Origin of the sequence: Desulfohalobium retbaense DSM 5692 (assembly GCF_000024325.1) — a bacterium.
In the GTDB taxonomy this organism is placed as follows: Bacteria; Desulfobacterota; Desulfovibrionia; order Desulfovibrionales; family Desulfohalobiaceae; genus Desulfohalobium; species Desulfohalobium retbaense.
In genome coordinates this window covers 2,379,112-2,436,782 of record NC_013223.1, presented here as the reverse complement: position 1 = coordinate 2,436,782, position 57,671 = coordinate 2,379,112, and the positions used below count along the sequence as shown (strand labels likewise).

The window sequence follows — 57,671 nt, the reverse complement described above, 5'->3', positions numbered from 1 at the left end:
CCAGTCTCATGAATGCGATTTTGGGACGGGAGCGGGCCATTGTGACCCCGATCGCCGGCACAACCCGGGATTATCTCGAAGAGCAGGTCAATCTGTCCGGGCTACCCGTGCGCCTTGTGGATACGGCGGGATTGCGCGAGACCGATGATCTGGTCGAGCGGGCGGGCTTGTCGCGGTCACGGGAATTGCTGGAGCAGGCCGATCTGGTCTGTGTTGTGCTGGACAGCAGTCAGGCGTTGACCGCGGACGACCGCGCCCTGCTCCAGGAGGCTCCGAACGAGACGACATTGGTCGTTTTGAATAAACAGGACCTGCCGCCCCACACAGAGACCCAGGAGGCGGTCGCTGCACAAGGGCTGCCGACGGTACCGGCCGTGGCCGTGGAGGCCGACGGTGTCGACGCCTTGATCCGAGCGGTACGCCAACGGCTGGTGGGTGAGCGCCAGGAGCCGGAGCAGGGGGAACTGGTCCCCAATCTCCGCCAATCCCAGGGGCTGGCTCAGGCCCGAGAGGAATTGCGGGCGCTGTATGACGAATGTCGAAACGGGGTGCCGTACGATCTCTTGAGTGTCCGCTTGGAAACCGCTTGCACAATCCTCTCGGAGATCATCGGGGAGATGACCCCCGCGGCCGTCCTGGAACAGGTCTTCGGCGAGTTCTGTATCGGGAAGTAGTTTGGCCCTCTTTTGTAAAAAGTGGCCGCGGGCCCATTTTGACAAAACCGCCTCGCAGATCACTGATCTGCGAGGCGGTTTTGTGTATGGAACCGAGAATCGGTTCCGGGATTTTGCCTCGGTCAGGGCACAGCCGTATCGAAACGGCGAAAGCGGATTGGCCTTGGAACGGAGAGGGACTCAGGATTTTTCTTCCAAGGCCAGGTTGACCTCCAGACGGTCCAGGTTGACGTCGGTCAAGGTCACCCGGACTTCCTGCCCTAAACGGAAGGTCTGCCCGGTGCGTTCGCCGATGATCTGCTGTTTTTCCGGCCAGAAAACGTAGTAGTCGTCGTTGAGGGTCGAGAGCCGGACCATGCCTTCGGCCAGGACCTCGTCGAGTTCGACCCAGAACCCGAAATCGGCCAGGGAGGCGATGACCCCGGTAAAGGTGCGCCCGACGTGGTCGCGCAGGAAGAGGATGGTCAGCCGCTTCAGGATTTCCCGTTCGGCTTCCATGGCCCGACGTTCCTGCTGACTGATGTGGTCGGCAACCTTGGTCAGTCGTTTGATATTCGTCTTGCCCGGATCCTCGCCGGCAAGCGTTCGTTTGAGATAGCGGTGCACGACCAGGTCGGCGTAGCGGCGGATGGGCGAGGTGAAATGGCAGTAGCACTCTGAAGCCAATCCAAAGTGGCCGTCGTTTTTGGGGCTGTAATAGGCCTGCATCATGGTTCGGAGCAGAAGACGGTTGACCAGGAATTCGAGTTTGGTGCCCTCCACCCGGGTCAACAATTCTTGCAAGTCCTTGGGGCTGGTGTCCTGGGGCAGGGATTCCGCCAGATCGGTCTGGGCCAGGAGGCGAAAGAGGGTCTCCAACTTGTCGCTGTCCGGTGGCGGGTGGACCCGGTACATGCAGGGCTCCTCGCGGTCGCGCAGGAATTCGGCGACGGCCTCGTTGGCCGCGATCATGCATTCTTCGATGATCTGGTGCCCGAAATGGCGGACCCGGGGCCGGATGTCCACGGCCTCGTCCTGGAGATTGAAGTGGATTTCCGGTTCCGGGAGATCGAAATTCATGGTCCCGCGGCGCTGGCGCATGGCCAAAAGACTCCGGGCCAGGGCCTCGGCGTTTTCAAGCATGGGCAGGACCGGGGTCAGCGGGTCGCGCGCGGCGGAGTCACGGTCCAGGACGGCCTGCTTGACCTGGGCGTAGGTCAAGCGGAAAGCGCTTTGGAGCACGGCCGGGTAAAACCGCGATCCTGTCCGCTTGCCCTGCCGGGTGAAATCCATTTCCGCGACCATGACCAAGCGGTCGACGTTGGGTCGCAGACTGCAGAGCCCGTTGGAGAGCTTTTCCGGGAGCATGGGTTCCACGGACTGGGGGAAGTAATAGGAATTGCCCCGTTGCTGGGCCTCCTTGTCCAGAGCGCTGCCGGGATGGACGTAGTGGCTGACGTCGGCGATGGCCACATGCAGGGTGTAGCCGCTGTCCGTGGGCGCGACATGGATGGCGTCGTCGAAATCCTTGGCTTTGGCCCCGTCGATGGTCACAAAGGGGAGGTGGCGCAGATCGGCCCGGCGAGCTACTTCCTCGGGGTCGGGTTCGTCCGGGAGCTGTTGCGCATCATGCAAGGCCCGCTCAGGAAAGACGGTGGGCACAGAGTGCGACGCTTTGACCAGATCCTCCTGGACATGGGCCTCCTCTTCGGCGCCCAGATATTCCAGGGCTTCACCGCCCCAAAGGTAGGGTTCGATTTTTTCGCCCGGGGCGACCAGGAGGATGTCTCGGGTCTTGGGGCGCTCCTCGAGTCCGGTGATATCGACCATGAGGCTGAAATTGTGGCGGGTCGAGGTCGGCCGGCCCAGCACGGCCTCGTCGCCCAGCAACCGGGTGACCCGGATCGGCAGTTTCGAACACCCCCGTTCCAGGAGCCGGGCGATGCGGCCCTCGGGGTTCCGCCCCCGTTTGCCGGGCGTCTTGGCGACCATGACCCGGTCGCCGTGCCAGGCGTCCCCGAAATTGTCCGGAGCGACAAAGATATCTTTGAGCCGTTTGTCGTCGGGAATGACGAAGCCGACACCGGAGCGCTGGACCTCAAGACGTCCGGGCGTGAGCGGCATCTTCTCTACCAGCCCATACCCTTTGCCGATCTTGATCAGCTTGCCGCTGTCCACCAGGGAGTCCAGCAGTGAACGGATGATCTTTTTGTCTTTGGCGCCGGGTTTGAGCTGCTCGTAGATCTCCCGGCGTGACAGGGGGCGGCCCTGTTCACGAAAAAGCCGCAACAGGTCTCTGGCCTGGATGCGACCGCTGGTATTCTGCTTTTTTTTCCGCTTGGCCATGAATGCGTCCTGGTGTTTGCGGGCGAGAATGGTGTCTGGCCCGGAATTGGGGAGGAAAATGGAAACGCGAAGCGAAAGGGGATCGCTTCGGGAAACCGGTGGCGCGGCGCCCTTACACTTTTTGGACGAGCCGGTGTTCCAGCCACTTGGAAAAGGGGGCTGCCGCCAGCCACTGTGGCCCAAAAGCGAGGTCCAGGTCAAAGGCGAAAAGGGAGTCGTCGGCCAGGGAGCGCAATTTGACCGCGTCTTTGGGGGTGCACAGGACGGTGGGGCAAGCGTGGTCGCGGGCGGTGCGCTGGATGGTCTCCCAGTCCGCAGCCGTAAACTGGTGGTGGTCCGGGTAGCAGAGGTGTCTGACTGGAGGGCCGAAGGTGTCGGTTGCGGTGCGCAGGACCCGCTGTGGTCCGGCCACGCCGCTTATAAGCAAATACGGGGTCCCCGGGGCCGCGCGCAGCAGACCGGTTTCGCAGTGGCGGATGCCCTGGACGGTGAGAGAAAAGGAAAACAGGGGCTTTTGCAGTGCTCCGAGGCGGTCGATAAATTTGGCCCGCAGACGGGGCCACTGCGCGGGCGGGGCCTGGATGCAGAACCCGTCGGCGCGTCTGAGTCCGCGGCGCCCTTCCCGCCAGGACCCTCCGGGCAGGACGGTGTCCCATTGACTGTCCAGGTCCTCTGGCCGGAGCAGGACCAGATCGATATCCCGTTTGACCGCGAGGTGCTGGAAACCGTCGTCCAGGAGGTAGAGATCGGGCTGGCTCGTGCGCCAGGCCCGGGCGCCGGCGCGGGGCCGGAGGGGATCGACCCAGACGTGCGCTTCGGGGCAGCTCTGGGCCAGTAAAAGCGGTTCGTCACCGGCCTCGTCGGGAGGGCTGTCCGCGCGGACCAGGTAGGGCAGATGGGGCGGGTGGGCGCGGTACCCACGGGTGAGCAGGGCCGCTCGCTGGCCGTGCTCTGCGGCCCGGCGGAGCAGATACTGGCAAAGCGGTGTCTTGCCGGAGCCGCCCCAACCGATGTTGCCGACGCTGACGCAAGGCACGGGCGGGCGCCAGGAGGTGAGCCAGCCGGCGGCGTAGGCGTGTTCGCGGCAGCGCATGGCCTGGGCATAGAGCCGGCCGGCGGGGCGGAGAAGCGGGGCCAGGCGGGCCTGCCAGTGGGACCAGTCGGGATCGGGCATAGCACACCACTTTGGGCCGCAGGATTCAGGTTGGGATGCGAGGAAAACAGTCCGGGCGGGCAAAAAGCAAGGCGGCCGCAGCCGCCTTGCCCGAAGCGTTTGTTACTCGCGCATCTGGCCGAAGAAGCGCAGGAGCATGAGAAAGAGATTGATGAAGTCGAGATAGAGCCGCAGGGCGCCGAGAATGGTGCCGCGGCGCACAGCGGTGGCGTCGTCGGCCGGGGCGGTTTCACCCATGGTCTTGAGCTGCTGGGTGTCCCAGGCGGTCAGGCCGGTGAAGACCAGAACGCCGACACCGCTGATCACGAATTCGATCATGGCGCTTTGCAGGAACATGTTCACCACCGCGGCGAGGACGATCCCGATCAGGCCCATGAACAGGAAGCTGCCCCAGGAGGTCAGGTCCTTTTTCGTGGTCAAGCCGTAGAGGGACATGGCTCCGAACATGCCGGCGCAGATGACAAAGGTCCCGGCCACTGAGGCGCCGGTGTACAGCAGCAGGATAGGGGCCAGGGTGACGCCGTTGAGGCCGCTGTAGAGCATGAACAGGCTCGTGGCCATGGTCCCGGAGAGTTTGGAGATGCCGGCGCTGATGGTCAGGACCAGGCCGAGTTCGGCCAGGATGAGCACCAGCAGGATGGTCGGATTGCTGGCCACGGTCTGGATGAGCGCCGGGGTGTTGATGACCCCGAAAGCGACCACGGCCGTGAGCAGCAGGCCGCCAGACATCCAGGTGTAGACTCCGCGCATGAAGGCGTTGATAGCCACCGCGCTGGACTGGGTTGCGGTGATATTACGAAAATCTGCCATAAGGGGGTGTCCTCCGTTTGGATTCGAACTGTAAACGTTTCCATACTCTAGATACCCTGTGGGCAAAGTCAAGATGTCGGATGCGGGTCAGGGGCCGTTATGTGCGAAGGGGTGACGAAAATTGGCAGTGCATTTCGGGGGATGTGACAGGATGTGGCAAGAGCGAGAGGGTGTCTGAGCCTAAGGGTCTGGATTGGCTCAAAGATTTTTTTGGCATGCGATATGCTTTTACTCGAGGCAAAACGGTAACCATTGTATTTTCGAAGGAGGAAGAGTTATGCAGATGTCCAAACGGAATGAACGCGGTTTTACCTTGATCGAACTGCTCATCGTCGTAGCCATTATCGGTATCCTGGCCGCCATCGCTATCCCGCAGTTTACGAAGTATAAGGCTAGTGCTATGGAGTCCCAGCTGGAAGGAAATTTAAGTAATTGTATTAGTATATTGTCTGCGCAGTTTGCTGACAATGGGACTGCAAGTTATGATTGTTCATTAGGTGATAGCACTGTGACCTTGGAGATAGGTTCAGATGGTCTGGTAGATGAGGCTACCAACTCTACTGATAGCCTCAGCAATATAGCTGTAGAAAGTTATGATGATGCAAATTGCACACTGACTACTGACAATGATGTGACTGATATAGATTGTACTGTTGAGTAGATAGTCGATGTGATTATCTTTTTAGTAAAAAGGGCCTCTTTTGACGAGGCCCTTTTTATTTTATTTCCCCAACAAATTCTTACCATCTATCAAGTCGGCAATAACCGTGGGATCGGCCAGGGTCGAGGTGTCGCCGAAGGCGTTGGTCTCGTCCGCGGCGATCTTGCGCAGGATACGGCGCATGATCTTCCCCGAGCGGGTCTTGGGCAGGCCGGGCGCGAACTGGATGATCTCCGGCGTGGCGATGGCCCCGATCTCGGTGCGCACGTGCTGGCGCAGGACCTTGCGCAACTCATCGTTTTCCTGGAAGGTCGACTTCAGGGTCACGTAAGCGTAGATAGCCTGGCCCTTGACCTCATGGGGCATGCCGACCACCGCGGCTTCGGCCACGGCTTCGTGGGCCACCAGGGCGGATTCGATCTCCGCGGTGCCCAGACGGTGCCCGGAGACATTGATGACGTCGTCCAGCCGACCCATGATCCAGAAATACCCTTCCTCATCCATGCGGGCCGAGTCCCCGGATTCGTACATCCCAGGAAAGCGTTCAAAATAGGTCGATTTGTAGCGGGCCGGATCGCCGTATACGTTGCGGAGCATCCCGGGCCACGGTGTCTTGACCACCAGATGCCCCCCGCGGTTCGGTCCCACCGGTTCTCCGTCGCGATCGACGATATCGGCTTCGATGCCCGGCAGCGGCTGGCTGGCTGATCCCGGTTTCAGCGTCGTGGCGTAAGGCACAGCCGAGATCATGATCCCGCCGGTTTCGGTCTGCCACCAGGTATCCAGCACCGGCAATTCCCCCTTGCCGACGTGGTCGTGGTACCACATCCAGGCCTCGGGATTGATGGGCTCGCCCACGGAGCCGAGCAGCCGCAGGGAGGAAAGATCCCGGGTTTCGGTCCATTGAGGCCCTTCACGCATCAGGGCTCGGATGACCGTGGGGGCGGTGTAAAAAATTGTCACCTTGAATTTCTCGACCACCTGCCAGAACCGGTCCGGCTGCGGATAGGAGGGCACGCCCTCGAACATGACCGTGGTCGCGCCCAGGGCCAGCGGGCCGTAGAGGATGTAAGAGTGGCCGGTGATCCAGCCGATGTCCGCGGTGCACCAATAGACGTCGTCCTCCTGGATATCAAAGACCCATTGGGTGGTCTGGGCCGTATAAGTCAGATAGCCACCCGTGGTGTGCACGACCCCTTTGGGTTTGCCGGTCGAGCCGCTGGTGTAGAGGATGAACAGCAGATCCTCGGCGTCCATGGATTCCGGCGGGCAGTCCGTTCCGTCGTCGCCGGCCACGGCGTCGTGCCACCAGACGTCTCGCCCCTCGTGCATGGCGACGTCCAGTCCGGCCCGGTTGACCACGATGCAATGCTCCACCGATGGGCAGGCTTCCAGGGCCTCGTCCCCGTTGGTCTTCAAGGGAATCTGCTTGCCGGCCCGGATGACCGCGTCAGCGGTAATCAGGACCTTGGCCTCGCAGTCCTGGATGCGGTTTTGCAGGCTGTGGGCCGAGAACCCGGCAAAAACCACCGAGTGCACGGCGCCGATGCGGGCGCAAGCGAGCATGGCGATGGGCAACTCCGGGATCATGGGCAGATAGACGGCGACCCGGTCCCCTTTGCCCACGCCCCATTTTTTGAGGACCTTGGCGAATTTGACCACTTCATCGCGCAATTCAGCGTAGGTGAACTGCCGCACGTCGTCTTCCGGCTCCCCCTGCCAGATCAGTGCGGTCTTTTCCCCTCGGCCGCTGGCGACGTGGCGGTCCAGGCAATTGGCGCAGGCGTTGAGTTTGCCGCCAGCGAACCATTTGAATTCCGGTGTCTCCCAATCTGCCTCGAGGACCGTGTCCCATTCACTGTCCCAATCCAATAACGCTTTGGCTCGTTCGGCCCAGAACCCCTCCGGATCCCTGGCTGCCTGGTCGCGCAGGTCATCATAGGCCTCCGGGCCCGGGATGTGGGCCCGTTCGCTGCCGTGGCGTGGCGGTGGAAAGTGCCGCCTTTCGTGCATCATGCTCTCAATGTGTTCGTCTGAGCCACCCATTGGTACCCCCTTACCGTGTTTGTGTGATCCAACTCCAGTGCGGTCGTACCATCCGGCACTGGAGAAAACGAGTCGCCCTATTCTATGTGGCAAACTTCGTTGGATTTGGCAAATCGGGCGACTGATCGAACGATCAGTCTCTACACCTGTACGCTGCAGTCCAGGTAACTCCAGGCGAGTTCTGGGGGGCGTGTCTCTCTTTTTTTTTGGAAAAACTGCAGTGTGTCTGTTGCGTCACCGCTGCTCCGCCAGCAGGGCGCTTGCTTTGACTTTGCCCGGCGAGTAGGTCATACAGCACAATACCACCCCATACAGAGGGTTCTCTGGCATTGGGGTACGGATATCCAGATCTGCCAACGGGTCGAAAGCGTTGCCAACGACCGTCTTCGGGGGACGAACATGAGTCTCAAGAATCTCGATGCCTTGTTCCGGCCCAAGTCCGTGGCCATTGTCGGTGCCTCCAACCGCCCCATGAGTATCGGGGCTGTGGTCATGCACAATCTGCTCAAAGCGGATTTCCCCGGTCCGATCATGCCGGTCAATCCCAAGTACCGTGCGGTCTCCGGGGTCCTGGCTTATCCCAATGTCAGCCGTCTGCCGGTCACCCCGGATCTGGCCGTGATCTGCACCCCGCCGCGGACCGTGCCCGGTTTTGTCGAGGAACTCGGCAAACGGGGCGCCAAGGCGGCGGTGGTCATGTCCACGGACCTGGACACCATAACCGATCGCGAGGGGCGGACTCTGCAGGAAAACATGCTCGCGGCGGCGCGGGAATACGGGGTGCGGATCCTGGGACCCAACTGCCTCGGGCTGATCATTCCCGGCAACGGGCTCAACGCGAGTTTTGCGCACACCGATGTCCTGCCTGGACGTATCGCCTTTGTCTCCCAATCCGACTCCCTGAGCCAGGCTGTGCTCGACTGGGCCTCTTCGCGGGGCATCGGCTTTTCCCATTTCGTCTCCCTCGGCGACAGCTCGGACATCGATTTCCACGGGGTCATCGATTACCTGGGCAACGATCCCTTCACCAAATCCATTCTCCTGTACATCGAAGATATCAAAAACGCCCGTCCGTTCATGTCCGCGGTGCGCTCCTCATCACGCAACAAACCGATTTTGGTCATCAAGGGCGGCCGCGAGGAATTGGGTAAGGAGAGCCGCATCTCCCATGCCGGGATGCTCACCAGCCATGACGACGTGTATGACGCCGCCTTCCGGCGAGCCGGTATGCTGCGGGTCTTCGAGGTCCACGCCCTGTTCGACGCTGTGGAGACTCTGGCCCGCTCGCAACCGATCCAGGGCAACCGCTTGGCGATTCTGGCTAACGGCCGCGGTCCCGGGGTCATGGCCACCGACGCCTTGCTCGGCCGCGGCGGGACCTTGGCAACCCTCTCCGAGGACACCATCCGCGGCCTGGACAATGTGCTTGGCGGCAAGTGGTCCCGGAGCAATCCGATCCAGATCCCGGACCACGCCGTGAGCGAGACTTATGCCGAAGCGCTGCGTCATCTGGTGGCCGATGATACCATCGACGCGGTCCTGGTCATGCATGTGCCGTCATCGTTCGTCTCCGCCGATGATATCGCCGGGGCGATCGTGACTGTGGCTGGGGGGCAGAAGAGCAATGTGCTCACGAGTTGGCTCGGGGATCAGGGGGTGGAATCGGCGCGGCGGATTCTGACCCTGGCCGGGTTGCCGACCTACGATACTCCGGACAAGGCCGTGCGGGCCTTTCTGGATATGGACCGTTACCGGCGCAACCAGGAACTGTTGATGGAAACCCCGGATTCGGCGCCGGCCGAATTCACACCGGACGCGGCCGCAGCCCGGGCGGTGATCCGCAAGGCGCTCGAGGAAGGGCGGGCCACGCTCAGTGAACCGGAAGCCAAAGAGGTCCTGGGGGCCTACGGGATTCCCATTGTGCCCACCCGGATCGCCCTGGACGATGAGGAGGCCCAGCTTTTGGCCTGGGATCTGGGTTATCCGGTGGCCTTGAAAGCTTATTCCCCGGATATTTTGCACAAATCGGAGGTCGGTGGGGTGGCCCTGGATCTCGAATCCCCGGAAGAAGTCGAACACGCCATGGGCTCGATCAAGGGCCGCTTGCAAAAACTCAAACCCGACGCGCGACTGCAGGGGTTTACGGTCCAGAAAATGGCCCGGCGGCCGGGTTCCTACGAACTGTATGTTGGGGCGACCACCGATCCGGTGTTTGGACCGGTGATCCTTTTCGGCGAGGGGGGCACGGCCGTGGAAGTCATCCGCGATCGGGCCGTGGGGTTGCCACCGCTGAACATGACCCTGGCCAAGGAACTGATCCAGCAGACCCGCATCGCCCGTATGCTCCAGAGCCATCCGGAACAGCCCAACGGCGTGGACATGGATGCGGTCCGCCTGACCCTGATGCAGGTCTCGCAATTGATCATCGATATTCCGGAGGTCATGGAACTGGACATCAATCCGCTTATCGTCGATCACGAAGGGGTCCTGGTCCTGGACGCTCGCCTGGTGGTCGGCCAAACCAAGGAATCCGGACCACAACGACTCGCCATCCGCCCCTACCCCAAAGAACTCGAAGAGCGGCTCGAACTCCAGGACAACCGCGCGGTGCTGCTGCGCCCGATCCGGCCCGAGGACGAACCCGCCCATGTCCGCTTTATCAACAGCCTGACCCCGGAAGACATCCGGCTCAGATTTTTCGGGCACGTCCGGGAATTTCCCCATTCCCAGATGGCCCGCTTCACCCAGATCGATTACGACCGGGAAATGGCCTTTATTGCCAAGGACAAGGGTGGTGACGGAGAGGACCTGGAGACCCTGGGCGTAGTCCGGGCCTTTTTCGATCCGGACAACATCCGGGCCGAATTCGCCATCGTGGTCCGCAGCGATCTCAAGCTCCGCGGCCTGGGGTCGATCCTCATGGCCAAGATGATCAGCTATTGCCAGAGCCGGGGCACAAAAGAACTCGTCGCCCAGACCTTGCGCGAAAACAAGGGCATGCGGGCGCTGGGCAAGAAATTCGGTTTCAAGATCCTGCCCATGGACGACGATGAGGAGATGATCGAATTGAAGCTGGAGCTCAACGGCAGCGGGGAGGAGACGTCTCAGGACTAGGCGTGAGCAAAACGGCCGGGAGACTGCCGCGTCGCCCCCGAACCGGGGCACGACGGACACCACAGCAATCCGGGCATTGAATACAACAAGGCCGGGGACCGCAGCACGCGGTTCCCGGCCTTGTTCGTGCTGGCACCGGGAGAGGAGCTATCCGGTGCGGCCGTTACGCAAGAACTCGCCGGTCACGGATTGCGGATTGTCCCGGATTTCCTCCGGAGTGCCGCTGGCCACGATCAGGCCTCCGAATTCGCCGCCGCCGGGACCGAGATCAATGACATGGTCTGCGGCCTTGATCACGTCGGTGTTGTGCTCGATGACCATGACACTGGCCCCTTTGTCCACGAGCTTGTGCAGGACCTGAATGAGCTTGCCGACTTCGTGCATGTGCAGCCCCGTGGTCGGCTCGTCGAGGATGTAGAGGGTGCCTGGCAGGGAGCGTTTGCCGAGTTCACGGGAGATTTTGAGGCGCTGGGCCTCGCCGCCGGAAAGAGTAGTGGCCGGCTGTCCCAGGGCGAGGTATTCGAGGCCGACCTCTTCCAAAACCCCGAGCTTGCGGTCCAGGACCGGGTAATTGCTGAACAGGGCCCGGGCCTGGCGGACACTGAGGCCAAGGACCTCGGAGATATCCAGGTCCTTGTAGCGCACTTCCAGGGTCTCGCGGTTGTACCGTTTTCCGCCGCAGACCTCGCAGGTGACGAACACATCGGGCAGAAAATGCATTTCGACCCGGATCTGGCCGTCGCCCTGACACGCCTCGCAGCGGCCACCGCGAACGTTGAAACTGAAGCGGCCGGGTTTGTAGCCCCGTTTTTTGGCCTCAGGCGTGGCGGCAAAGATCTTCCGGATTTCATCAAAGACCTTGGTGTAGGTGGCCGGGTTGGAGCGGGGAGTGCGGCCGATGGGGCTCTGGTCGATGGGAATGACCTTTTCCACGGCCTCGGTTCCGCTGATATTGTCGATCTGCCCAGGGTTTTCGACCTTGATGCCCTGGGCCAGGGCAAGGTGCTTGTACAGCGAGTCCACGACCAGCGAACTCTTGCCCGAACCCGAAACACCGGTGATGCAGACCAGATTGCCAAGGGGCAGACTGCACTCCAGGTTCTGCAGGTTATTGGTCCGCACGCCCTGAAGATGCAACATACTCGTGGGTTCGCGCCGGGTGGCCGGGGGTTCGATGGCCAACTCCCCTCGCAGGTATTTGCCGGTCAGCGAATCCGGAGCCTGGCGCAGCCCTTCCACGCCGCCGCTGTAGATGATCTCTCCCCCAAGGGCGCCCGACCCCGGCCCGAGTTCGAGGACGTGGTCGGCGGCTTCGATGGTCGGCCGGTCGTGTTCAACCACCAGGACCGTGTTGCCGCGCTGCTGAAGCTGGCGCAGGGTTCGGATTAACCGGGCATTGTCCCGGGGGTGCAGGCCGATGGACGGCTCATCCAGGACATAGGTCACCCCGACGAGCCCGGAGCCGAGTTGTCCGGCAAGGCGGATACGCTGGGCCTCCCCCCCGGAAAGGGTGGACATGTTCCGGGCCAGGTTCAGGTAGTCGAGCCCGACATCGGCCAAAAACCGGAGTCGGTGGGTCAATTCCTGGAGCAGTGGGTCGCCGATGGTCTTTTGAAACCCGGTGAAACGGAGTCCTTCGAGCCATTCCAGGGCATGGGCGATGGACCAGGTGGTGAAGTCCTGGATATTGACGCCCTCGACCCGAACGGCCAGGGATTCCGGCTTCAAGCGCGCCCCATGACAGGCCGGGCAGGGGGCGCTTTGCCGGAAGCGGGCCATTTCGTCGCGCCAGAACCGGCCCAGGCCCATGCCGGCCTCCAGGTGACTGATAGCTCCCGGCCAGCCGGTGGCCTCGTCTCCGTAAAACAGCGCCTGCCAAGCCTGCTCACTGAAATTTCCCAAAGCGGTGTCCAGGTCGAAGCCGTAGCGATGGCCCAAGGCGTGGAGGTCGTCTGCAAAGCGGGCCAGAACGCGGGGATTTTTCCAGGGAATGATCCCGCCACCGTTGAGCGAGAGGCCTTTATTCGGGGCCAGAAGGCGGGGTTCGAAATAGTCGAGAGCGCCCAGGCCGGAGCAGGTAGGGCACGCCCCTTGCGGGCTGTTAAAGGAAAAGAGCTGGGGGGAGGGTTTGGGCAGACTGATATTGCAGCTGGGGCAGACCGCTTCGGTGCTGTAGAGTTTTTCCTCGTCGCCGATGATGTCCAGAATGAGCCGGCCCTCGCCGAATTGCAGGGCAAGTTCCACAGAGTCGGCCAGCCGGCTGCGAAGCCCCTGCTTCATGACCAGTCGGTCGACCACCAGTTCCAGGGTGTGGCGTTTGTTCTTCTCGAGTTGCGGTGCCGGGTCCAGGGGAACAACCTCGCCGTCGACCCGAACGCGGACAAATCCCTGCCCCTTGAGTTTCTTGAAAAGCTCGGCCTGGGTGCCTTTCTTGTGTTCGACCAGGGGGGCCAGGAGCATGAATTTGGTCCGTTCCTGCAGGGCCATGATGTCGTCGATGATCTCGTCCGAACTCTGGGCCGCGATGGGTTTGCCGCACTGGGGGCAATACGGCACGCCGAGCCGGGCGAAAAAGACGCGCAAAAAGTCGTACAATTCGGTCACGGTTCCCACAGTCGAACGGGGGTTGCGCGACGAGGTGTGCTGCTCCAGGGAGATCGCCGGGGAAAGCCCTTCGACCTTGTCCACTTTGGGTTTGTCCAGTTGGGGCAGAAACTGCCGGGCGTAGGTGGACAGGGATTCGACGTAGCGGCGTTGTCCTTCGGCGTAGACGATGTCAAAGGCGAGGGTCGACTTCCCGGAGCCGGACGGTCCGCAGACGACCACCAACTGGTCGCGGGGGATGTCGAGATCGAGATTCTTGAGGTTGTGCTGTTTGGCCCCGGATATGGAAATGCTCGTTTGCATGGATTCTCCGTAAGGTGGTGGTCGCCGTTTTGCAATCTCGGTGGGTTGTAGGTGATGGCCACAGTTTGTGAGGCTGGCGTCGATTGCGACAAGACAAGCCGCCATGGTTGGGGCGGTCCTGTCGGCCCATAGCCGTTTTTCCGGCTGCGCGAATTTTCGAAAGTAAGCGCAGTTTCCGGTTTGTAAAGCGCTAGCATCAATGCGGAGCCGGGAGACCAGTGGTGGTGAAGAGAATACACAACGGATCAGGGGGCGCAAGGCAGGACGAGAGGTTTGTAGAACAATGCTTAGCGTGGCTCAGGGGGCTCGGAGGTGTTGATGAGATCCAAAGCCCGTTTCCAGCGGCCGCCGAATTTGCGGATCAGCAGGCTGCCGCCAACAAGCAGGGCCAGAAAGAGCAGGAGCATGGGGACATTGAGGCGCAAAGCGAAATCGCCGATGCCCACAAACGGGATGGCCATGAGCACATGGATCGGCCAGGCCACCAGGAGATAGACAGGAAAGGGCACTCCGCCGGCCACCAGCAGGTAGTTTTTCAGGGCATACGGCGGCCCCGGCAGGGCGGTGAACAGCACGGTCATCCCCACCGCCCGGTGGGCAGGGATTTGCGGGATTTCGCGGCCGTAGCGCTGGAGAAACGGCGCGAGATGGGTGAAGACCAGTGCCCGGGCCAAGGGGTAGGTCAGGATCAGATGGATGGCCGTGCATACCAATGTCAGCAACAGCCCCCACAGCAGTCCGAATTTGATGCCGCTGAGCACCAGGAAAAGGCTGATCGGGGCCCCGATACAGGGCAAAATGGCCATAAGGATGATAAACAGCAGCGGATTGGTATCCTTGTTCAGGACGAAATCGAGCCATTGGCTTGGGGGGATGGTGCCGGCGACTTTCCAGATCCCCAAGGCGATCACCGCGGCGATAAGCAGGGTCAGGGTCGCCAGAGAGAGTTTTTGGAGAACGGACATGGTTATTCCAGTTCGGCGTCGTTACGCGGGGCTTCTATGACGGCGTTGGCTCCGGCACTGGCCCGGTGCGAAAGGAGATCCCACTCGGTGCGCAACCGCAGGCGGAGCTGGTCCCAGGCCGTCAGGCGGTCGCGTTGCGCCCGGTGAGGGGTGTCGTTCAGGGCCGCTTCATAGACTCGCAGCAACCGTTTGGCGCAATTGGTCCGGCTGAAGGCTTCCGCTGTGGTCAAAGCGTGTTCGCGCATCGTCTGGCGTTTGTCAGGCGCGCGGACCAACTCTGCCAGGGCCTGCGCGAGGGTTTCTTCGTTGCTGGCGGCCCCCAGGAGGCGGCCGTTGACGTCGTTGGAAACCACCTCCCGTACCCCCGGGGCGTCGAGAGCGACGACCGGGGTCCCGGCGGCCATGGCTTCAGTGAGGACCATGCCCTGGGTTTCGGTATGCGAGGCGAAGGCAAACAGGTCCATGGCCTGAAAGGCGTTGCTCAGATCCTGCCCCGTGAGTTTGCCGGTCTCCAGGAGCGTGTGGTTGAGACCAGCCCGGGAAAAAATTTCCCGGATCGCTTTCTGGCTCGGCCCGGATCCGACAACCATGAAAACCGCCTTGGTGTCCTTCAGGGCTGCAATAGCTCTGGCCACACTCCGGGCGAGGAATTCGAGGTTTTTTTCCGGAGCCAGTCTGCCAAGATGACCGATGACCACGGTGTCGTCGCTGAGGCCCAGCCTTCTGCGGACCTCACTGCCGGATCCGCTACGCATGGCCTGGAGATCGACGCCAGTTGGCACTTCATGGATCGGCGTGACCACCCCCCGTTTGCGCAGCAGTTTGGCCACGCTCTGACTCGGGGCCACGACCCGGGTACAGAGGTTGGCGTAATCCGTAGACAGATGCACGGCCAAGCGCTGCATGGCCTTGGAGTTGAATGGGACATAGTGGGTGTAGCGCTCGTACATCGTGTGGTGGGTGAAGACCAGGGGGACTCCCCGTTGCCGCGCGCCGCGCAGGGCCGAATCCCCTAAAAGAAACGGGTGGTGGCTGTGGATGATATCGGGGTTGAACTCATCCAGGCCGTTTTCGATCAGGGTCGGCAGGGGAAGACTCAGCGAGAAATCGCTGCCGTTGAAATTCTGTATGGCCGGCAGGCGCAGGATCTTCTGCGGATCCTCCTGCCGGGGATTGACCCCGGGGAAAGTCGGAGCGACCACCATGACCTCATGTCCCAGGCGGCGCAGATCCTGCGCAAAGGTGTGCACCGAACGGGCTACACCGCCGACATGGGGGAGATAGGTATTGGTGAACATGCAGATCTTCATGTCGTCTCCGCAATGAGCGTCACGGGCTGCGACAGGTCGGTCAGGATACAGGGCTGAAAACCTGGCGCGCGGATTTCCACAGCCGGGCGCTTTTCGCCGTGCCAGTCAGCCTGGACCTGGGCCTGCCACCCGGCATCAGAGGGTTCAAACCGCACCTGGACGGGGCCATACGGGGTTGGCGTGGGCCCGAAGCCAATGGGGGCCCTGGCCTCAAACCATTCGGGAAAAATACCAGAACCGAGAATGAGGGTGTTTTCTTCCTCGCGCACGAACATATTGCGGATCATCATGACCCACTCCGCTGCCGCCCAGCCGTGGTGCCCGTCGCCCATGCACCCGCCGAGGGTCAGCGGATGGATCGCCTCCGGCCATTGGCCCGTGGAGGTAGCCAGATCAGCCACGGCGCGAACGAGTTCCTGGAACCGGCCGTCACCGCGCCGCAGCAGGGTCTGGGCCAGACACAAGGTCAGATAGGCGTTGATTCCAGAGTGGATCATGTCCTGAAAAAATCCGCCGTTCAAGAGGCAATTTTGAAAAAGGTATTCGGCGGTGGCCTCGATTTCCGGATCGTTGGGCCCGGTCAGACCAAGCGGGTAGTCGGCGACCAGAGAACCGATGGCCCCGGAGTCCAGCCGCCGGTAGGGAGAAGCTGGTACAGCGCCCTGTTTTCGTTCCCTGGCGATGGAGTCGAGGCTGTTGCGGATGGCTTGACCCAACGACTCGGCGCGCTGGGCACAGGTGGCGGCAGCCTTGTCCTGGCCGTGGTCGCCGAGGATTTTCGTGCCGGCCTGGAGACCAGCCTGAGCCCAGAAATCGTCCCAATAATAATAGTCGTTGGGGCCGAAGTGCTCGGCGCTGAATCCGGCGGGCAGCAATCCTTCGTGCGGGGCGTTCTCGGTCTTGGTCAGCCGCTTGCGCTCAATCCAGTCCGTGGCTTTGCGGACCGCGTCGGTCCACTGCTCTCCGAGTTCGCGACCGGTCAATTCCCGGAAGCGTTGCGCGAGCCAGAGGACCTGCCCGTTGGAGTCCCATTCCCCTTCCTGGGACTGGAAGTACCCGCTTATTTTCTGCCGCCCTGGAAAAGTGGAGAGAATCCGCTCGCTGCGATCGGTCAAGCCGGCACACAGCAAGGCGTGGAGCATGAGGCAGGCGTCGCGAAACCAGAATCGCTTGTAGGTAAAGGGGCCGGGAACGATCTCCTCTGCGGACAGCAGGACCAGGGAACGCAGAGCGGCTCGGTACAGAAAATCGATTTGCGGGTCAGGGACTTCCAAAGATGCGGCCGGGGCCAGGGCGTCTTTCCAGTCCTCCCGAGGCAGTGGCTTGTGGTGCCCGCGGCGCAGTTCCCGAGCCATGGGGATATCGATCTTGAGTTCTGCTGTGCCCTGCTCGAGGGGGAACAGGGCCGCACCGGTCGCCATGCCCACTGAACAATTGATTTGCTCCATATGGGCTTTGCGTTGCAGGGCGTGGCAGACGTCGCCTTCATGGTAGTCCGCGAAGACGGTTTTTCCCGGTCTGGGATGGAGATAGAGATCGGTGCGACCGTTGACCCGCAACAGGCGTTCCTCGTTTTTGTAGCGCACGCGTTCAATAAACTGGACCCCTTCGGGGTTGTAGGGGCGTAAGGCCAGCACGAGCCAGCCCCCAGGCGGGCCGGAGGCGTGGACGCGGACCTTGGTTACCGGGCCACTTCCGGGTTCGCGTTCCATGAAGACCCTGCTGGTGAGGACATCGCCACTGTCCCGACTGGTTGTGGTCACTGCCAGGTGGTCGTCCAGGTCCCAGCTCTGTTCGGTTTCACTGTGGACCGAGGGCGTCACCAGGGAGCCATCGGGGCGGAGAATCCAGAAATCCAGGGACCATCCTTCGTGCAACACAGTCACCAGACCACGGGGATCGACGATGGGATACAAGGCAACGTCCGGCCGCCCGACACCGGTCCAGTTGCGGTGGGTGAGATTGATGTGGCTGAAGGAAAAGGCCCGGGGGACAAAGGAGACATCGCGGGGATTGAACTGTTTTTGGACCCAATACGGCCAGACCCAGTCCAAATTGTGCTGGATCGCTTTGGTGTTGATCAGGCCCCGGGCGTGGAAAATGATTCCCGCACGCAGGAGCTCGATCGGTTCCTGGACTTCTGACGGCTGGGCAAAGCGGCGCAATCGCGCCAGAAAGGTCAGGGGGTCCATGATGCCATAGGCCTTGGCGGCGCGTTTGATGATGAAATTCCAGGGGATCCAACGTTTAATCATAGTAAATCCTCGAGTGCTCCGCGTTCACCGGGACGAGCCCATCGGGTGACGTCAGGAGCGTTTTTGCTTAGGCTTTGTCTGCAATCCGGTCCGTGAACCGGTATCGGGATTGTCCCCACAGCCTGGAAAAAGAGAGGGGCGCGTGTTCAGCGCTTCTGCCGCCTCTTCATGCAACCGGGCAAGTGGGGGCCTGGCTTGAGATGCTGGATGGGTTGCCGGCTGTGGGCCCATTTCCGAACCGGTTGCCCAAACATGTTTTACGGATGCAGGTGAGCAACGCGTTTGCGTATCTTTGTATGTATCAAATTCCGAACCCGGAAACAAAGGAGCGGCCATGAGCACCCATTTTGATTTTTATTGGCAGAAGCGATTTGACGCTGTGCAAAAGGCCTTGGAGAAAAATAAGTTCGCTGTGTATCAAGTCAAAGATGTCCAGGAGGCCAAGACGCTGGTACTGCAGACCCTGCTGCCGGAAACCGGCGCGCACTCGGTCTCCTGGGGTGGTTCCGGGACATTCCGGGAAACCGGGCTCTATGAAACGTTGCGCGATTCAGATTTCGAAATCATCGACACCTATGACAAGTCGATTTCGGTGGAGGACCAGTTGGAACGCCGCCGCCGGGCCATGCTGGTGGATGTCTTTTTTACCTCCACCAATGCGTTGACCGAGGACGGGTGCCTGGTGAACCTGGACATGATTGGCAACCGGATCAACGGGTTGACGTTTGGCCCCAGGCATGTGGTCGTCCTGGTCGGCCGGAACAAGATCGTGCCCGATGTTGAGACCGGTATGGATCGGATCAAGAATTATGTGGCTCCGATCAACGCCTTCAAATTGGGCAAGAAGACGCCCTGCGCTGAAACCGGGTTCTGTCAGGACTGTGACAGCCCGGAGCGTATCTGCAACACCTGGACGATAACCGAAAAATCCTTTCCCAAAGGACGAGTCCGGGTTGTGCTCGTCAATCAGGACCTCGGCATCTAAAGCAAACCGACGCTCCAGGCCCGCCCCAGGATGCTGGACCGTTTTCACGACGGCATCCTGGGGTTTTGTATTTCGTTGCTCGGGGCACCAGGAGGCAGGCTGCAGGCGAATACAGCAGCGAGTGGGGGCGGAGTTGGTTAGAGATAGGGTGAAAAGAGCCAGCTCAGGCTATCCCGGATGCGAATGGGCAGGGGGCGGGCGTCGACCTCCTCCAGGGAAACGGGGCGGGAGGTATTGCGGATGGCATGGAAATGGGCCAGGAGCTGCCGGGCAAACGCGACATCATAGACTTCAATGGCGAGTTCGAAATTGAGTCGCAAGCTCCGGGGGTCGATGTTTGGGGAGCCGACCAGGGCGAAATCCTCATCAACGACAAAAAATTTGGAATGGACGAAAGGAGGCGGCTGATAAGCGACGTCCACACCGTGTTGCAGCAGTTCCCAGAGCATGTTGTCCGTAGCCCAGCGCATGTAAGGAAGGTTGTTTTGCTCCGGCAGGAGAATCTGGACCTCGACACCGCGGAGTGCGGCTGCCTGCAGGGCGGCAATGATCTGTTGCGGCGGCAGGAAATAGGGGGTCATGAGCGCGATGGAGTGGCGCGCAGCTGCGATGGCCCCGACCAGGATCATGGGCAATTTGTCCATCTCCTTGCTCGGTCCGTCGATCACGGTGCGGCACAACGCCTGGCCGTGGGCGCAGCGGTGCGGCTTGCTCGGCGGCGGGGCCGTCTCATTGGCGGCAAATCCCCAGTCTTCGAGGAAGGCTTCTTCGATCTGGCTCACGATGGGGCCCTGAAACTGGAAGTGGATGTCCACCACTCGATGGGGATTGTTTTGATCCGTCGCCAGATGACGGTCCCCGATATTCATCCCGCCAGCAAAAGCGATTGTGCCGTCCACTGCCAGAATTTTTCTGTGGTTTCGGAGATTGATGATCATACTCGGGGGAAGGAGCTTGGGCGGGAGGAAACGGGCCACAGGGACGCCGTGTTTGGCCAGCAACCGGCTGGCCCGAGGCCAGGAGTACAGGTCGCCTATGCCGTCAATGATGACCCGGACGTCCACACCGCGCCGGGACGCCTGACCCAGAGCCTCGATAAATTCTCTCCCGGTGGTGTTGGATTCGAAAATATAGGAGCTGAGGTAGACGCTGGAATTCGCGCCGCGAATGGCCTCGAGCATTTTGGGAAAGGCGGTTTCGCCGTTGTGCAGAATGTCGATGGCGTTGCAGTCCGTCAGGGGCCAACGGGTGAGCGCATCGGCCATGCGGGCGATTTCCCGGTATTGTGGGGCAAGGGCGTCCCAGGGATTGTGCCCGGAGGGAGAACCGAAGGTCAGGCCCTGGCCCCAGATCGTCAGCGGAGCCCGCTGCTTTTCCTTTTGGGCCTTGGTGCGCACCCGGTTGATGCCCAGCAGAAAATAGAGCAGCGAGCCGACGGGCGGGATGGCCAGACTGATGGCGATCCAGGTCAGGGCTGAACGGGGGTCGCGTTTGTACATCAGGGCATGCCCGGCAGTGCCCAGTGCTATGCCATAAATGGCTAACAAGATAAGCCAATGTAAAAAATCCATATCCGAGAGCTACCTTGCCTGAGATCGTTTGACAATGCGCGGCGAAGCGTCCGGTCAGGGCAGCTGTCCTGCAGAAGCTGCTCAGATCGGGGCGCCCCGTTTGCGCCAATAGGCGGCCACGACGCCTTCACTGGCGGCGAACAACATGAGCGGAACGAGCAGAAAGAGCAATGTGCAGGCCGAAGCCAGAGCGCGGTTTGAAGATTGCAGGAGGGGGACCAGGAAACCGGTAAAGGATTCGACCGAACCGCCTCCAATCAAAAAGACAAGGAAATATTCGGAGAACGCAACCAGAAAGACCACACTGCCTCCGGCGAGAATGGAAGGCAGCAAGAGGGGGAGTTCGATTTCCAGGGCCGTGCGCAGGCGGGAAGCGCCGAGATTGCGAGCGCATTGGCCATAACTGGTCCCCATCTGTTCAAATCCGGCCACAAGGGGACGCAGCATATAGGGAAAGCTGAAAAGGGAGAGGACCAAAACCACGCCAGCGAAGGTGTCGGCGAGCCCGGTGTGCAAAAACGCGACGTGCAACCCCATGGCATAGGTCATCGGCGGGACCAGGGCTGGGGTGAGCAACAATCCTTCGAGAAGCGTCTTGCCCCGAAAATGGCTGTGGGCCAGGGTGGCCGCGGGCGTCAGGCACATAAGCAATGTGGTCGCCACCGTTGCCAGAGAATAGCCTATGGAACTCGACAGATGTCGCAGCAGGGGAAGCCGCTGGTTCCAAAGCGTGTTGAGCGGCTCCCAGGACACCTCCTGCGGCCAGAGGTGGGGGAACTGCCAGTGCGGGCCGATGCTGGAGAGCACCAGGACCACGACAGGGGAGCAAAACAGGACAACCACCCCCAGGAAAAAGAGGATATGGTACCAGCGGTTCTGCTTTGCTAATGGTCGCATGGGTTATAATTTCCGCGCCGCGTTGTCGATGTGGCGCACGATCCGTCCGTAGAGAACGATAAACGTGGCCGCAAAGAGAAACATGATGACCAGCATGGCCATTGCTTCGGGCCGTTTGTCGAGCGGGGATTTGAAGTAGCGGTTGAACACGGCGATGCTGAGCATGCCCGGACGGCTTTCTCCGAGGATAAACGGGATGTCGAAAGCGCCGAAGCTGTACAAAAAGAGGATGATAAACGATGTGTGCGTTGCCGGGCGCAAATGGGGATAAAGGACATAGCGTGCGGTTTGCCACCACCCGGCCCCAAGCATGCGTGCGGTCGCCAGCTGGCGGCGGTCAAAACGGGCCAGGAGCGCCAGCACCAGAAGCATGACAAAGGGCACCCCCTTGCAGGTGTAGGCCAGGATCATCCCCAGACCGTATCCGGAGTAGAGGATATTCGGAAATTGGTCCGGGGCTTCCAGCAGGCCGAGCTGATACAGGACAGAGGCCAGAATCCCGGTCGGGCTCCAAAAAAGAAGGACGACAAAGGCCACGCTCAGATGGGGCAGGATGAGTTGGAGTTTGTAGACGATCCCGAGCCGCCGCATTTGCGGCGGAAGTCGCCATAGGGCGTAGCCAAGCCAGGTACCGGTGGCGACGCTCAGCAGGGCGGAGGCCAGGGCCACGCCGAGGGAAAACAGACAGGTCTCCCAGAATCCGGGCGCACTGAGCACGGCCCGGTATCCTTCCAGTGGCCCTCCCGGGACAGGCACCGGGAGAAGGACTCCCAGGGATTGGGCCACTGTCAATCCCACGCCGCCAGCCAAAAGGATCCCGAACGGAGCGAGGAGCGGGGCGAGGCGGAGTATCTGACGCAAGGTCATAGTCAATTGGTCAGGACTCGGGACTTCCAATCGGCTTCAATGGCTTCCAGATAGCCGATGGGAATTTCAGGGACCGCGTGCTCAGCCAGGGTCTCGGCGCTCAATGTGGCCGGACCGAGGTCGACATCCTCGAAGCGTCGGCGTTGGGACTGGTCCAGGCGGTCGAGATCAATGGCCGGAAAATCCCCCCAGTTTTCAGGCTTGTATTTCGAGAGCTGGGCCGTGGGCGAGAGCAGAAAATTGGCCAGGACCATAGCCCCCGGTTTGTTGGGGGCATTGAAGGGAATGGCCGTGTAGTGGGTGTTGGCAATCGAATTGTTGGCCAATGCCACCGTCCGCACGCTGGCGGGGAAAGTGCCGTCCAGGATTTTGTTTTGGGCGTGCGGCGGATGGTAGGACATACTGAAATCGACTTCGCCTCTGGCGAACAAGGTGTCCAGAGTTGCAGAGCTTTGGGGGTATGTCCGGCCTTGTTGCCATAATGACGGCTCGATCCCGTTGAGATACTCCCAGAGGCGGGGGGCGTTTCGAGCGTACAAGGTAGCGTTGAAGCCGTCCATATACTGTTCGTGCCCACCTGTGGTGGCGTAGAAGAGCTGACGGACAAAGGCCGATCCGGTGAAATCCGGCGGTTGTGGATAGGTGAAACGGCCAGGGTGGTCCTGGATCCATCGGCGCAGACTTTCTGCTGAGCGCGGCGGATTGGGCGTGCGTTTGGCATCGTAGATCAAGACGAATTGGGCCCGGCCCCAAGGGGCTTCATACCCCTTTGTGGGAAAGCCGAAGTCCTGGGCCACGGTAGAAGGGTCGACATACCGCTGCCAATTCGGGAGCTGCTCAGCAAAGGGGCCCCACAAGGCCCCTGCATTCTTGGTGGCCTTAAAATTTTCGCCGTTGATCCAGACCAGATCAATGGTGCCGGGGTCTTTGCCGGCACTTTTTTCGTTGATCAATTTATTGACAAAAACAGGCGCGTTCATGGGAACGCGTTTGACACTGATTCCGTAACGCTCCTGCATGGCCGGGGCGACATAGGTATCGACCCATTCATTGACATGGGGCCAGCCACCGTACATGTACCAGCGCACTGTGGTGCCGCGGGCCGCCTCGATAATGCGCTCAAAATCCTTTGTGCGCCAATCCGGTTCGGATGCTGTTTGCTGGCATCCGGCAATGCACAACAGGCATCCCAGTACTCCTGCAACCAGGCCAAAACGAAAAACCAATGGCATGAGAGTGTCCTTCAGAAGAGAGGTGATCAGGCAGAAGTGCCAAGGCTTGTGTGGCGGATCGTGAGGGGGGCGGCTATGCCTGGACGGCACGCACCCGCACCCGTTGCCCAATTTCCAATACCCGCTGCTGACTGTAGACGATGATTTCCTGCCCCCGCAAGTCAATTGTGTACATGATGTAATGCCCAGCGAAATGGATATCCCGAATGCATCCGGGCCCGTTGGCATCGCCTTCGACTTCCAGGGCCTCCGGGCGGATAAAGGAGGCCTTGGACGGACTATCTGTTCCGGGCGGGAGGAGATCGGCCGTGGTGGCAGGGGTCAGGGGGTTCACCGGCCCCAAGAAACGGGCCACTTCGAGATCCTGGGGGTGGAAGTAGACCTCCCGGGGGGGGCCGACTTGTCGTAGTCTGCCGTTTAAAAGGATGCCGAGGCGGTCCGACATGGCAAAGGCTTCCTCCAGATCGTGGGTCACGGCCACAGTGGTCATCCCGAATTCGCGCTGTGTGGACCGGATGAACCGGGCGGTTTCCATTTTCAAGCTGCGGTCGAGATTGGCGAATGGTTCGTCGAGGAGCAAGATCGCGGGGGAGACAACCATGGCTCGAGCGATCGCCACCCGCTGCCGCTGTCCTCCAGAAAGCTGGGCGGGAAAGGCGTCTGCTTTGTCTTCGAGCTGGAAATAGCGCAACATCTGCTCCACCCGGTTCCGGCGGGTGGCCCGGCTCCACTTGCGGGCTTTCAGGCCGAAGCCGACGTTGTCGGCCACTGTCAGGTGGGGGAAAAGAATGAAATCCTGATAGACGAGAATAATCGGGGCATTCAGATCCGGTGTCTGGGCATACCGGATTGTTCCGGCTTGGGGCGATAGCAGCCCGGCGATGAGGGAGAGCAGAGTGGTTTTTCCCGCTCCCGACGGTCCAACCAGGGAAAATAACTCTCCCTGGCGAAAGCCGCAGGTGATGTCGGTGAGTACAGGCTGGCCCTCGAAACTGTGGCTGACCCCTTCTACCCTAAAATCCATTCCACATTATCCAGGTATTCAGTAATCTTGGCGAAGGTGTCTTGGTTCTGGATGGGCCGGTCGGTCTGGGTGTATTCGTAATAGGCCATGGCGCACCAGGACAGGGCCCGCAGCAAAATGGTCTTTTCCAGAAGGCGGGTGCCGTAGTGGAGTTCCTCCAGGTCGCAGTCCAGGCCGGAGGCGTCGCGGTAGCAGGTAAGGAAGTCCCGTTTCTGGGCCTCGGTGAGTACGGTAGCCGTTTTCCAGCGCGTTGTTGTTTGGACCAGAAAGTGCCCGAGATCCTGGTAGCGTGAGGAGACGACCGCTTTTTCCCAGTCGACCAGGAAGGAGCGTCCGCCAGGATTGATGCAGAAATTGTTGGCATTGACTTCGGTATTGACGATGCATTGATCCTCAGCAGCGAAAAAATCGCGCGAATCTTCCCCCATACGGCGGATTGTTTCCAGATAGTTCCGGATGGTTTTTTGGGCCTGCGGCAGGGGGTGATCGGGATAGCGGTCTAGAAGTTCCTCGCATTCGGCGACAATGTCCAGCACAGGCTGGGGCTGCGAGAGGAGATGCTCGGAGCATGGCTGGGCATGGACGCGGGCAAAAATGGTGGCGGCCGTGGCCAGATCGGTTTCGTAGCGCAGGGGCCGTCCGGGCACGAAGTCCATGAGCAAAACGCCCCCGTGAAAGGCACTCGGTGCGGGCGCAACTGCGTGGGGACGCGGGGTTACTCCGGAATCGGCCAGAGCGGTCAGGACGGCATATTCATACTCGATCTGGTTTTCCAGCCCGAGTTGCGTGCCGTGGTTGATCCGGAAAACAAAGGTCCCAGCCGGGCTGTGGACTGTGTAGTTGGCATTGTATTCCCCGGCGGCAAGGAAGGTGACCTCCAGCGGCGGGGCGAGCCAACGATTTTTCTGGATGAAGTCCTTGATAGTCTGAATGGTGGTTTCGACCGAACCTGTAGAATTCATGGGAGGTAATTCCCTTTTCGGTTTGCCCCCAAGGGGGGCGGGAGCCGGCTGGATACTTTCCGGGAAGAGCCCGAGTTCGCGGATGGTCCGTGAGGTATGGAACGGTGTGTCTTCACAGCGGTGCCAGAAAGCGGCCAGGTCGTCCAGGGTGTCGATGTCCTGCTGGGGCGGGAAAAGCGACGTAGTGCAACGCAGCCGGCGCAACCGTTCCAGGGTCGTGGCCGCTACCTTTGCGGTGCTCCAAGGGATATCCGTAAAGAGTTCGGGAGAATAGCTTGCCCGCTTCAGTCCCAGGAGACAATAGCCGCCGTCGGCAGTCGGGACCATGACGGCATCCGATCGGTGCAGACGTTCGGCCGCCTGGAGAAGGTGAGAACTGGTCAGTTCGGGAATGTCGCTGCCCAAAAGGAGCACCCGGTCAGCTCCGCCGAGGAAGGCGGCTTGGCAGATCGCGTTCATGCGCTGGCCGAGGTCTCCCGAGGTCTGGGGCACCAATTCGAGGGGGCCGCCCAGGAGGTTCAGCAAGGCCGCTTCGCTTCCTGAAGGGGTATACCAGAGCTGGAAGCGGTGTCCGGTAGCGCGCAGGGCGCCCACAGTATCGCGGAGCATGGAGGTATAGACGTAAAACGTGGCTTCCTCGCCGAGATCCGCTGCCAGACGGGTCTTGACGCGTCCTGGCTCTGGGGTCCGGGCCAGACAGCAAAAAAGGGGAGAGGTGAGCTGTGCCATGCTGTTGTCTTGGTCAATCCCCAAGTGGCTGTCAAATCCGAGTTTGATATCCGGGACAAAAAAAGGCCGGAGCCCGGGATTTCCGGACTCCGGCCTTCAACAACACACGCACTGGGAGCCTAGTGACCACCGGCGCCGATAAGGCCTGAGGCAGCCGCCAACAGGACCACGACTTCCAAAATCGCGATGACCGCGTAAGTGGTTTCCTTGCGCTTCAAGTACGCCGGAATCAGGGTCAGATAGCAAACGATGGTCATCAGGGCCAACAGGGCAATGCCCAGGAAATTGATGAAGTCGCCGCTTCCCAGCAGGGCGACCCAGCCCCACCCGTCAGGGGAGTTGGTGATCTGCCGGTATTCAGCAACGGATTTGTCCCAATTATTGACCACGAGTTCCAAAGACACGTGGGGGTCGAGAATGCCAGCGACATAGATGATGTATGTCACGGCCATCAAAGCGATGCCGAGCCAGGCGCCGTAGAACAGGATGTTGGCGTAGGTGATCTGCTCCGGGCGCACAATGTAGGAATCGTATTTTGCCATGGTCGTTTCTCCTTAGTTATCCGAGCAGTCCGATGTTCAATCCTTTGTCCAGGGCCTTGAGGCCGGCGAAGAACAGGACGCCGATAACCATGTAACGGATGAACTTGGGCTTGGCCACGGCCAGGATGCGCACCCCGACAAACGAGCCCAGCATCAGTCCAATGATAGAGGGAATGGCCATCAGCGGGATGACGCACCCTTTATTGAGGTAGATCCAGGCGGCCGAGGTGTCGGTGATGGACAAGAGGAACTTGCTGGTGGCCACCGAAACCTTCAGCGGAGCGCCCATCAGCAGGTTAAGCACCGGGACGTTGGCCCAGCCAGCTCCGAGACCGAACATGCCCGCGACAATCCCGATGACCATGAACATGACAAAGCCCATCCAGGTCCGGTGGGTCTTCCAGGTCACGTCTTCGCCGCTGGAATCATCATGGTACATGCCGGACATTCCCAAGGCGAGGCCGAGCGCGTCCTGTTTGGTGACTACCGGGCGCTCGGAATTTTTGGAGACCGTGAGCAAAATGGCGATGAAAATGATGGTCGCGCCGAGGGCGATCTGGACGTAATCCGGGTTGAGCCGAGAGAGGTACAGCCCGAGCATGGCGCCGGCGATGGCAAAGGTCGAAGCGATAAGGGCGACCGGAAGCGCCAGCCGAAGGTCAGCCAGGTTGCGGCGTAAAAGCCCTGGGCCGGCGGCCAAGGCGCCAGCCAGGGCGACCATGAGTCCTGCACCCCTGACAAAGTCGATGTGGAAGGGAAAGAATCCACTGACAAGCGGGACGTACAAGACGCCGCCACCAACGCCGGCCAAAACAGCCACGACGCCGAGTACAAAACAGAAAAACAGGAGGATCAGCGGCCAGAACCACCAAGGGTGCGTCGCCCCTGTGGTCGCAGCGGTTTCAGCCGCAGCCAGCACGGGAGTGGAGCACAGGACCAGACTCAACCCAGCCAGGCTCCACCAGAGATGTTTTTTCAGCGAGGTGAACATAGTAAAACCCATTCCCCATTGTTAAAAGTGAAAATAACCTAACCCCAAAAGCGCAAGTAGGTGAGTGTGAAAAAAATGTCAAGGAGCTTGGCGCGGGGATGCGAGCGGAGCCGGGATGTGTTTTTTTTCTTTAGGGGGTTCAAAAGAAAGAAGAAATTTCACTGGCAACGACGGAGGGCATGAGGGAGCAAGGAAAAGAGGGGTAAAGGAAGGTGGAAGTTGTGATTTTTCGGACAAGCTGGGGCCAGGGCACACGGGTCAGCTTTGCGGGCCGCATTGCGGGCGTAAAAGGAGATGGGTCAAGAGGAACAAGCAAGCGGCGAGAAGGGTCCCGGACCAGAACACAGCTCGAAGTCCGCCGAGGGCAAAGATGCCACCCATGCACAGCGGGGCCAGGGTCTGGCCAAGCCGGAGCAGGGTGCCGTTGGCGGCCATGAAGGCGGCTCGGGTCCGCGGTGTGGCGATATCATTGAGCAGGGACATGACGTTGGGGATACTCAGGGCCTGGGCCGCACCAAAAAGCAAGGCCGGGACCAAAAGCCAGGCGAAGCTCGTGAAAAAGGGGATGATGGCAAAAGCAAGTCCATAGAAGACGAAGGCCGAGCGTAACAGGCAGAGCTCGGAAAAATGGGCGGCCAATCGCCCCAACTGGGAGGCGGCGATGGCGGTGATAAATGACGCGGCTGAAATAAGAAGACCGATTTGCGGGGCGGTGGCCTGGAACCGGGTGTCCAGCAGGATCGGGAAAAAGGTGATAAACGGCCCGTACAGCAGGATGAAGGTCCCCAGGGTGCAGAGGAAAAGTCCCAGAGCCTGTCTGCTGCGCATTTGTCCTGCGGCGTTGCGGAAATAGTCACCCAGGGATTCCCCGCCGTCGGGTTCGGGATTGTCAAGGTGCCAGAGGACAATGAGGGCCAGGGGAATTGCGGCCAGGGGCAGGGCGAACGGGAAATACCAGCCCAAAATAGCCAGTGCGCCACCCACGGCCGGATAGACTGCCGTGCCCACGCTGAGGATGCTCGCATTGAGGCCAAGCGCGGCAGTGCGACGCGTGCCGCTGAACAGATCGCCGATGATCGTGATATTGATCATGCCAAACGCAGCTGCGCCAGTGCCCTGGACAAAGCGCAACAGGAGCAGCAGTTCCCAGTTTCTGACCAGCGCGCAGGCGGCCCCGGCAATGCCGAAGACCAACAGCGCCGGAATGAGGATTTTTTTGCGTCCGACTCGATCGGCCAAGACCCCGAAAACAGGGGTAAACAGGACTCCGGGCAGGGTAAATGTGGTCAGCACCAGTCCGATGGTTTCCGGTGTGAGGTCAAAGACCTTGATCAGGGTGGGCAGAACGGGGATGATACTCGAAACCCCCATGACAACCATCAAAGTGACGGCGAACAGGATTTGGAGATTTCTATTTTTCAGCAATTCGTGCACAATGGATCCTCTGGGCTGGCGTTTCAGCGGGTTTTCGGATACGCCCTTTGGGCAAACTCTGCAACCAAGGCCATGGGGCCTGGCCGACCTCGGCGATTCGGCCAGGCCGGAGCAAAAGGCAGGCCTGAAAGACCAGCGTGAGAATCAGTTATGAGTCAAAATAAATATCACAAGTCCGGCATGTCCCGCCGGGATGTCCTCATGGCACCCTGGCAGCGCTTCCGGCGGCAGGATTCCCGTGACAGCAAAACGGGCTGGGATGCGTCTGCACGTGAAGCGGACGGTTTGTTGCGCGAAGGCCATTTTCAGCAGGCCCTGGCGGCTTATCGGAAATGTGTCGCTCAGGACCCCGGCCACCGCGAGGCCCAGAAAAAGATGGTCGTGTGTTATCTGTGGCTGGAGCGCTATCGCCAGGCACGCAAGGTTCTCGATCGCCTCCGGCAGGACCAGGAAGATGATTTCGTGCATCTCTATTCCGGTGTTGTCGCCGCTTTTGAGGGCGATCTGACCGCAGCGTTTGCGGAATGGGACAGATACGCCAATTATGACCAGCCTCTGGTGCTCCGGGCGATCAATCTGCAGTTGGCTTTGTATGAGTCCGGGGAATCCCCGGACCCTGAGGAAGCTGGCCGGGCCGTCTTCGAGGCCATTGAAGAACAGCGGCGGCGCGATCGTGGCCAGTAAAACTGGCAAAGTGCTACGGCGTGGAGGAAGAGTGCACGGCGTTCTGAGGCCTTGGTGCACCTCGCCACTTAGGGTGTAGAGGACTGTTGTCCTCACCTGCGAATCACTTTTGCCAGTTTGTATTGCTTTCCCTGTGTATTTACTGTAAGCGCAACGGATATTTTTTCACGGTAAAGGAGTTTTTGGTCCATGCAAAAGCATTTAAAGATATTGCAAGATCTTGCAAAGGATATCGCCGAATTGGATGAGCGGATAGTCGAAGTGTTCATCCATAGTGATGCGCCCCGCGATCCCTTTGATGCAGAGGAGATCTATCTGGTGTGTTCGTTGACCGATCCGGAAATCGCCAACGATATTGAAGTTTACAACGACGCCGGTTTTGCCTGGAGTCTGGAGATGCAGGACAAGATCGAGCCGTTGCGCGAAGCGCACGGCATCGGCCCTGAAATTATCCTGGCGCCGTTTAATTTCGTTCTCCATGCCGAAGGCGAGTATGGGGAGTATTATTCGACCCTCTTTTTACGCGAGGGCTATGCGCCGGTCCTCAAAATGGCGGATGAGCAACAAGCCAAACGGGAACAGGCGGTGTTTGAAGACGCGGAACCCGTGCAGGAAGACGATCCGGTCTGATTGCGACGCAATCCCCCCTTTCTAGGGAGTCTGTTGCACCCGAGAAAGCCGGCAGTGATTTGGGCAAGGGATATTTACGGATTCAGAGGGCATACAAAGCCGGCGCAGGGATAGGAGACCCTGTGCCGGCTTTCTTCGTAGCGCACGCATCTGCCTGAAGGGCCAGGGTCGATTCCTCCGCCGGACAAAACCCTGGCGTCGGGGACAGGGCTTCAGGCGTTGCGCATTTGGATCGGTTGTCCCGTCGATTCCAGCACCGCCCGCCAGTAGTTCGAATTGATGTTGAGTTTCCGGCGCTTCTGGGTCACCAGCGAGAGCGGCAGGTAGACAAAATTGTCCTGCAGCCGGCTGACGACCATATTGGTTTTGCCACTCATGGCCGCGTGCACGGCGTGCTGTCCGAGGAATCCGCAATAGACGCGGTCTCCCGGATCAGCGGGCACGGAACGGATGATATAGCTCGGGTCAATGAATTTGAGGGTGAACGGCAGGCCGGCGTTGTCGAAATGGGTTTTGATCTCCTGGCGCAAGAGGTCGCAGATGTCGCACAGAACCGGGTTGCCCGAGGCATCGGTGGCGCCGCTTTTCCCGTTCACTGCGCACAGATTTTGCCCAGCCCCTTCGGCGACAACCACCACGGCGTGGCCTCTGTCTTTGATCCGCTGTTCCAGGGAGGCCAAAAATCCGTTGGGACCATGGAGGTCGAACTCGTCTTCGGGGACAAGCACGAAATTGACTTCCTTTAGGGCCAGCGTCGCTTCGGCGGCGATAAACCCGGATTCCCGGCCCATGAGCTTGACCATGCCGATGCCGTTAGGGGCGCCATTGGCCTCGGTGTGGGCGCAGCGGATGGCCTCGGTGGCCTTGCTGACCGCGGTGGTGAACCCAAAAGAGTTGGTAACGAAATAGATATCGTTGTCGATGGTTTTCGGGACGCCGATCACACTGATCTTCAGGCCTCTGTCTTTGATCTCCTCCACGATTTTCGAGGCCGCCTTCATGGTTCCGTCTCCGCCGATCATGAACAGGATGTTGATGTTCATCCGTTCCAGGGCGTCGACAATTTCTTCGGCGGATTGGTGGCCGCGGGAAGAGCCGAGCATGGTGCCGCCGAATTCATGGATGTCGGAGACCACCCGGGGGGTGAGTTCTACAGTTTCATGCCCGTATTGGGGACAAAAGCCCTCGAGTCCGTAGCGGATGCCGACGATGGATGCCAGGCCGTAGTTGTGGTGGGCGGCCAGGACGATGGAGCGGATGACATCGTTGATCCCGGGGCAGAGTCCGCCGCAGGTGACAATGGCGCATTTCGTTTTCGAGGGGTCGAAGTAGATTTTGTCCCGTGGGCCAGCCTCGGTGAATTCAAAGGACATCGGTTCGTCCGGGGCCTCGTCCAAAACCTCCTGAGAGATATGGATCGGCAGTTGCTTGCTGTCTTGAATAAAACGCCCGAACGGTAAGGGGGAGGGGATCTTGGCCGGTCCCAAGGTTTCAATGGCCGTATTCAACTCGTGCAATGTGTGCATGATTTTTCCTTGATCTGGGGGATTTTTACAGAGAGCGGATATCCAGGGTCTGGCCCGTCAAGGGCGTGTCGCTGTGCAGGATGCGCAACAGTCCCTGGGCGGATTGTTCAGCTGAAATGAGCAGGCCCTTTTCTTTCCACGGGATGAATACCCGACGCAGGTCGTCAGCACTTTGGCCTTGGGATTCCCTGGCCTGGGTCTGCATCTGGGTGTCGACAATCCCGGGGCGATAGACCAGGACACTGAGTTCCGGGGCCTCGGTGGCCAATTGGCGGGCCAGGTGTTCTTCTCCGGATTTGGCGGCGCAATAGGCCGCAATGCCGGGCTGGGTCTTTTCCGCCGCTCCGGAGCCAAAAAAGACAGCGAGACCTTGGCCCTGTGTGCGCATGGACGGGACGCAGGCCCGGATCAGATGGAAACTGCCGACCAGGCTCGCACCCAGGACCTGCTCGACCCGATCTGCGGTCAATTCCCAGACGGCCGGGCCCGGGGCAAGAACTCCGGCGGCGTGGATAAAGCCCCCCACCTGTGGGGCCAGGTTCAGCGCTGTTTGCACAAGATGTTCAGCGGTAGCCGGTTGGCCGATGTCTCCGGGGACCGCGTCGACCTGCAAAGAGTGGTCGTGGCATATTTCGAGCACACGCTTCAGCGCTTCGGCATCGCGTCCATTCAAGACCAGAGGAATTCGGGCCGCGGCGAGTTGCTCGGCCAAGGCGCGGCCGATGCCGTGCGATGCCCCGGTGAGGATCAGCGCGTTGTGCTGCGCAAGATGCATATTCGGTCTCCTTGGAAGGAAAGGCGTTGTGGATGCCGCACAAGAGGTCCGAAATTTTCTCGGACTAGGATTCCTCTTTTTCCAGCGTGGCTGAAGGGTGGCAAGTTTAGGGGCAAAATGCAACCAGCCCTTGCGCTTGGGCCCGGAGCCGGGCATACAGGGCTCATATGTGGAAAAGATATGCCAATATCCGTGTCGGCAACGCGTTCAGGATGATTCGGGACTGGGTCCTGTTCGTCCTGCGGGCTTTTGTCCGCGATCAATGTCTGCTCCGGGCTTCGGCATTGACGTATGTCTCTGCTCTGGCCCTGGTCCCGTTTCTGGCAGTGGCGTTTTCATTGTCCAAAGGGTTCGGGTTCCAGAATACGCTGTATATACGCACGCTCCTGGAACGGTTCGCCGCCGGACGAGAGCAGGTCATCGAACACGTTTTGGCCTATATCAACAATACCGACGTGGCCACTTTGGGGTCTATCGGTGTCGGGGTCCTGTTCGTCTCTGTCTTTTCCATGCTGGCCACAGTCGAAAAGACGTTCAATACTATCTGGGGTGTCCAGCGCCCCCGGCAATTGAGTCGCAAATTTACCGACTATCTCAGTGTCACCCTGCTTTGTCCGGTCCTGGTCATCGCTTCCATCAGTATAACCGCTTCGCTGCAAAGCTCGGCCGTGGCCCAAAAGCTTTTGCGGGTGGGGTTTTTCAATTCGGTTTATGGGGGGCTGCTCAGCCTGGCCCCGTTCTTCATGGCCTGGCTGGCCCTGATCTTTATCTATACGGTCATGCCCAATACCAGGGTACGTTTCCTCCCGGCGCTGGGCGGCGGGCTGGTCGCCGGCTTTTTATGGCAGGCAACCCAGAAACTGCTCATCCATTACCAGATCGGATTCAGCAAATATAACGCGATTTATGGAAGCTTCGCCCAAGTGCCCTTGCTGTTGGTCTGGATGTATCTGAGTTGGATCATTGTTCTTTTTGGCGCAGAAATCAGTTTTGCCCTCCAAAACAGAAACACTGTGCTGCGCCAGGAGATGTGGGGGGCATTTGAACTCCGGCGCAAGCAGACCCTGGCCCTTGCTGTCGCGGCTTTGTTGGCCCGCAGCGTCGTCGAGGGGCACAGGCCACTGACATTGGAGCAATTGAGCCAGGCTACGGATACCTCGGTTCGGCAGGTAGGCGCTGTCCTTGAAGTCCTTGAACCTTCCGGGATTGTGGCCCGGGTGGTGACAGAGGACGAGGGGCTGGCGTATAGTCTGCTGGTCTGCCCGGATCGAGTCCGTGCCGCTGAGATTCTGGACCGCTTCGAGGCCTCCCCGGAAATCCCCGCTGAAGGAAGTGATACCGGGCAATGGGCGGTTGCGTGGCTGGAGCGGCTCCATGCGGCCCGCCGGGCGAGCGAGGCCAATGTCCTGCTCAGTGATCTGGCCCAGCAAGTTCCCCGTATTTGACCTTCCGCAGGCACAATCCCTGGGGGGGTGCCGTCGCGGGGGCCATTTCCCGTTTCTGCCCTTCGAGCAAGATTTTGACCTCGTCTACACTGATCTTGTTCCGTCCCACCGCTACGAGGCAGCCCATTATATTGCGGACCATCTGTTTCAAAAATCCATCGGCATGGAAGAGCCAGGTGCTTTCATTACCAGCTGCCCCGGGTTCCGGCGCCAAGTGATAAACGGTGCGCACGGTATGGCTCACTGGGGTCCCGGTATTTTGAAAGGCGGCGAAATCGAATGTGCCAGTCAACATCCTGGCGGCCACGGCCATTTTGTGCTCGTCCACCCGCCCCACCGACCAGACAAGAGGCCGTCGCTGGGGCAGGACATACCGCGGTTCTGTCCAGATGGTGTAGGCGTATTCCTTGGCTTGGGCGCTGAAGCGGGCATGGAAGTCGTCTCTGACATAGGCGGCCTCGCAAACAGCGATATCTTTGGGCAGGATCGCGTTGAGCGCTTTTTGCCACGGGATATGGTTTTTTTCCGGAGGGATATCGCAATGGCAGACCTGGCCGACGGCGTGCACACCGCTGTCCGTTCGGCCCGCCCCGTGGACACGAAGCGGGTGCTGGCACAGGGTGGCGAAAGCGTCTTCCAGGCACCCTTGAACCGTGCGGTCCCGGGGCTGTAATTGCCAGCCGGCAAAGTGGGTTCCGGTGTAGGCAACGACGAGTTTGAGGCGAGGCATACGCTGTCCTTCGGCTGATAAGGGTGGCGCTGAAAAGCGCTGGGTTGCGGTGGTCACTGGTACAGTGGTGTTTTCCGCACCGCGGGTCAAGTCGAGCAGGACAGGGGCCTCGAGGGACACCACCCTCTTTCGGGGGCAACCGAGCTTGACACAAACGGCAAGCTCTTCCATTCCTTTCACCAGAATATTGGGGTTTCAGCATTGACACCAACGAGCAGGAAGGAAGTGAGGCATATGGGATCAGAACGCACTATTTATCTTCAAATGCAACCGATTGAACAGGCGCTGGAGACCGTGCAGCAGGAGTTGCGCCCGGCAACACTCCTTGGTCATGAACTTGTGGCCACCGAAGAAGCAGTCGGCCGGGTGACGGCTGAGGCGGTCTATGCCCAATACTCCTCACCGACCTTTCATGGCGCTGCAATGGATGGTATCGCGGTCCGGGCCGCAGACACCTTTGCCGCCAGAGAGGGCGCGCCCGTCCATTTGGAGCGCAACACCGGCTTCGTCGAGGTCAACACCGGCAATCCGTTGCCGGACGGCATGAACGCGGTGATCATGGTCGAGCATATCGATTTTGTGGATTCTGACACCGTCGCCATCGAGGCCCCGGCCTTTCCTTGGCAACATGTGCGGCGCATTGGCGAGGACATTGTTGCCACGGAACTTCTCCTGCCTCAAAACCACACCTTGACGCCCTACGATACCGGCGCCCTCTTGAGCGCCGGTATCTGGGAACTCGCTGTCTGGCAACAGCCTGTTGTCGAGGTTATCCCCACCGGGGACGAGGTCCTCGATTTTCGGCAGCGCCCCGAGCCACGACCCGGTCAGGTCGTGGAAAGCAATTCCCAGGTCCTGGCTGGCCTGGCCCGACAATGGGGCGCTGAAGTCCGGTGTCAGCCGCCGGTGGCTGATGATGAAAGCATCCTTTTGCAGGCTGTCCAGGACGCTCTCGACGGGCCAGCCCATGTGGTGGTTATCGGTGCCGGGTCCTCGGCCGGGAGCAAGGATTTCAGCCGCCGGGTCATGGAACAATGCGGCAGGATTCTCGTTCATGGCATCACGGCCATGCCCGGCAAACCTTCCCTGCTTGGTGTGGCCGCGAACGGGAAACTCCTGGTGGGGGCTCCCGGGTATCCGGTCAGTGCCGTGGTCTGTTACGAGCAATTGCTCCAGCCGCTTTTGGCGCAAATGCAACACAAGCCGGTGAACCGGCGACCGGTTATCGAGGTGGAAATCAACCGGAAATTGCCGTCCAAACTCGGCGTGGACGAGTTCGTCCGGCTGGCCATCGGCAAGGTGGGCGATAAATGGGTGGGAACACCTCTGGCCCGGGGAGCAGGCATGATTACCACGTTGACCCGAGCCCAGGGAGTGGCCCGGATTCCCACGGAAAGCGAGGGCGTTGAGGCGGGGCAGACCGTTCGAGCCGAACTGTTTGTCCCGGCCGAGGAGGTCGAGCGGGTACTCGTTGCCGTGGGCAGTCACGACAACACCCTGGATCTCTTGGCCAATGCCCTGCAGGGGCTCAAGCACCCCATCGGACTGGCCTCCAGTCATGTCGGCAGTATGGGGGGATTGACCGCCCTGCAAAATGGTTCGGTCCATATCGCCGGAGCCCATCTGTACGACCCGGAAAGCGGGGATTACAACTTCCCGTTTCTCCAGCGCTATCTTGCCGATATTCCGGTGACCGCAGTGAATCTGGCCATCAGGCACCAGGGGTTGATCGTTCCCCGGGGCAATCCCAAAGGGATCCAGGGAATCCAGGACCTGACCCGCGACGATGTCCGGTTTATCAACCGGCAACGCGGGGCCGGCACCCGTATTCTCCTTGATGATCATCTGCACCGCGCGGGGCTCTCAGCCCGGGAGGTCAACGGCTATGGGCACGAAGAATTTACGCATATGGCCGTTGCGGTGAATGTCCTGAGTGGTGCTGCGGATTGCGGCATGGGGATATATGCGGCGGCCAAGGCCTTGGATCTCGATTTCGTTCCTTTGGCCCGGGAGCGCTACGACCTGTTGATCCCCACAGCATATCTTGAGGACGAAAAAATCCGCTCTGTCTTGGACCTGTTGGGGAAACCGGAGTTTCAGCAGGAGATCGAATCCCTGGGCGGGTACGATACCCATCTGACCGGACAAGTCATGCAGCCCGGCATGGGCCTGGGCGAAGGCTAACGGCCATACAGCGCAAAAAAACAGGTGGTCTATGCAAAGTTATCGCAAAGAACTCTGGTTTGAAGTTCCATCCCGGCGGGGTTTTGTGAACATCACACCCCAGGTCGAACAATGCCTCCGGGATTCCGGAATTGAGGAGGGGCTGTGCCTGGTCAACGCCATGCATATCACCGCCTCGGTTTTCATCAATGATGACGAAAGCGGGCTCCACCATGATTATGAACAGTGGTTGGAAGCCCTTGCTCCCCATGAGCCGGTGTCCCAATACCGCCACAATGTCGGTGAGGACAATGCCGACGCCCATATGAAGCGGCAGATCATGGGCCGAGAAGTGGTTGTGGCCGTGAGCGGCGGGCGATTGGATTTCGGGACCTGGGAGCAGATCTTTTATGGGGAATTCGACGGGCGCCGGAAAAAACGGGTGCTGGTCAAGATTATCGGGGAATAGGGCCCTGGAATCAGAGGGGCTCGAAATGCAGAACCTGGCCGAGACGGAGCCCGAAGCGCTGAGCGAGAACGTCCTGATTGAGGGCGAGTTCGTAGTAGCCTTGACTGCCAGGCACCAGGCCGATGGTTCCGGGAGGAATGGCGGCGTAAGTCTGGGCCGGGATAACCGGCGTGTCGCCGCAAGCGGGACAACGCAGCTGCGGCGCGGCCGTAAGCTCGGCAGCTGCTGACGACCCCTGACGCAGGCCGAGGATCGTGTTGCCGAAGCGGTCTATATGCAGAACAGGCCAGGACGCGCCCGTCGTGTGCGGAGCATGTTCTGGCCTGTTCTGCGGAAGCGGCCGGATCTGTTCCGGGGCGCACGGTTCGCCGCAGGCTGCGGCCGATTTGCCTCGGGCCAGGGAGGCGGCAAGAGGGCCAAACCAGTCCCGGGCGTGGAAGGTGGCGCTCTGGAGCTCTTTTGGCGGGCTGGCCCGCCACAGTCCCTGGAGCGGGTGGTGCTTGAGAAAAAGGGCCAGAAGGCCGTTGTCCGGGGCCACCACCAGGCGGTCCTCGCTGCGCGCGATCAGGGCCCCTCGCTGCGTGCCCACACCGGGATCGACCACAGCCAGGACCACGCAGGGCTGGGGCAAATGCGCTATGCTGACATCCAGAAAGAAGGCCCCCTGTTCGATCTGGTGTGGAACCACCCCGTGGGAGATGTCCAACAACGCACTCTGGGGGGCCTCTCGAATGAGTCTGCCCTTGAGCTGGCCGACGTACGGGTCGGCAAGGCCGAAATCGGTCAATAATGCGATGGTTGCCGATATCTGGACGTCTGGGGTCCCCATTGCCCTTCCTCAATAGACCTTGCGTTTGGCGAAATCAGAACCGAGAACGTGCCACGTATTCTCAACAATCGTGAAGGCATAGGGGTCCACGCCGTAGACGATCTCTTCGAGCCGTTTGACCTGGTAATTGTTGATTACCGTGAGGAGGACCTTTTTGCGGCGTCCGGTATATGAACCGCGGCCGTAAAGAAAGGTGCTGCCTTTATTGATTTTTTCGCTAATTTCATTGGCGATGGCGTCAGTGAGGTCGGAGACAATGAGCACCAGTTTTCGCTGGTTGAACAGGGAAAGAAAGTGGTCGGTCACCAACCCCAGGATAAAGACCATGGCCAGTGAATACAGGACGATGTCGAGATTTAAAAAGGCCAGGGATGCGGCGAACAAAAAGACGTTGAAGGTGAAATAGGTGTTGCCGATACGGACATTGAGCTTCTGGTTGAGAATAATGGCAATAATGTCCGTTCCTCCAGTGGAACCCAGTGAACGGAGCGTAATGCCGGTGCCAGCGCCAATCACCGCCCCGCTGGCGAGCATGGCCAGGATGGGATCGCTTATGGGCGCAGTATAGGTGATGACGTCCATAAACACACCGACAATGATCGTGCCGTACAGGGTGTAGAGGAAAAACCGTTTGCTGACCCACAACCAGCCAAGGATAAAAATGGGGATATTGATGACCAGATACCAGGCCCCTGGCTCAAGACCCCCGAAAATATAGTACAGAAGCATGGCCACACCGCCGGCACCTCCAGAGACAAAACCCTGGGGAATAGCTATCGACTTGAGTCCAAAAGCGATGAGAATGGACCCGCTGGTCAAGAGCCACAGATTCCAGGGGACGGAATAGGTCAGGTCACGAAAGCTGAGAGGAAATCGCATTTGCTCCTCGTTCATTACTCTATCGGGTTCGAAATTTTCTCCAAGCGAGACTGGTCTATAGAACGCTGTATTGTCCCTATGGCAGGGCATGGCGGTCGTATGGTCCGAAAAGGACGAGGCCCCGGTAGCTTGCCTCACGGAGACGGTCAAACCAAGGTCCAGATTTTTGCCCGCGGGCCTTTCTGAGTGGAGTTTGTGTTTATGGAATGGGTTTTCATTCTTGTCGTCTTATTCGCCGGGGCTATGGCCCCGACCCAGGCCGGAATCAACGCCGGCTTGAGCGGCTATTTGAACAGCAATGTCCTGGCCGCCCTGGTGTCGTTTCTTGTCGGTTCGCTGGCCTTGTTTGTATATGCCGTGGTCCTCAGAATCCCCTGGCCGGGAGGGCAGGCCCTGCAAGCGGCTCCCTGGTGGGTCTGGACCGGCGGTTTTTGCGGGGCGTATCTGGTAACCGCCACCGTGGCGGCTGTCCCGGTCCTCGGCGCCGCGACCATGATCGGCGTATTTGTCGCCGGGCAGATGGGGACGTCTTTGCTTCTGGACCATTTCGGGCTTGTGGGCTACCCGGTCCAGCCAATAAGCGTCTGGCGTATCGTGGGAATCGTTTGTATCGTTGTCGGTGTTTTGTTGATTAAACGGTTTTGACAGTGCCGAAATGGCGATGCCTTTGTCGACTCGTTCCAGCTGGCCGATGACAACGTAGCGGAATAGCAGTTCAAACGCCTGAGCACGGAGAGGTGCTCGGCGATTGTGAACCTGTCGTGCACCGTCTCGTCCCCTCAGGCTTGTGAACCGCTTGCGGGATGCGGTGTGGTGATCAGTGTGTTGCGGACAATGCATCGGCTGGGTGTCCAGTTGCAAAAAGGGACGCAGGGCGAACATGTTCCGAGTGCGGATTCAAGATGCATCAATCAGCCGAAGCGTCGTTCGCTGGAGTGGAGCCGTTTGCGACCCCGTTGTGTTGGGCTAGTATCTCCCAGGCCTCTTCAGCGGTTTCCACAAATTGGAAAAAGTCGAGATCGTCCTGGGAAATCGTTCCTTCGTCCACCAGGGCATCGAAATTGATGATCCGACGCCAGAACCGTTCGCAAAACAGCAGGACCGGGATCGGTTTGATTTTGCGGGTCTGGAGCAGAGTCAAGGCTTCGAACAATTCGTCCAACGTGCCAAAGCCCCCCGGGAACACCACCAATCCCTTTGCCCGGAGCAGAAAATGCATTTTGCGAATAGCAAAGTAGTGGAATTGGAAGGCGAGATTGGGGGTGATGTATTGATTGGGGGCCTGCTCATGGGGCAAAACGATATTGAGGCCGATATTTTTGGCTCCAATGTCATGCGCGCCGTGATTGGCCGCGCCCATGATGCCGGCTCCGCCACCGGTAATGACAACGAGCTGGTTGTCCGGGGTCGATTGGGAAATGAGCCGGCCAAGTTTGCGGGATTCATCATAATAGTGGCTTGTGGCCACGGCATTGTGAGCGATGGCCAACTGGTTCTGCAGTTCCCGGTCTTCCGGGTTGTGTTCATAGGCTTGTTGGATGGTCTCCAAATGGGCTCGGGCCGTCTCCGGGTCAGGGATCCGCGCTGAGCCGTAGATGACGATAGTCGATTCGATTCCCTCCTCCTGAAGAATCAACTCCGGCTTGAGGAGTTCCAATTGCAGGCGTACCGGCCGTAATTCGCCGCGGAGCATGAATTCGGGGTCCTGAAAGGCCAACCGGTACGACGGGGATTGGCATTGAGGGGAATCGGGGGGGCATTGGGAGGCCCGGGCGTCTTCTGTGGCTGAAGGAAATGGGCCGCGGCCGTATTTTTTGAGGGGCATCGAAGTCGTCCTTTGTGCTGTTCGGCAGCCCGATGACAATTTCTGGGTGGCGGCAACGCGTCAGGAATTGCAGCTCTATGCGCGTTTCAACCACTCAGCAATCTTGCGTTTTTTATTGTCACCCTTTTGGGCTGCTGGCTACGTTTTTTTCTCTAGGCGGCCAGGAATGGGTGGTCCGGACTCCGTGTCTATGGGCCCTGACCGGGCCGCGTCAACCCTGGCAAAGGGGCCGGGACCGCAATCCCGGGAGCCCAATGCAGGGGAACTCTCCGGGGGCGGCATGGGGCCCAATCACTTTCAGCAATCACTATCCGTAAGGGGGAAAAATGCCATATGCTCAAGGAATCTGGCAGGATGTCAGTGCAATCCGCGACCGCCAACCATTGGTCGTCAATCTGACCAATACCGTGGTGACCAACACGACGGCCAACGCGTTGCTAGCCCTGGGGGGATCGCCAATCATGAGCGAAAGCCGTCTGGAGATCGACGAATTGTTGGCTCTGAGTCAGGCCCTGGTCTTGAATATTGGTACCCTGCATAGCCGTCAGATTGCCTTGATGCAAGAGGCGGCGCGCTCGGCCATGGAGCGTCAGGTCCCCGTGGTGCTGGATCCGGTGGGAGCTGGAGCGACCCGTTTGCGGACAGACACGGCATTGGCCCTGATCCAGCAGGCCCGCCCAGAGATCGTGCGCGGCAACGCCTCGGAAATTATGGCCCTGGCCGGTGAAAGCATCCAGAGCAGCGGCGTCGACAGCCGCCATCTTCCCGAAGAGGCTAAGGAAGCCGCCGCAGCCCTGGCCAGAGCGCATGCCTGCATTGTCTGCGTTTCCGGTGAAGAGGATGTGGTCACCAATGGCAAAGAACAGTGGTGTGTGCGCAACGGCCACGTGTTGATGAGCAAGGTCACTGGAACCGGGTGTGTCGCCACAGCGCTGATCGGCGGGTTTCGTGCGGTCAATGCGAGCGCTTTGACGGCCACAGTGAATGCTATGGGCCTGATGGGCGTGGCCGGAGAGATGGCAGGGAGTCAGGCTTCCGGACCGGGCACGTTCCAGGCCTCGTTTTTTGATGCCCTGTTTTCTCTTTCGGAGATCGACATCAGTGCGCAGCTGGATGTGGAGCGATTGGCATGAGTCTGGATTTGAGCCTGTATTTGGTGACCGACCGGGGAAGCTGCCAGGGACGGGACTTGATCGAGGTCGTCCTCCAGGCAGTGGCCGGTGGGGTCAGTGTGGTCCAGCTTCGGGAAAAACAGACCGAGACCAGGGAGTTTGTCGAACTGGCTCGGGCTCTACACGATTGCCTCCAGCACCGCGGCGTGCCGCTTTTCATCAACGACCGGGTCGATGTGGCCCTGGCTGTCGGGGCTGAAGGCGTTCATGTCGGTCAGGAGGACATGGATCCCCGGGACGTGCGTCGACTGGTCGGCTCCGGGATGTATGTCGGTCTTTCGGCGCAGACCGAAGCCCATATGCACATGGCCAAGCAGTTTCCTGTGGACTATATCGGTTTGGGGCCGATCGCCTCGACGCCAACCAAAGAAGATGCCGGTGCCCCATTGGGTATTGCTGGATTCGCTCGGCTACGTGCTCTCGTCTCCCTGCCGGTGGTGGCGATCGGAGCCGTGAACGCGGCCAATACCTCGGCGATTATCCACCAGGGAAACGCTGATGGTGTAGCGGTGGTTTCGGCCCTGTGCGCTGCAGCAGACCCGCGCGAAGCCGCGCGCGGACTCTATCGTCAGATTGTCGATGCCCGCTCCCAGAAAGACGGGTCTGGAGAAAAGTGAGGTATGTGTTGCAAAGATTGAGAATTTGTGACACAGGCTGAACACTGATACTGGCTGGGAGCACGTTGTGGCGGTCGAGTCCTGAGCAAAGGGGAGGCGTGTGCAGACCCAGGTGCTGATCATTGGTGGCGGTGCAACAGGCACAGGTCTCCTTCGGGATTTGGCCCTGCGCGGGGTTTCGTGTGTTCTGGTCGAACAAAGCGACTTGAATGCCGGCGCCTCCGGTGGCAATCACGGATTGTTGCACAGTGGGGGGCGTTACGTTGGCTCGGATCTGCAGGCCGCCAGGGAATGTTTTCAGGAGGGGCGACTGCTTAAAAAACTTGCCCCCCATTGTATTGAGGACACAGGGGGGCTGTTTGTAGCAGTTTCTGGCGATGCACTGGAATACGCTGCCACATTTCCCGATCTCTGTGCCCAGGCCGGTATCCCAATCCACTCCCTCACGCCCAAAGAAGCCCTGGAACGAGAACCCGCCTTACATCCCGATGTCCAAGCCGCTTACAGCGTCCCGGACGCCACCATCGATCCGTTTCAACTCTGCCTCGAAAATGTCGCGCACGCCAAGCAATTGGGTGCGCTTTTTTTTCGCCAGACACAGGTGGTGGGCGTCGACCTCGATGATAAAGCGATCAAGCGAGTCCGGCTTTGGGACCGCCGGGACAAGCAGAGCTGGTTCATAGAGGCCGAACAGGTCGTTAACGCTGCCGGGGCGTGGTCCGGCAAAGTTGCTGCCCTTGCGGGCCTTGGGGTCAGCGTGCGCTTTTCCAAAGGGACGCTGGCGGTGACCCAGCGGCGTGTCACCAGAGAGGTGGTGAACCGTCTCCGTCCCCCCAGTGACGGGGATATCGTTGTCCCCGGCGGAACGGTCTCCATCGTCGGGACCACCTCGGTGCGGATTGAGGACCTGGAGAGGATCGAACCAACCGTGGCCGAAGTCGATCTTGTTGTGGATGAGGCTGCGGCACTAGTGCCGTGTTTGGAACAGGAGCGCTTCATGCGCGCCTATGCCGGCGTCCGGCCGTTGCTTGACACCGGATCAGGCGGCTCGGACCGGACGGCCAGTCGCGGTTTCGCCCTTATCGACCACAGGAGGGACGGCCTGGACAACATGACCACCATCACCGGGGGCAAGCTGACCACTTTTCGTCTCATGGCCGAGCATACGGCTGACTTGGTTTGTGCCAAGCTCGGTGTCCAGGAGCCGTGCCGCACGGCAGAGGTCGCCTATCCCGAACCCGGGGCCGGGGCCTGGACGGAGCCGGCCCAAGCCCCGCGACACTGGATGGCCCGGAAAACAGAGGGAGATATCCTCCTGTGCGAATGCGAGATGGTGCCTCGGGAAGCCGTGCGCGAAGTCTGCAAGAGCATGCGCCGCCCTGATATTCAATCCATTGGACTGCGAAGCCGGATGGGCAAGGGGGCCTGCCAGGGTGGTTTTTGCAGTTTCCGGACCATGCTGTTTCTCGCGGACGAACAGGGTGTCGAACCAGACGAAGTTTTGCGGCAATTGCGCATCTTTCTCCAGGAGCGGTGGAAGGGGCAACAGACGGTATTGTGGGGAGCGCAAGAGGTGCAGGCCGAACTCAATGAAGCCATCCATTGCGGGTTGCTCGGGTTGGAAGGGGAGTCGGCATGAGTACCAACCGTTTCGATCTTCTCATTCTCGGCAACGGTCTGGCCGGCTGCGCCGCAGCTGTTTTTGCCGCCCGTGAGGGCTTGGCCACGGCAGTGGTCGGGGCCACAGATGGTGAACTTCTTTTCGCCAGTGGTCTGCTGGACGTGTTGGGGGTTTTTCCTCCGGAGGAAGGCCGGCAGTGGCCGAATCCTGAATTAGGGTGGCAGCGTCTTGTGCGACACCACCCCAACCATCCGTATGCCCTATCCGATTTTCAGAAGGCGGTGGAAGCTGTCGAGAGCCTGACTGATTTTCTGAGCAAGGCCGGGCTGCCGTATGCCGGATTTTCCCGGCGTAATTGCCGCGTGGTGACTCCGGCGGGGACAGTCAAGACGACGTTTCGCGTCCCACAGACCATGTGGCCGGGTGTGCAGTCCATGGAGCGCAAGCAACCGGCCCTTCTGGTCGATTTTCGCGGATTCAAGGAATACAGTTCGCATCACATGGCCGGGCGGCTTTGCTCCAGGTGGCCGACGGTGCGAGCGGCGCGGATCGAATTCCCTGGCACCTTACAGCGCAGCGAATTGTACGGACAGCATCTGGCCCATTCTCTAGAGGTGCCGGCTGTCCGGGAGGCTCTGGCCGCAGCGGTGCTGCCCCTTTGCGAAGGAGTTGAGGCGGTTGGTTTTCCGGCTGTGTTGGGCGTGCATGACAGTCCAGCGGTGTGCCGGGATCTCAGTGAGCGGCTCGGACGTCCAGTGTTTGAAACCCCGACTCTGCCGCCTTCTGTGCCCGGGTTGCGGCTCAAAGAGACGTTTTCCAGCGCGCTAGAGAGCTGCGGCGTGCAGATGATTCCCCATCACAGGGCGCAGAACGTTTCCGCCATCGAAGACGGGTATGAAGTCGTGGTGCAAGGGCAGGAGGGAGCGCAAACATTGCGGGCACGGGGAGTGGTCCTGGCCACCGGTCGGTTCGTCGGCGGTGGGTTGCGAGCGGAGCGCAAGCGAATCAGGGAAACACTACTGGATCTGCCAGTCATAGCCCCGTCTTCTCGCGCCCACTGGCACCGTTCGGAGATGCTTGATCTCAGAGGGCACCCCATTAACCGCTCCGGAGTGGCGGTCGATGCCGCGTGTCGCCCCTTGTCCGAAGCTGGAAGGCCCTGGGGAACACATGTCTACGCAGTGGGGTCGCTTTTGGCCTATCAGGATTGGATGCGAACAAAATCCGGTGCCGGTATGGCTATTACTACCGCCGCCCATGCGGTCAAACATTTCGCGCACACAGGATAACTGCCAGACGAAAAATTCCTTATAACGCAGGTCGTTCAATGTCTCCAATGGATGGCGCCAAAAATTTCAAGGTCGCCTCGTATTTGGTCGTACGTCCAAGTTTGAACATATTCAGCGTTGCTGTCATGAGGAGCTTTTCAGCAGTCTGTTCAAGGAAGCAGTCCGGTTCCCGTGACCCGTTTCCGAAATTGTTGCAGCCTGGATAAAGCGTCTGGGCGGCGCTGGGAGGTTTTCCATTCCGGCGCCCAATGCCGGAGTCGGTTGGTGCAAAGATTTTTCCGAATTCGAGTTTGACAAGCAACAGGGGCCAAGTGTGCGGTTTGCGATGGTGGTTTGAAGGAGAACTTCATGGGAATAGTGGTTGAGTCGGTATCGAAGTCCTTTAGCGGGACGTTCGCCTTGAAGGATGTCAGTGTCAGCATTGAAGACGGGCAATTCGTCACCTTTCTGGGGCCGCTGGGCGCTGGCAAGACGACATTGCTGCGGATCATGTGTGGTATTGACCGCCCGGATTCAGGACGGATCTATTATGACGGTCAGGACGTAACCGATGTTGCGGTTCAGAAACGGCCGGTAGCCATGGTCTACCAGCAGTTTGTCAATTACCCTTCCATGACCCTGTATGAAAATATTGCTTCGCCGTTGCGTGTCAGTCGGCGCAAATACTCGAAAGGGGAGATCGAAAAACGTGTCCATGAAAGTGCCGATCTGTTGGGGATCCGTCAGATCCTGGGCCACTATCCTGAAGAAGTCAGTGGCGGTCAGAAACAACGCGCTGCCATCGCCCGCGCTCTGACCAAGGACGCCAAGTTTATTTTTTTGGACGAACCGCTGGCCAATCTGGACTACAAGCTCAGAGAGGAGCTACGCGGGGAATTGAAGGAAATCCTGCGGCGCAAAGGGGGCGTGGTGGTTTATGCCACGCCTGAAGCTGTCGACGCCCTGTCCATGGCCTCCCATGTGGGGTATATCGAAAACGGGCAACTCTGGCAGTACGGGGCCCTCAAACACGTCTACCGGTATCCGCAATTCAAAGAGGTCGGGCGGTATTTCAGTTATCCGACGATGAATATTTTGCCGGGGACGGTCGAAAAATACGCCAAGGGGGCGGCACTTGTCCTCTCAGATGATTTGCGGGTGGATGTCTCCCGCATTGCCGATCAGTTGGACCAGGAGGTCTACCAGGTCGGTATCCGGGCCTATAATATCAGCACGAGCAAGGAACATGCGGAGATGGTTCCATTTCAGGCCGAAGTGGAGCTTTCGGAGGAGTTGGGGTCTGATACAGAACTCCACGTGCGCCACAACGGCCAAACCCTGGTCGTCTTGCTTCAGGAATTCGCCCGCCACGAGATCGGGCAAAAAGTGACGCTCTACCTGGACAGTACCCGCCTCTTTCTTTTTCATCCGCATACAAACGAACTGGTGCTCAAGACATTTCAGGAAACCACGGCGACGTCAGCGGCCCAGGAGGCATGAGGTATATGGCTAGAATCGTCCTCGAAAACGTTTCCCACACCTACGATACGAGCGACCGGCCGGATTCGGACAAGACCTTTGCCGTTCAGGGGTTGGACATCTGTTGGGACAATGGGACCGCAAATGCGTTGCTCGGCCCTTCGGGGTGCGGCAAGACGACGCTTTTGAATATCATTTCCGGCCTGTTGACCCCGTCGCAGGGCCGGGTCCTGATCGACGGCCGGGATGTGACCACCCAACAGCCCCGGGAGCGCAAGATCGCCCAGGTATTTCAGTTTCCGGTCGTGTATGACGCCATGAGCGTCTACGACAACCTCGCCTTTCCCCTGCGCAACGCCAAATATCCCCGGCAGGAGATTGATGCCAAAGTCCGGGAGGTGGCCGAGATCCTGGACCTGACAGATCTGCTCAAGGCCGCAGCTGCCAAGCTCAATCCCGCGGATAAACAAAAAATTTCCCTGGGGCGCGGAATCGTGCGCGAGGACACGGCCGCGATATTGCTCGACGAGCCGCTGACGGTCATCGACCCGAAACTCAAATGGTATTTGCGGCGCAAGCTCAAAGAGGTTCAGGAAGAACTCGGCAGGACGATGATTTATGTCACCCATGACCAGCATGAGGCGCTGACGTTTGCCGATCAGGTGACCGTCATCCGGGACGGGGTTCTGGTTCAAAACGGCACGCCCCAGGAACTTCACGATGAACCGCAGGATCCCTTCATCGGCTATTTTATCGGCAGTCCGGGGATGAATTTCTTTGAATGCCACCTGGAAGGGGAGCGCTTTGTCTGCCGCGACCAGCTGACATTTCCGGTGCCCCAAGCATGGCGGGATGTTGTGCGCGATCATCAGGGCGAGCAATTTGGTCTTGGTATCCGCCCCGAGTTCGTTCACGTCCATCAGGATGCGCAGCAAGGCGCCCCGTGCCAGGTTCAAGTCATCGAGGATACGGGGGCGTACCGGATTTTCACGCTCTGGCAGGGAGATATCCGGATCAAGGCTCGTGTCTCAGAGGCGGTGCGCCGTCAGGAGGGCGATGAGGTTGGTGTCACGTTCAGAGAGGATAAAATGAAACTTTTCCAAGGCGCGAAACGCATAATATGACGATTCGTTTCCGGACACCCGGCAGGGCCGCGGCTGTCAAAGGAAATCGGTTCAGGCTTTGTCAAAGGGCCGGGCGTCCCGCAAGGTTGCGGCGATGAGAGCGGCTCGTTTCACACACGACGACGTATGGGGCAGGGCATGAAGAACAGGGCGTGGCTCTTTCTGGTTCCAGCACTGGTTTTGATGGCCATCAGCGCGTTTATTCCGCTGATGACCGTCATCAATTACTCACTTCACTATATTTTTGCCGGTTCAGCGCCGACCTTCGTGGGGTTTGAGAATTATGCCGAGGTCTTGCAGGACCCGGCCTTTCAAGGCGCCCTGGTCCGGCAGCTTGTTTTCAGCTCTCTGGTTTTGCTGGTGGAGGTCCCCCTGGGGGTCATGGTGGCTTTGGCCATGCCCAAGAGGGGCCCGTGGGTCGCGGTCTGTCTGGTCCTGTTAGGCATCCCCCTGCTGATCCCGTTCAATGTGGTCGGGATCATCGCCAGGTTGTTCACCCAGGCCTCCATCGGTGTTATCCCGGCCCTGTGTGAACTGGTCGGTTACAATTTCAATGTGGCCCTGGATCCTATTGATGCATCCCTGACGGTGTTCTTGATCGATGTCTGGCATTGGACCCCGCTGGTGGTGCTGTTGTGTTACGCTGGCCTGCAGGCCATCCCCGACGCCTACTATCAGGCCGCTCAAATCGATGGGGCCTCGACCTGGCAGACATTCCGGTATGTGACCCTGCCCAAGCTCCGCCCCGTATTGATTATAGGTGTGCTGCTCAGATTTATGGATTCCTTTAAGATCTATGCCGAGCCCCTGCTCTTGACCGGCGGCGGGCCAGGGAGTTCGACGACGTTTTTGAGCCTGCACGTGGCCCGGAAGGCCGAATCGTATGAACTCGGCTACGCCGGTGCGTCATCTATTATTTATCTGTTTATCGTCATTGTTCTCAGTTTTATTTTCTTCCAACTCATGAGCAATATCGGCAAAGGGGAGCAGAAATGAAGAAACGGACATTAGGCCTGCTCGCGTACTTCATCATTTTGGCTGTCCCCATATACTGGATGATCAATACCTCATTGAAGACAGATAACGAAATTCTCAAACAGCTCACTTTTTGGCCCAAAGATCCGACACTGAAAAATTATATCGAGATATTTACATCCTCAATCTGGCGCAACAGTTTTTTTAACTCCATTGTCTATGTCTGCTTGAATGTCCTTATCACCCTTGTCGCGGCTGTGCCTGGGGCATATGCCTTTTCCAGATGGAAATTCAGAGGTGATCATCATCTGTTTTTCTGGCTTCTGACCAATCGTATGGCTCCTGCCGCCGTATTTATGGTTCCGTTTACGGAACTCTACTACACCATGCATATTTATGACACACATTGGGCGGTGGCCCTGGCGCACTGTCTGTTCAACATCCCTCTGGCCATCTGGATCCTGGAAGGGTTCATGGCCGGGATTCCGCGTGAAATTGATGAGACGGCTTTTATCGATGGTTATAGTTTCGGCCGTTTTTTTCGCAAGGTCTTCTTTCCGTTGATTGCCCCAGGTATAGGTGTCGCGGCCTTCTTGTGCTTCACCTTTTCCTGGATTGAGCTCATTTTGGCCAAGGCGCTGACGGTCACGGAAGCCAAACCGGTGGTGGTCACGTTGACGGTGGGGATTGGGGCGGAAGGTGTCCGCTGGGGACTGCTGGCCGCGGCTGGGGTCTTGACCATGGTCCCCGGGGCTATCGTGGTCTATTTTGTCCGCAACTATCTGGCAAAAGGCTTTGCCTTGGGAAGGGTCTGATCCATGCTGCACTGGTTTCAGGATTTCACCTCGTGGATGTATTGGACATTGCCGAGCGTTTTGGGAATTGGCGGTCTTTTTGCGGCCATCGGGGTCATGACGGTCTGGGATGTGCTCTCGCCCTCAGTGGCCCGGAAGGGGTTTCTTCCCATCACCACCACGCGTGGGGACCGGTTTTTTATCGGCATCATCTCCACGATCGCTATTTTTCTGATTTGGCTCGCCTTTTTGGGGCAGACGCAATTGTGGGCCCCGTTGGGTATTTCCATTGTCTGGTTTGCGATCGAAGGGATCTGGGGCTGAAAGGCCGCTTCAGAGCGCGGCACGAAGTGATTTGATGGTTTTTTTTGGCTGACAGGCACCGGAAACGACGCGACCAGCAATCCAGCACCGGGGACGGTGGTGGGGAACTCAAGCAATGATGGATTTCTGGGGATAAAGAGTTCAACCATGAGCGAAGGAGGGATCGAATCGGTTGAGGCAATGTTGGAAGGCATTTCGCGAATGAACTCGTAGCCAAGGAGCAGGTCATGGTATGCAAACGTCGGGTGGGTTTGGCCGTTCAACTGGTCATTGCCCTAGCTTTGTTGGTCCCCGCCTCCGCAGGGGCCCAGGATACCATTGGAAAGTGGGTCGACGTCTTTCAACCCTCGGTGCTGAACCAAAAGCAGCAACGCCAGGAATTGGAATGGTTCAAACAGGCGGCCGAGCCGATGCAGGGCCTGGAAATCAAATCCGTGGCCGAAGGCATCACCACCCATAAATGGGAGGCCAAGGTCTTGGCCCAGGCCTTTTATGAAATCACCGGCATCAAGGTCACCCATGACATCATTGGCGAAGGTGAGGTTGTCGACCGGGTCCAGCGCCAGATCCAGACCCAACGGAAGATTTACGATATCTACGTCAACGATGCTGATTTGATCGGTACCCATCTCCGCCTCGACAGTGCCCTGAACCTCAGCGACTACATGAAAGGTGAAGGCGCTGAGGTCACTAACCCCATGCTGGATCTGGACGATTTCCTGAACCCGGAATTCGGCCAGGATTATGACGGCAACCAACTCCAATTGCCGGACCAGCAATTCGCCAACCTGTATTGGTTTCGCTACGACTGGTTCACCGACCCGAAGTACAAAAAAGAGTTCCAGGATGAATACGGCTATGAACTCGGCGTGCCCGTGAACTGGGCTGCCTATGAGGACATTGCCGAGTTCTTCACCGGCAAGACCATCGATGGACAGACCGTGTATGGCCATATGGATTATGGCAAGAAATCCCCGTCTTTGGGCTGGCGGTTTACCGACGCTTGGCTGTCTATTGCCGGTGTCGGAGATAAAGGGCTGCCCAACGGGTACCCCGTGGATGAATGGGGCATCCGGGTCGACGGCAAAACCCCTGTGGGGGCCAGTGTTGAGCGTGGTGGTGCGGCCAATAGTCCGGCCGCGGTCTACGCGACGACCAAGTATGTCGAATGGCTCAAGAAGTACGCTCCCCCCTACGCCGCTTCCATGACCTGGTCTGAAGCAGGGCCAACCCCTGCCCGCGGCAATGTGGCGCAGCGGGTTTTCCAGTACATCACCTGGCTCTCCGACCCGGCCTTCAATTCACCGGACAGCCCGGTCACAGACGCTACCGGCAAGCCGGTCTGGCGTGTGGCCCCGACACCGCACGGCAAATACTGGGATGAAGGAATGAAGGTTGGCTATCAGGATGCCGGCAGTTGGACGATCCTGAAGGACAGTGTGACAGGAAAGTACCGCAAGGCCGCTTGGCTGTGGGCCCAATTCTGCGTGTCCAAGTCGGTGTGTCTGAAGAAATTCCTCGTGGGTCGCACCCCCATCCGGAAATCCACGGTTTTTTCCGATTACCTGGCCAAGGAAGAGGAAAAAGGGACGTACGGCGGAATCGTGACCTTCTACAAGTCCCCGGTGGAGCATATGTGGACCGACTCCGGGCCGAATGTGCCCCATTATCCGCTTCTGGCCGAGCAGTGGTGGAAAAATGTCGCCCTGGCCGTTACCGGTGAAGCCACACCCCAGGAAGCGATGGACAGTTTGGCCTATAAAATGGACGACCTGATGGGGAAAATGCGGCTCAACCAGTATTCTCCGAAACTCAATCCCAAAAAGTCCCGGGAATATTGGCTTTCCCAGCCCGGCTCACCCAAGCCGGTCCGCTCCGAAGAAGAGCCGGAAACCATGCCCTATGACGAAATGCTGAAGAAATGGAAGAACCAATAGGCAGAGAGATCTGACGCGTTCGCTTGCGAAGCGCAGACACAAGCGACCCCGGTTCCGGGTATCCGGGACCGGGGTCGCCTGGTTTGAGACCCGGAGCAGGAAGGAAGAGAGGTATGCCGCAATATATCGGTGCCGTGGACCAAGGAACGACCAGCAGTCGATTCATCATTTTTGACAAAGCCGGGCGTATCGTCGGCCAGGATCAAAAGGAACACCAGCAGATTTTTCCCCAACCCGGCTGGGTGGAACACGACCCCATGGAAATCTGGGACAACACCCAGGAGGTTATCCGCGGAGCTTTGACCAAGGCAGGGATATCCGGAAAGGAACTGGCGGCCATTGGGATCACCAACCAGCGAGAGACCACGGTGGTCTGGGACCGCAATACCGGCAAGCCGTTTTTCAACGCCGTGGTCTGGCAATGCGCCAGGACCTACGACATCTGCAAGGAATTGATCCGAGAGGGGGGGCAAGACCGGTTTCGCGAAACCACCGGACTGCCGGTGGCGACTTATTTTTCCGGCCCGAAGATCAAATGGATTCTGGACCAGGTCCCTGAGGCCAGACGAGCTGCCGAGGCGGGGGACGCTCTGTTCGGGACCATGGAGACCTGGATTATCTGGTGGCTGACCGGCGGCCCGAAAGGCGGGGCCCATGTCACGGATGTGACCAACGCCAGCCGGACCATGCTCATGGATCTGCAGACCCTGCAGTGGGACGATTCCATCTTGAAGGTGCTGGGCATCCCCAGACAAGGCCTGCCGCGGATTGTCCCCTCCAGCGATGATCGCTCCTGGGGACCGACCTCGGAGAGCGGTCCCCTCGGTGCCCGGGTCCCGGTGTGCGGAGCGGTTGGGGACCAACAGGCCGCCCTGGTCGGGCAGACCTGTTTCGAGCCCGGGGAGGCCAAGAACACCTACGGCACCGGCTGTTTTCTCCTGCTGCACACCGGACATGAACCGATTCCTTCCAGGCACGGCCTGATCACAACCTTGGCCTATCAGTTCAGCGGCCGGCAACCGTCGTACTGTCTGGAAGGCTCGATCGCCATCGCCGGGGCTCTTGTGCAGTGGGTGCGCGACAATCTGGGGATGATCCAGGACGCTTCTCAGATCGAGGAATTGGCCACCCAGGTCGAAGACACGGGGGGCGTTTATGTCGTGCCTGCCTTTTCCGGACTGTTTGCCCCCTATTGGCGTCCAGACGCCCGCGGTGTCATTACAGGGCTGACACGCTACGCCAATAAGCACCATTTGGCCCGGGCCGTTCTGGAGGCCACAGCCTATCAGACCAAGGACATTGTCGAAGCCATGGACAAGGATTCCGGCGTGACCCTCAAACGGTTGAAGGTGGACGGCGGCATGGTCCAGAACGAGTTGCTGATGCAGTTCCAGTCCGACATCCTCGATGTGCCGGTGATCCGTCCGCAGGTCGCTGAGACGACCTGTCTCGGCGCTGCCTATGCCGCAGGCATTGCTTCCGGGTTCTGGTCCGGCCGTGAGGAATTGCGCAACAATTGGGTGGAGGACAAGCGGTGGGAGCCCGCCATGGAAGCCGGCCACCGGGCCAAGCTCTATGCCGGATGGGGGAAGGCGGTCGAGAGGACCTTGAACTGGATTGACGACGATTAACTCTCTTTGCCGGCCACGCAACAGGAAACCACGGTACAGCGGCCGGTTGGAGAAACATTCTTGAGGGCCGTGCTATGGAGCAGTTGGACAAAGAGATCCGTGCCGCAGCTGTCTCGGAAACGGCAGTGCTGCGCATCCTTCCCGAGCAAAGCGGTTCAGAAATAGCCGCTCGCACTGGGGTCAGCCTTCACGATGTTGAGGGCGCGGCCCTGGAACTGGATATCTTGCCGCAGCGGTACCGCCGCAATTGGGCGGCTCTCCAGGTAGCGGAACAGCTCCTGCTCCATCGCAGCACTGTTGCCCTGGCAGGCCTTGGCGGGCTGGGCGGCTATGTCCTGGAATTGCTGGCCCGCTGCGGGGTTGGCTCAATCCGTGGAGTGGATGGCGATATTTTTGAGTCCAGCAACTTGAACCGCCAACTCCTTTCTGGACAATCGACTCTGGGACAAGCCAAAGCCGAGGCAGCTGCGCTGCGGGTCGAAGAGATCAACCCGGCTGTCGCCTTTTCAGCTACATTGGCCACGCTCGACCAGGACGGGTTTTTGCAGTGGCTTGAGGGGAGCGACCTGGTGATCGATGCCCTGGGCGGGACACGTGTGCGCCTGGCCTTGCACCGGGCTGCGGCCGAACTCGGCCTGACTGTGGTCAGTGCCGCTGTGGCCGGGGCAACCGGGGTTGTGGCTACAATCGCTCCGGGCGATGCGGGGCTGCGGGCGTTATGGACGGATGAGCAAGGGGCTGAAGAGGATATGGGGTGTTTGCCCCATGGGGTGGCTGTGTTGGCTGGAATGCAAAGCGCCGAGGCGGTCAATATCCTTACCGGGCACGGGGCGGCGCTCCAAGGGTTCATGGGAGCGCTGGATCTCAACGATTTCAGCTGGGAACGCATGGAAATCGGCTGAAGCGGCTCGCTTTGACAATGGGCCCGGCAAGCAGCAGCCGTAGCCCTGTTCCCTTTTTTTTCCTGGGCACGAAATGGAACCAGACCAAACGGGCCGGCATGTGCATCATGCCGGCCCGTTTGGTCTGGCCTTGCCCGGAGTGCAAACGAACAATCTGTCCTTTCGGGGGGCTATCGTTATTTCTGCGCGGGGTCGTTCTCCCCATTGGGCTCGGCTTTGAGCCGTTCCTCATTGTCGATGGCTTCGTGGAGTTTGATCAACTCTTCGAAACGGATATCGCCGCCGAGGATGGCCGTGATGTCGTCGTTTTTGTCCAGGACCGGAGCGGAAATCGTCAGGCACAGCTTCCCGGAAAACATGGAACGGTAGAAATCAGTAATGTGCATTTCCCCGGTGTTCATCGGTTGCTGGAACCATTCCCGATCCGAGAAATTCTGGTCAACGAGTTTGTTGCGGTACAGGGTCTTGTCTTCCGGATGGCTGACCTGCCAAGTGATGAGATTGCCCTGGGTGTCGGTCAGATAGATGTACTGGAAGAAGGGGTAGTGCTCCAAAAAGGAGTTCATGCGGGCTGCCACGGATCGCGAGCCCAGGCTCCGGATATTCGAGTCCATTGCCAAGCGATAAAAGATCTTCGTGGCCAGATTCTGGGCCATTTCTTTGAGGTGATCGAATTCCGAAGATTCAAGTTCGGGGAGATACCGTTTGACCAGACCGTGCATTTCTTCGTGAGAAAACGAGGTCGTCCGGCCTTGTTCGTAGGCTTCCATGATCTTCTTATGGATTTTGCCAACGGCCGGATGGCTTTTGCTGACCTGTTTTTCTTTGGGCAATTCCAGGTTGTGGTTGATCCAATACGCGACCCCGGCCCGCCCGGTCTTGTCGGTGATAATGATCGGCACGCTGCGGCCGAGGATGTGGCGGGTGTCGAAAATATTGTAGATCTCTTCGTTTTTGGCCAATCCGTCGACATGGATTCCGGCGCTGGTGGCGTTGAAGTCCCGCCCGACAAAGGGGTAGTTGGGTGGGATGGCGTAATCGAGTTCTTTTTCGAAGTAGTCGGCGATTTCAGCGATACTCGGGGTGTAGGCCACATCGTCGTCGCCGGTCAGAGAAATGTATTCCAGGACCAAAGCCTCGACAGGGGCATTGCCTGTCCGCTCTCCAAACCCAAGAAGGGTTCCATTGGCGCCGGAACATCCATAGAGCCAGGCGGTGACCGCGTTAATCAATCCCTTATGGAAATCATTGTGCCCGTGCCATTCCAGCCATTGCCCAGGTACCTCAGCCTCATCGGTAAAGGCCCTGACGATTTTGGCTACGCTGCGGGGCAGGGCGGCACCAGGATAAGGCACGCCGTAGCCCATGGTGTCGCAGAGGCGGATCTTGACCGGGAGGCCGCTTTGCTTGGAGAGGTCCATCAGCTTGCGGGCAAAGGGGAGGCAAAAGCCGTAGATGTCCGCGCGAGTGATGTCTTCAAAGTGGCAGCGAGGAGTGATGCCCATCTCCAAGGCTTTTTCAATGACCTCAAGGTAATCCTGCATGGCCTGGGCGCGGTCTTTGCCGAGTTTGAGATAGATGTGGTAATCGGAGACCGATGTGAGCATACCGGTCTCCTTGATCCCCATGGACCGGACCAGTTTGAGGTCATCCGTGTTGGCCCTGATCCAGGCGGTGATCTCCGGAAAGGTATAGGATTTGGCCAGACAGGTCTCTACAGCCCGGCGGTCTTTTTGGGAGTAGAGAAAAAATTCGCATTGCCTGATCAGACCGCTGTACCCGCCGAGTTTATGGAGCATGTCGTAAATCCGGCTGATCTGGGCCACGGAGTAGGGCGGGCGAGCCTGCTGCCCGTCCCGAAAGGTGGTATCGGTGATAAACATGGGTTCGGCTGGCCGGTGCATGACAAAGGTGTCGTCAAAGCTTGTCCGGCTGACCCGTTTATACGGATAGAGATCCCGAAAGAGTTCGGGCTCAGATCTGTTCTTCATTTCCAAAGCCGGGGTAGGGCGTTTGAGGTGGAGAAATTTCGAAGTCATTGTGTCCGATCTCCTTATCGAATCAAGTTCACGGGGAATCGATTGAGGTGCCGGTCCTGGTCCGAAGAGCAAGAGGAATGAAATGCCCGTTTGCCTCTGCTCGGGAATTGCCACGCTCTGCGAGAACGGACAAGGAAAGGCAGCGTACCAGTGCTTGTGGGGGGAAGGGCCGGATTCCGTTTCGAGGCAAGGGGTATTTCAACTCTCATCAATCAGGGCGCCAGCTCTTCACAGTGGTTGCTGGGCGTTTGGGTATTTATGGCCTCTGCCCCGGCCCAGAAAAACGCACGAGAATTGTGGTCAGTGAAGCTCTTCGGGGACCTGCGCGGCTGGCAGAAAGCGCATGGAGCAGTATGAA

General features: G+C 59.4%; 46 protein-coding genes and 1 pseudogene (1 of these 47 running past the window's edge). 22 read left to right on the top strand and 25 right to left on the bottom strand.

Annotated elements, in window-relative coordinates; translation table 11 throughout:
* A protein-coding gene (mnmE, locus tag DRET_RS10695) for a tRNA uridine-5-carboxymethylaminomethyl(34) synthesis GTPase MnmE (RefSeq protein ID WP_015752562.1) crosses the window boundary here: on the top strand, positions 1–674 show its end. Its footprint begins 712 nt before the window's first position; 674 of the gene's 1,386 nt are visible here — the last part of the coding sequence; its start codon lies beyond the left edge, outside the window; its stop codon occupies positions 672–674.
* 180 nt (positions 675–854) lie between these two features.
* Here mnmE and rnr read toward each other — a convergent pair whose 3' ends face one another.
* The 3 genes from rnr to DRET_RS10680 form a co-directional block, all read right to left on the bottom strand.
* On the bottom strand, positions 855–2,999 hold the full coding sequence (gene rnr, locus DRET_RS10690) for a ribonuclease R (RefSeq protein WP_015752561.1): 2,145 nt from the start codon (positions 2,997–2,999) through the stop codon (positions 855–857).
* A gap of 112 nt (positions 3,000–3,111) precedes the next feature.
* On the bottom strand, positions 3,112–4,173 hold the full coding sequence (gene lpxK / locus DRET_RS10685) for a tetraacyldisaccharide 4'-kinase (protein WP_015752560.1): 1,062 nt from the start codon (positions 4,171–4,173) through the stop codon (positions 3,112–3,114).
* Positions 4,174–4,275: 102 nt separating this feature from the next.
* Positions 4,276–4,983 carry a Bax inhibitor-1/YccA family protein gene (locus tag DRET_RS10680; protein WP_015752559.1) on the bottom strand — a complete coding sequence of 236 codons (708 nt, stop codon included), beginning with the start codon at positions 4,981–4,983 and terminating at the stop codon, positions 4,276–4,278.
* Between the two features lie 277 nt (positions 4,984–5,260).
* On the opposite strand from DRET_RS10680, the gene DRET_RS14030 reads away from it, so the two are divergent.
* The gene (locus DRET_RS14030; protein WP_015752558.1) at positions 5,261–5,644 is read left to right on the top strand and encodes a type IV pilin protein; all 384 of its coding nucleotides are present in this window, start codon (positions 5,261–5,263) and stop codon (positions 5,642–5,644) included.
* A gap of 60 nt (positions 5,645–5,704) precedes the next feature.
* Here the strand turns inward: DRET_RS14030 and acs are convergent, their stop codons facing one another.
* A complete protein-coding gene (gene acs / locus DRET_RS10670; protein WP_015752557.1) occupies positions 5,705–7,690 on the bottom strand; it encodes an acetate--CoA ligase in 1,986 nt (661 codons plus the stop codon).
* Positions 7,691–8,089: 399 nt separating this feature from the next.
* Here acs and DRET_RS10665 point away from each other — a divergent pair, with 399 nt between their 5' ends.
* Positions 8,090–10,804, top strand: a complete 2,715-nt coding sequence (locus DRET_RS10665; protein ID WP_015752556.1) for a bifunctional acetate--CoA ligase family protein/GNAT family N-acetyltransferase — start codon at positions 8,090–8,092, stop codon at positions 10,802–10,804.
* Positions 10,805–10,951: 147 nt separating this feature from the next.
* Here DRET_RS10665 and uvrA read toward each other — a convergent pair whose 3' ends face one another.
* The 4 genes from uvrA to DRET_RS10645 all read right to left on the bottom strand — a co-directional run bounded on the left by uvrA (position 10,952) and on the right by DRET_RS10645 (position 18,241).
* Complete coding sequence (gene uvrA / locus DRET_RS10660) at positions 10,952–13,711, bottom strand: excinuclease ABC subunit UvrA (protein ID WP_015752555.1); 2,760 nt, start codon at positions 13,709–13,711, stop codon at positions 10,952–10,954.
* Positions 13,712–13,998: 287 nt separating this feature from the next.
* Positions 13,999–14,676 carry a TVP38/TMEM64 family protein gene (locus tag DRET_RS10655; protein WP_015752554.1) on the bottom strand — a complete coding sequence of 226 codons (678 nt, stop codon included), beginning with the start codon at positions 14,674–14,676 and terminating at the stop codon, positions 13,999–14,001.
* Positions 14,677–14,678: 2 nt separating this feature from the next.
* A complete protein-coding gene (locus DRET_RS10650) occupies positions 14,679–15,986 on the bottom strand; it encodes a glycosyltransferase (protein WP_015752553.1) in 1,308 nt (435 codons plus the stop codon).
* Positions 15,983–18,241: a glucosidase family protein gene (locus DRET_RS10645; protein ID WP_015752552.1), complete on the bottom strand. Its 2,259-nt coding sequence runs from the start codon at positions 18,239–18,241 to the stop codon at positions 15,983–15,985. The genes DRET_RS10650 and DRET_RS10645 overlap by 4 nt, the downstream gene beginning before the upstream one ends.
* A gap of 334 nt (positions 18,242–18,575) precedes the next feature.
* On the opposite strand from DRET_RS10645, the gene DRET_RS10635 reads away from it, so the two are divergent.
* The gene (locus tag DRET_RS10635) at positions 18,576–19,226 is read left to right on the top strand and encodes a lactate utilization protein (RefSeq protein WP_015752551.1); all 651 of its coding nucleotides are present in this window, start codon (positions 18,576–18,578) and stop codon (positions 19,224–19,226) included.
* A 137-nt stretch (positions 19,227–19,363) separates the two neighbouring features.
* Here DRET_RS10635 and DRET_RS10630 read toward each other — a convergent pair whose 3' ends face one another.
* From DRET_RS10630 to DRET_RS10590, 10 genes and pseudogenes are all read right to left on the bottom strand, one after another.
* The gene (locus DRET_RS10630) at positions 19,364–20,797 is read right to left on the bottom strand and encodes a phospholipase D-like domain-containing protein (RefSeq protein ID WP_015752550.1); all 1,434 of its coding nucleotides are present in this window, start codon (positions 20,795–20,797) and stop codon (positions 19,364–19,366) included.
* A gap of 81 nt (positions 20,798–20,878) precedes the next feature.
* Positions 20,879–21,694 carry an ABC transporter permease gene (locus DRET_RS10625; RefSeq protein ID WP_015752549.1) on the bottom strand — a complete coding sequence of 272 codons (816 nt, stop codon included), beginning with the start codon at positions 21,692–21,694 and terminating at the stop codon, positions 20,879–20,881.
* 3 nt (positions 21,695–21,697) lie between these two features.
* Positions 21,698–22,561, bottom strand: a complete 864-nt coding sequence (locus tag DRET_RS10620) for an ABC transporter permease (protein WP_015752548.1) — start codon at positions 22,559–22,561, stop codon at positions 21,698–21,700.
* 2 nt (positions 22,562–22,563) lie between these two features.
* A complete protein-coding gene (locus tag DRET_RS10615) occupies positions 22,564–23,793 on the bottom strand; it encodes an ABC transporter substrate-binding protein (RefSeq protein WP_015752547.1) in 1,230 nt (409 codons plus the stop codon).
* Positions 23,794–23,866: 73 nt separating this feature from the next.
* Complete coding sequence (locus DRET_RS14060; RefSeq protein ID WP_425248169.1) at positions 23,867–24,238, bottom strand: TOBE domain-containing protein; 372 nt, start codon at positions 24,236–24,238, stop codon at positions 23,867–23,869.
* A gap of 123 nt (positions 24,239–24,361) precedes the next feature.
* A pseudogene (locus DRET_RS14055) lies at positions 24,362–24,817 on the bottom strand (ABC transporter ATP-binding protein); the annotation flags it as partial.
* Positions 24,802–26,508: a TIGR04282 family arsenosugar biosynthesis glycosyltransferase gene (locus DRET_RS13465; protein ID WP_015752545.1), complete on the bottom strand. Its 1,707-nt coding sequence runs from the start codon at positions 26,506–26,508 to the stop codon at positions 24,802–24,804. The gene DRET_RS13465 and the pseudogene DRET_RS14055, both read right to left, overlap by 16 nt.
* Before the next feature lie 119 nt (positions 26,509–26,627).
* Entirely contained in the window at positions 26,628–27,050 is a 423-nt protein-coding gene (locus tag DRET_RS10600; RefSeq protein WP_015752544.1) for a DUF1634 domain-containing protein, read from the bottom strand.
* Positions 27,051–27,066: 16 nt separating this feature from the next.
* Complete coding sequence (locus tag DRET_RS10595) at positions 27,067–28,041, bottom strand: sulfite exporter TauE/SafE family protein (RefSeq protein WP_015752543.1); 975 nt, start codon at positions 28,039–28,041, stop codon at positions 27,067–27,069.
* A 258-nt stretch (positions 28,042–28,299) separates the two neighbouring features.
* On the bottom strand, positions 28,300–29,475 hold the full coding sequence (locus tag DRET_RS10590; RefSeq protein WP_015752542.1) for an MFS transporter: 1,176 nt from the start codon (positions 29,473–29,475) through the stop codon (positions 28,300–28,302).
* A gap of 150 nt (positions 29,476–29,625) precedes the next feature.
* On the opposite strand from DRET_RS10590, the gene DRET_RS10585 reads away from it, so the two are divergent.
* Both DRET_RS10585 and DRET_RS10580 read left to right on the top strand, forming a co-directional pair.
* The gene (locus tag DRET_RS10585) at positions 29,626–30,159 is read left to right on the top strand and encodes a tetratricopeptide repeat protein (RefSeq protein WP_015752541.1); all 534 of its coding nucleotides are present in this window, start codon (positions 29,626–29,628) and stop codon (positions 30,157–30,159) included.
* A gap of 189 nt (positions 30,160–30,348) precedes the next feature.
* Positions 30,349–30,789, top strand: a complete 441-nt coding sequence (locus tag DRET_RS10580; RefSeq protein ID WP_015752540.1) for a hypothetical protein — start codon at positions 30,349–30,351, stop codon at positions 30,787–30,789.
* Between the two features lie 212 nt (positions 30,790–31,001).
* On the opposite strand, the gene DRET_RS10575 is transcribed toward DRET_RS10580, so the two are convergent.
* Both DRET_RS10575 and DRET_RS10570 read right to left on the bottom strand, forming a co-directional pair.
* Complete coding sequence (locus DRET_RS10575; protein ID WP_015752539.1) at positions 31,002–32,315, bottom strand: ATP-dependent 6-phosphofructokinase; 1,314 nt, start codon at positions 32,313–32,315, stop codon at positions 31,002–31,004.
* 25 nt (positions 32,316–32,340) lie between these two features.
* On the bottom strand, positions 32,341–33,090 hold the full coding sequence (locus DRET_RS10570) for an SDR family NAD(P)-dependent oxidoreductase (RefSeq protein ID WP_015752538.1): 750 nt from the start codon (positions 33,088–33,090) through the stop codon (positions 32,341–32,343).
* Between the two features lie 167 nt (positions 33,091–33,257).
* Here DRET_RS10570 and DRET_RS10565 point away from each other — a divergent pair, with 167 nt between their 5' ends.
* Positions 33,258–34,535 carry a YihY/virulence factor BrkB family protein gene (locus DRET_RS10565; RefSeq protein ID WP_015752537.1) on the top strand — a complete coding sequence of 426 codons (1,278 nt, stop codon included), beginning with the start codon at positions 33,258–33,260 and terminating at the stop codon, positions 34,533–34,535.
* On the opposite strand, the gene truA is transcribed toward DRET_RS10565, so the two are convergent.
* Complete coding sequence (gene truA / locus DRET_RS10560; RefSeq protein ID WP_015752536.1) at positions 34,501–35,265, bottom strand: tRNA pseudouridine(38-40) synthase TruA; 765 nt, start codon at positions 35,263–35,265, stop codon at positions 34,501–34,503. The two genes, DRET_RS10565 and truA, sit on opposite strands and share 35 nt — an antisense overlap.
* Positions 35,266–35,499: 234 nt before the next feature.
* On the opposite strand from truA, the gene DRET_RS10555 reads away from it, so the two are divergent.
* Together DRET_RS10555 and DRET_RS10550 are read left to right on the top strand one after the other, a co-directional pair.
* Positions 35,500–37,449 carry a molybdopterin biosynthesis protein gene (locus DRET_RS10555; protein WP_015752535.1) on the top strand — a complete coding sequence of 650 codons (1,950 nt, stop codon included), beginning with the start codon at positions 35,500–35,502 and terminating at the stop codon, positions 37,447–37,449.
* A 31-nt stretch (positions 37,450–37,480) separates the two neighbouring features.
* Complete coding sequence (locus DRET_RS10550) at positions 37,481–37,897, top strand: secondary thiamine-phosphate synthase enzyme YjbQ (protein ID WP_015752534.1); 417 nt, start codon at positions 37,481–37,483, stop codon at positions 37,895–37,897.
* Between the two features lie 10 nt (positions 37,898–37,907).
* On the opposite strand, the gene DRET_RS10545 is transcribed toward DRET_RS10550, so the two are convergent.
* Positions 37,908–38,726 (bottom strand): SAM hydrolase/SAM-dependent halogenase family protein, encoded by an 819-nt coding sequence (locus DRET_RS10545; RefSeq protein WP_015752533.1) that lies wholly within the window; start codon positions 38,724–38,726, stop codon positions 37,908–37,910.
* Positions 38,727–38,735: 9 nt separating this feature from the next.
* Positions 38,736–39,605, bottom strand: a complete 870-nt coding sequence (locus DRET_RS10540; RefSeq protein ID WP_015752532.1) for a YitT family protein — start codon at positions 39,603–39,605, stop codon at positions 38,736–38,738.
* A 201-nt stretch (positions 39,606–39,806) separates the two neighbouring features.
* Between DRET_RS10540 and DRET_RS10535 the strand changes: the two genes are divergently transcribed.
* On the top strand, positions 39,807–40,250 hold the full coding sequence (locus tag DRET_RS10535) for a DMT family transporter (RefSeq protein ID WP_015752531.1): 444 nt from the start codon (positions 39,807–39,809) through the stop codon (positions 40,248–40,250).
* A gap of 262 nt (positions 40,251–40,512) precedes the next feature.
* Here DRET_RS10535 and DRET_RS10530 read toward each other — a convergent pair whose 3' ends face one another.
* On the bottom strand, positions 40,513–41,430 hold the full coding sequence (locus tag DRET_RS10530; RefSeq protein WP_015752530.1) for an LOG family protein: 918 nt from the start codon (positions 41,428–41,430) through the stop codon (positions 40,513–40,515).
* 326 nt (positions 41,431–41,756) lie between these two features.
* On the opposite strand from DRET_RS10530, the gene thiM reads away from it, so the two are divergent.
* The 12 genes from thiM to DRET_RS10470 all read left to right on the top strand — a co-directional run bounded on the left by thiM (position 41,757) and on the right by DRET_RS10470 (position 55,274).
* Positions 41,757–42,563 carry a hydroxyethylthiazole kinase gene (thiM, locus tag DRET_RS10525; protein WP_015752529.1) on the top strand — a complete coding sequence of 269 codons (807 nt, stop codon included), beginning with the start codon at positions 41,757–41,759 and terminating at the stop codon, positions 42,561–42,563.
* Positions 42,560–43,219 carry a thiamine phosphate synthase gene (gene thiE, locus DRET_RS10520; protein WP_015752528.1) on the top strand — a complete coding sequence of 220 codons (660 nt, stop codon included), beginning with the start codon at positions 42,560–42,562 and terminating at the stop codon, positions 43,217–43,219. The genes thiM and thiE overlap by 4 nt, the downstream gene beginning before the upstream one ends.
* A gap of 100 nt (positions 43,220–43,319) precedes the next feature.
* Positions 43,320–44,858, top strand: a complete 1,539-nt coding sequence (gene glpA / locus DRET_RS10515) for an anaerobic glycerol-3-phosphate dehydrogenase subunit GlpA (RefSeq protein ID WP_015752527.1) — start codon at positions 43,320–43,322, stop codon at positions 44,856–44,858.
* The gene (glpB, locus tag DRET_RS10510; RefSeq protein WP_015752526.1) at positions 44,855–46,129 is read left to right on the top strand and encodes a glycerol-3-phosphate dehydrogenase subunit GlpB; all 1,275 of its coding nucleotides are present in this window, start codon (positions 44,855–44,857) and stop codon (positions 46,127–46,129) included. The genes glpA and glpB overlap by 4 nt, the downstream gene beginning before the upstream one ends.
* Positions 46,130–46,477: 348 nt before the next feature.
* Positions 46,478–47,608, top strand: coding sequence for an ABC transporter ATP-binding protein (locus tag DRET_RS10505; protein WP_015752525.1), 1,131 nt, complete (start codon positions 46,478–46,480; stop codon positions 47,606–47,608).
* Positions 47,609–47,613: 5 nt separating this feature from the next.
* Positions 47,614–48,711, top strand: a complete 1,098-nt coding sequence (locus DRET_RS10500) for an ABC transporter ATP-binding protein (protein WP_015752524.1) — start codon at positions 47,614–47,616, stop codon at positions 48,709–48,711.
* Between the two features lie 138 nt (positions 48,712–48,849).
* Entirely contained in the window at positions 48,850–49,707 is an 858-nt protein-coding gene (locus tag DRET_RS10495) for a carbohydrate ABC transporter permease (protein WP_148214055.1), read from the top strand.
* On the top strand, positions 49,704–50,501 hold the full coding sequence (locus tag DRET_RS10490; RefSeq protein WP_015752522.1) for a carbohydrate ABC transporter permease: 798 nt from the start codon (positions 49,704–49,706) through the stop codon (positions 50,499–50,501). Before DRET_RS10495 ends, DRET_RS10490 begins: the two co-directional genes overlap by 4 nt.
* Positions 50,502–50,504: 3 nt before the next feature.
* Positions 50,505–50,804, top strand: a complete 300-nt coding sequence (locus DRET_RS10485; protein ID WP_015752521.1) for a DUF2160 domain-containing protein — start codon at positions 50,505–50,507, stop codon at positions 50,802–50,804.
* 227 nt (positions 50,805–51,031) lie between these two features.
* Entirely contained in the window at positions 51,032–52,741 is a 1,710-nt protein-coding gene (locus DRET_RS10480) for an ABC transporter substrate-binding protein (RefSeq protein WP_015752520.1), read from the top strand.
* A gap of 113 nt (positions 52,742–52,854) precedes the next feature.
* On the top strand, positions 52,855–54,372 hold the full coding sequence (gene glpK / locus DRET_RS10475; RefSeq protein WP_015752519.1) for a glycerol kinase GlpK: 1,518 nt from the start codon (positions 52,855–52,857) through the stop codon (positions 54,370–54,372).
* A gap of 74 nt (positions 54,373–54,446) precedes the next feature.
* Positions 54,447–55,274: a HesA/MoeB/ThiF family protein gene (locus DRET_RS10470; protein ID WP_015752518.1), complete on the top strand. Its 828-nt coding sequence runs from the start codon at positions 54,447–54,449 to the stop codon at positions 55,272–55,274.
* Positions 55,275–55,450: 176 nt separating this feature from the next.
* Here the strand turns inward: DRET_RS10470 and DRET_RS10465 are convergent, their stop codons facing one another.
* Positions 55,451–57,313: a triose-phosphate isomerase gene (locus DRET_RS10465; RefSeq protein ID WP_015752517.1), complete on the bottom strand. Its 1,863-nt coding sequence runs from the start codon at positions 57,311–57,313 to the stop codon at positions 55,451–55,453.
* Positions 57,314–57,671 lie beyond the last annotated feature (358 nt).

Bases quoted from the DNA above. Each gene is read 5' to 3' on its own strand.
- DRET_RS10595 (WP_015752543.1), bottom strand. From the start codon at position 28,041: ATGTTCACCTCGCTGAAAAAACATCTCTGGTGGAGCCTGGCTGGGTTG.
- DRET_RS10535 (WP_015752531.1), top strand. From the start codon at position 39,807: ATGGAATGGGTTTTCATTCTTGTCGTCTTATTCGCCGGGGCTATGGCC.
- truA (WP_015752536.1), bottom strand. From the start codon at position 35,265: ATGCCTCGCCTCAAACTCGTCGTTGCCTACACCGGAACCCACTTTGCC.
- DRET_RS10600 (WP_015752544.1), bottom strand. From the start codon at position 27,050: ATGGCAAAATACGATTCCTACATTGTGCGCCCGGAGCAGATCACCTAC.
- DRET_RS10620 (WP_015752548.1), bottom strand. From the start codon at position 22,561: ATGACCTTGCGTCAGATACTCCGCCTCGCCCCGCTCCTCGCTCCGTTC.
- glpB (WP_015752526.1), top strand. From the start codon at position 44,855: ATGAGTACCAACCGTTTCGATCTTCTCATTCTCGGCAACGGTCTGGCC.
- acs (WP_015752557.1), bottom strand. From the start codon at position 7,690: ATGGGTGGCTCAGACGAACACATTGAGAGCATGATGCACGAAAGGCGG.
- DRET_RS10630 (WP_015752550.1), bottom strand. From the start codon at position 20,797: ATGGATTTTTTACATTGGCTTATCTTGTTAGCCATTTATGGCATAGCA.
- DRET_RS10550 (WP_015752534.1), top strand. From the start codon at position 37,481: ATGCAAAGTTATCGCAAAGAACTCTGGTTTGAAGTTCCATCCCGGCGG.
- DRET_RS10565 (WP_015752537.1), top strand. From the start codon at position 33,258: ATGTGGAAAAGATATGCCAATATCCGTGTCGGCAACGCGTTCAGGATG.
- DRET_RS14030 (WP_015752558.1), top strand. From the start codon at position 5,261: ATGCAGATGTCCAAACGGAATGAACGCGGTTTTACCTTGATCGAACTG.
- DRET_RS10585 (WP_015752541.1), top strand. From the start codon at position 29,626: ATGAGTCAAAATAAATATCACAAGTCCGGCATGTCCCGCCGGGATGTC.
- DRET_RS10545 (WP_015752533.1), bottom strand. From the start codon at position 38,726: ATGGGGACCCCAGACGTCCAGATATCGGCAACCATCGCATTATTGACC.
- glpK (WP_015752519.1), top strand. From the start codon at position 52,855: ATGCCGCAATATATCGGTGCCGTGGACCAAGGAACGACCAGCAGTCGA.
- DRET_RS10530 (WP_015752530.1), bottom strand. From the start codon at position 41,430: ATGCCCCTCAAAAAATACGGCCGCGGCCCATTTCCTTCAGCCACAGAA.
- lpxK (WP_015752560.1), bottom strand. From the start codon at position 4,173: ATGCCCGATCCCGACTGGTCCCACTGGCAGGCCCGCCTGGCCCCGCTT.
- rnr (WP_015752561.1), bottom strand. From the start codon at position 2,999: ATGGCCAAGCGGAAAAAAAAGCAGAATACCAGCGGTCGCATCCAGGCC.
- DRET_RS10495 (WP_148214055.1), top strand. From the start codon at position 48,850: ATGAAGAACAGGGCGTGGCTCTTTCTGGTTCCAGCACTGGTTTTGATG.
- DRET_RS14060 (WP_425248169.1), bottom strand. From the start codon at position 24,238: ATGTCGGACCGCCTCGGCATCCTTTTAAACGGCAGACTACGACAAGTC.
- DRET_RS10575 (WP_015752539.1), bottom strand. From the start codon at position 32,315: ATGCACACATTGCACGAGTTGAATACGGCCATTGAAACCTTGGGACCG.
- thiE (WP_015752528.1), top strand. From the start codon at position 42,560: ATGAGTCTGGATTTGAGCCTGTATTTGGTGACCGACCGGGGAAGCTGC.
- DRET_RS10540 (WP_015752532.1), bottom strand. From the start codon at position 39,605: ATGCGATTTCCTCTCAGCTTTCGTGACCTGACCTATTCCGTCCCCTGG.
- DRET_RS10470 (WP_015752518.1), top strand. From the start codon at position 54,447: ATGGAGCAGTTGGACAAAGAGATCCGTGCCGCAGCTGTCTCGGAAACG.
- DRET_RS10555 (WP_015752535.1), top strand. From the start codon at position 35,500: ATGGGATCAGAACGCACTATTTATCTTCAAATGCAACCGATTGAACAG.
- DRET_RS10485 (WP_015752521.1), top strand. From the start codon at position 50,505: ATGCTGCACTGGTTTCAGGATTTCACCTCGTGGATGTATTGGACATTG.
- DRET_RS10580 (WP_015752540.1), top strand. From the start codon at position 30,349: ATGCAAAAGCATTTAAAGATATTGCAAGATCTTGCAAAGGATATCGCC.
- DRET_RS10570 (WP_015752538.1), bottom strand. From the start codon at position 33,090: ATGCATCTTGCGCAGCACAACGCGCTGATCCTCACCGGGGCATCGCAC.
- DRET_RS10490 (WP_015752522.1), top strand. From the start codon at position 49,704: ATGAAGAAACGGACATTAGGCCTGCTCGCGTACTTCATCATTTTGGCT.
- DRET_RS10680 (WP_015752559.1), bottom strand. From the start codon at position 4,983: ATGGCAGATTTTCGTAATATCACCGCAACCCAGTCCAGCGCGGTGGCT.
- DRET_RS10465 (WP_015752517.1), bottom strand. From the start codon at position 57,313: ATGACTTCGAAATTTCTCCACCTCAAACGCCCTACCCCGGCTTTGGAA.
- DRET_RS10505 (WP_015752525.1), top strand. From the start codon at position 46,478: ATGGGAATAGTGGTTGAGTCGGTATCGAAGTCCTTTAGCGGGACGTTC.
- DRET_RS10650 (WP_015752553.1), bottom strand. From the start codon at position 15,986: ATGAAGATCTGCATGTTCACCAATACCTATCTCCCCCATGTCGGCGGT.
- thiM (WP_015752529.1), top strand. From the start codon at position 41,757: ATGCCATATGCTCAAGGAATCTGGCAGGATGTCAGTGCAATCCGCGAC.
- DRET_RS10665 (WP_015752556.1), top strand. From the start codon at position 8,090: ATGAGTCTCAAGAATCTCGATGCCTTGTTCCGGCCCAAGTCCGTGGCC.
- DRET_RS10480 (WP_015752520.1), top strand. From the start codon at position 51,032: ATGGTATGCAAACGTCGGGTGGGTTTGGCCGTTCAACTGGTCATTGCC.
- DRET_RS10655 (WP_015752554.1), bottom strand. From the start codon at position 14,676: ATGTCCGTTCTCCAAAAACTCTCTCTGGCGACCCTGACCCTGCTTATC.
- DRET_RS10615 (WP_015752547.1), bottom strand. From the start codon at position 23,793: ATGCCATTGGTTTTTCGTTTTGGCCTGGTTGCAGGAGTACTGGGATGC.
- DRET_RS10625 (WP_015752549.1), bottom strand. From the start codon at position 21,694: ATGCGACCATTAGCAAAGCAGAACCGCTGGTACCATATCCTCTTTTTC.
- DRET_RS10500 (WP_015752524.1), top strand. From the start codon at position 47,614: ATGGCTAGAATCGTCCTCGAAAACGTTTCCCACACCTACGATACGAGC.
- DRET_RS13465 (WP_015752545.1), bottom strand. From the start codon at position 26,508: ATGGCACAGCTCACCTCTCCCCTTTTTTGCTGTCTGGCCCGGACCCCA.
- uvrA (WP_015752555.1), bottom strand. From the start codon at position 13,711: ATGCAAACGAGCATTTCCATATCCGGGGCCAAACAGCACAACCTCAAG.
- DRET_RS10645 (WP_015752552.1), bottom strand. From the start codon at position 18,241: ATGATTAAACGTTGGATCCCCTGGAATTTCATCATCAAACGCGCCGCC.
- DRET_RS10635 (WP_015752551.1), top strand. From the start codon at position 18,576: ATGAGCACCCATTTTGATTTTTATTGGCAGAAGCGATTTGACGCTGTG.